48 protein-coding genes and 4 pseudogenes (2 of these 52 running past the window's edge) are annotated in these 57671 nt (G+C 70.8%); 29 read left to right on the forward strand and 23 right to left on the reverse strand.

Annotated elements, in window-relative coordinates; all coding sequences use genetic code 11:
- The 4 genes from OG965_RS08130 to OG965_RS08145 form a co-directional block, all read right to left on the reverse strand.
- Window positions 1–435, reverse strand: the 5' portion of a protein-coding gene (locus OG965_RS08130) for a transglutaminase family protein (RefSeq protein ID WP_371650661.1). The gene continues 165 nt to the left of window position 1, outside the view; 435 of the gene's 600 nt are visible here — the first part of the coding sequence; it begins with the start codon at window positions 433–435; its stop codon lies off the left edge, out of view.
- Between the two features lie 86 nt (window positions 436–521).
- Window positions 522–1583 (reverse strand): low specificity L-threonine aldolase, encoded by a 1062-nt coding sequence (locus OG965_RS08135; RefSeq protein WP_371656884.1) that lies wholly within the window; start codon window positions 1581–1583, stop codon window positions 522–524.
- Window positions 1580–2341, reverse strand: coding sequence for an SDR family NAD(P)-dependent oxidoreductase (locus OG965_RS08140; protein WP_371650663.1), 762 nt, complete (start codon window positions 2339–2341; stop codon window positions 1580–1582). Before OG965_RS08140 ends, OG965_RS08135 begins: the two co-directional genes overlap by 4 nt.
- A 23-nt stretch (window positions 2342–2364) precedes the next feature.
- The gene (locus OG965_RS08145) at window positions 2365–3762 is read right to left on the reverse strand and encodes a DUF6421 family protein (RefSeq protein WP_371650665.1); all 1398 of its coding nucleotides are present in this window, start codon (window positions 3760–3762) and stop codon (window positions 2365–2367) included.
- 372 nt (window positions 3763–4134) lie between these two features.
- Here OG965_RS08145 and OG965_RS08150 point away from each other — a divergent pair, with 372 nt between their 5' ends.
- Complete coding sequence (locus OG965_RS08150; RefSeq protein WP_371650667.1) at window positions 4135–4818, forward strand: glycerophosphodiester phosphodiesterase; 684 nt, start codon at window positions 4135–4137, stop codon at window positions 4816–4818.
- 16 nt (window positions 4819–4834) lie between these two features.
- Here the strand turns inward: OG965_RS08150 and OG965_RS08155 are convergent, their stop codons facing one another.
- Entirely contained in the window at window positions 4835–5377 is a 543-nt protein-coding gene (locus OG965_RS08155; RefSeq protein WP_371650669.1) for a GNAT family N-acetyltransferase, read from the reverse strand.
- Between the two features lie 75 nt (window positions 5378–5452).
- Between OG965_RS08155 and OG965_RS08160 the strand changes: the two genes are divergently transcribed.
- The 7 genes and pseudogenes from OG965_RS08160 to OG965_RS08190 all read left to right on the forward strand — a co-directional run bounded on the left by OG965_RS08160 (window position 5453) and on the right by OG965_RS08190 (window position 11326).
- Complete coding sequence (locus OG965_RS08160) at window positions 5453–5839, forward strand: VOC family protein (RefSeq protein ID WP_371650671.1); 387 nt, start codon at window positions 5453–5455, stop codon at window positions 5837–5839.
- Between the two features lie 143 nt (window positions 5840–5982).
- Entirely contained in the window at window positions 5983–6555 is a 573-nt protein-coding gene (locus tag OG965_RS08165) for a DUF5134 domain-containing protein (protein WP_371650674.1), read from the forward strand.
- A 149-nt stretch (window positions 6556–6704) separates the two neighbouring features.
- Window positions 6705–7640: a M56 family metallopeptidase gene (locus OG965_RS08170; RefSeq protein WP_371650676.1), complete on the forward strand. Its 936-nt coding sequence runs from the start codon at window positions 6705–6707 to the stop codon at window positions 7638–7640.
- A 51-nt stretch (window positions 7641–7691) separates the two neighbouring features.
- Complete coding sequence (locus OG965_RS08175; RefSeq protein WP_371650678.1) at window positions 7692–8384, forward strand: phosphatase PAP2 family protein; 693 nt, start codon at window positions 7692–7694, stop codon at window positions 8382–8384.
- 33 nt (window positions 8385–8417) lie between these two features.
- Window positions 8418–9107 (forward strand): annotated as a pseudogene (locus OG965_RS08180) (HAD family hydrolase); the annotation flags it as partial.
- 164 nt (window positions 9108–9271) lie between these two features.
- Window positions 9272–9889: a TetR/AcrR family transcriptional regulator gene (locus OG965_RS08185; RefSeq protein WP_190091281.1), complete on the forward strand. Its 618-nt coding sequence runs from the start codon at window positions 9272–9274 to the stop codon at window positions 9887–9889.
- Between the two features lie 69 nt (window positions 9890–9958).
- A complete protein-coding gene (locus tag OG965_RS08190; protein ID WP_371650680.1) occupies window positions 9959–11326 on the forward strand; it encodes an FAD-dependent oxidoreductase in 1368 nt (455 codons plus the stop codon).
- 60 nt (window positions 11327–11386) lie between these two features.
- Here OG965_RS08190 and OG965_RS08195 read toward each other — a convergent pair whose 3' ends face one another.
- A complete protein-coding gene (locus tag OG965_RS08195; protein WP_371650682.1) occupies window positions 11387–11734 on the reverse strand; it encodes an ArsR/SmtB family transcription factor in 348 nt (115 codons plus the stop codon).
- A gap of 104 nt (window positions 11735–11838) precedes the next feature.
- Between OG965_RS08195 and OG965_RS08200 the strand changes: the two genes are divergently transcribed.
- The 5 genes from OG965_RS08200 (at window position 11839) to OG965_RS08220 (ending at window position 17025) form a co-directional block, all read left to right on the forward strand.
- Window positions 11839–12942, forward strand: a complete 1104-nt coding sequence (locus OG965_RS08200) for an NADH:flavin oxidoreductase/NADH oxidase (protein WP_371650684.1) — start codon at window positions 11839–11841, stop codon at window positions 12940–12942.
- Window positions 12943–13150: 208 nt separating this feature from the next.
- Complete coding sequence (locus OG965_RS08205) at window positions 13151–14239, forward strand: WD40/YVTN/BNR-like repeat-containing protein (protein WP_371650686.1); 1089 nt, start codon at window positions 13151–13153, stop codon at window positions 14237–14239.
- Between the two features lie 10 nt (window positions 14240–14249).
- Entirely contained in the window at window positions 14250–14927 is a 678-nt protein-coding gene (locus OG965_RS08210) for a uracil-DNA glycosylase (RefSeq protein WP_371650688.1), read from the forward strand.
- Window positions 14912–16003: an N-acetylglucosamine kinase gene (locus OG965_RS08215; RefSeq protein WP_371656885.1), complete on the forward strand. Its 1092-nt coding sequence runs from the start codon at window positions 14912–14914 to the stop codon at window positions 16001–16003. The genes OG965_RS08210 and OG965_RS08215 overlap by 16 nt, the downstream gene beginning before the upstream one ends.
- A gap of 95 nt (window positions 16004–16098) precedes the next feature.
- Complete coding sequence (locus tag OG965_RS08220; RefSeq protein WP_371650690.1) at window positions 16099–17025, forward strand: sirohydrochlorin chelatase; 927 nt, start codon at window positions 16099–16101, stop codon at window positions 17023–17025.
- 91 nt (window positions 17026–17116) lie between these two features.
- Here the strand turns inward: OG965_RS08220 and OG965_RS08225 are convergent, their stop codons facing one another.
- The 3 genes and pseudogenes from OG965_RS08225 to OG965_RS08235 form a co-directional block, all read right to left on the reverse strand.
- Window positions 17117–18160 carry a lactonase family protein gene (locus tag OG965_RS08225; RefSeq protein ID WP_371650692.1) on the reverse strand — a complete coding sequence of 348 codons (1044 nt, stop codon included), beginning with the start codon at window positions 18158–18160 and terminating at the stop codon, window positions 17117–17119.
- Between the two features lie 239 nt (window positions 18161–18399).
- Window positions 18400–19074 (reverse strand): annotated as a pseudogene (locus OG965_RS08230) (FUSC family protein); the annotation flags it as partial.
- Between the two features lie 577 nt (window positions 19075–19651).
- Window positions 19652–20006, reverse strand: a pseudogene (locus OG965_RS08235) (transporter); the annotation flags it as partial.
- Between the two features lie 418 nt (window positions 20007–20424).
- On the opposite strand from OG965_RS08235, the gene OG965_RS08240 reads away from it, so the two are divergent.
- Window positions 20425–20952, forward strand: coding sequence for a universal stress protein (locus OG965_RS08240; RefSeq protein WP_371650693.1), 528 nt, complete (start codon window positions 20425–20427; stop codon window positions 20950–20952).
- Window positions 20953–20968: 16 nt separating this feature from the next.
- On the opposite strand, the gene OG965_RS08245 is transcribed toward OG965_RS08240, so the two are convergent.
- The 6 genes from OG965_RS08245 to kdpF (OG965_RS08270) form a co-directional block, all read right to left on the reverse strand.
- The gene (locus OG965_RS08245) at window positions 20969–23512 is read right to left on the reverse strand and encodes an ATP-binding protein (protein ID WP_371650695.1); all 2544 of its coding nucleotides are present in this window, start codon (window positions 23510–23512) and stop codon (window positions 20969–20971) included.
- A gap of 73 nt (window positions 23513–23585) precedes the next feature.
- Window positions 23586–24269, reverse strand: coding sequence for a response regulator (locus tag OG965_RS08250; RefSeq protein WP_371650697.1), 684 nt, complete (start codon window positions 24267–24269; stop codon window positions 23586–23588).
- A gap of 106 nt (window positions 24270–24375) precedes the next feature.
- The gene (locus OG965_RS08255) at window positions 24376–25059 is read right to left on the reverse strand and encodes a potassium-transporting ATPase subunit C (protein ID WP_371650699.1); all 684 of its coding nucleotides are present in this window, start codon (window positions 25057–25059) and stop codon (window positions 24376–24378) included.
- A 6-nt stretch (window positions 25060–25065) separates the two neighbouring features.
- On the reverse strand, window positions 25066–27162 hold the full coding sequence (gene kdpB, locus OG965_RS08260) for a potassium-transporting ATPase subunit KdpB (RefSeq protein ID WP_371650701.1): 2097 nt from the start codon (window positions 27160–27162) through the stop codon (window positions 25066–25068).
- A 32-nt stretch (window positions 27163–27194) separates the two neighbouring features.
- Entirely contained in the window at window positions 27195–28859 is a 1665-nt protein-coding gene (gene kdpA, locus OG965_RS08265; RefSeq protein ID WP_371650703.1) for a potassium-transporting ATPase subunit KdpA, read from the reverse strand.
- A gap of 8 nt (window positions 28860–28867) precedes the next feature.
- Window positions 28868–28957, reverse strand: coding sequence for a K(+)-transporting ATPase subunit F (gene kdpF, locus OG965_RS08270; protein ID WP_175264873.1), 90 nt, complete (start codon window positions 28955–28957; stop codon window positions 28868–28870).
- Window positions 28958–29617: 660 nt separating this feature from the next.
- On the opposite strand from kdpF (OG965_RS08270), the gene kdpB (OG965_RS08275) reads away from it, so the two are divergent.
- From kdpB (OG965_RS08275) to OG965_RS08290, 4 genes are all read left to right on the forward strand, one after another.
- Window positions 29618–31795, forward strand: a complete 2178-nt coding sequence (kdpB, locus tag OG965_RS08275; protein ID WP_371650705.1) for a potassium-transporting ATPase subunit KdpB — start codon at window positions 29618–29620, stop codon at window positions 31793–31795.
- 285 nt (window positions 31796–32080) lie between these two features.
- The gene (locus OG965_RS08280) at window positions 32081–32890 is read left to right on the forward strand and encodes an SDR family NAD(P)-dependent oxidoreductase (protein ID WP_371650707.1); all 810 of its coding nucleotides are present in this window, start codon (window positions 32081–32083) and stop codon (window positions 32888–32890) included.
- Window positions 32891–32916: 26 nt separating this feature from the next.
- Window positions 32917–32991: a 50S ribosomal protein bL37 gene (locus OG965_RS08285; protein ID WP_371656886.1), complete on the forward strand. Its 75-nt coding sequence runs from the start codon at window positions 32917–32919 to the stop codon at window positions 32989–32991.
- An 81-nt stretch (window positions 32992–33072) separates the two neighbouring features.
- Window positions 33073–33867 carry a GNAT family N-acetyltransferase gene (locus OG965_RS08290; protein WP_371650709.1) on the forward strand — a complete coding sequence of 265 codons (795 nt, stop codon included), beginning with the start codon at window positions 33073–33075 and terminating at the stop codon, window positions 33865–33867.
- A gap of 243 nt (window positions 33868–34110) precedes the next feature.
- On the opposite strand, the gene OG965_RS08295 is transcribed toward OG965_RS08290, so the two are convergent.
- The 3 genes from OG965_RS08295 to kdpF (OG965_RS08305) all read right to left on the reverse strand — a co-directional run bounded on the left by OG965_RS08295 (window position 34111) and on the right by kdpF (OG965_RS08305) (window position 38682).
- On the reverse strand, window positions 34111–35448 hold the full coding sequence (locus OG965_RS08295; RefSeq protein WP_371650711.1) for a hypothetical protein: 1338 nt from the start codon (window positions 35446–35448) through the stop codon (window positions 34111–34113).
- 443 nt (window positions 35449–35891) lie between these two features.
- Window positions 35892–38414, reverse strand: a complete 2523-nt coding sequence (locus OG965_RS08300) for an ATP-binding protein (protein ID WP_371650713.1) — start codon at window positions 38412–38414, stop codon at window positions 35892–35894.
- A 178-nt stretch (window positions 38415–38592) separates the two neighbouring features.
- On the reverse strand, window positions 38593–38682 hold the full coding sequence (gene kdpF, locus OG965_RS08305; RefSeq protein ID WP_371650715.1) for a K(+)-transporting ATPase subunit F: 90 nt from the start codon (window positions 38680–38682) through the stop codon (window positions 38593–38595).
- 246 nt (window positions 38683–38928) lie between these two features.
- Here kdpF (OG965_RS08305) and OG965_RS08310 point away from each other — a divergent pair, with 246 nt between their 5' ends.
- The 3 genes from OG965_RS08310 (at window position 38929) to OG965_RS08320 (ending at window position 43255) form a co-directional block, all read left to right on the forward strand.
- The gene (locus tag OG965_RS08310) at window positions 38929–40491 is read left to right on the forward strand and encodes a Na+/H+ antiporter (RefSeq protein WP_371650717.1); all 1563 of its coding nucleotides are present in this window, start codon (window positions 38929–38931) and stop codon (window positions 40489–40491) included.
- Between the two features lie 88 nt (window positions 40492–40579).
- A complete protein-coding gene (locus OG965_RS08315) occupies window positions 40580–41131 on the forward strand; it encodes a hypothetical protein (RefSeq protein ID WP_371650720.1) in 552 nt (183 codons plus the stop codon).
- Between the two features lie 135 nt (window positions 41132–41266).
- On the forward strand, window positions 41267–43255 hold the full coding sequence (locus OG965_RS08320; protein WP_371656887.1) for an APC family permease: 1989 nt from the start codon (window positions 41267–41269) through the stop codon (window positions 43253–43255).
- A gap of 469 nt (window positions 43256–43724) precedes the next feature.
- Here OG965_RS08320 and OG965_RS08325 read toward each other — a convergent pair whose 3' ends face one another.
- The 4 genes and pseudogenes from OG965_RS08325 to OG965_RS08340 all read right to left on the reverse strand — a co-directional run.
- On the reverse strand, window positions 43725–44711 hold the full coding sequence (locus OG965_RS08325; protein ID WP_371650722.1) for a hypothetical protein: 987 nt from the start codon (window positions 44709–44711) through the stop codon (window positions 43725–43727).
- Window positions 44712–44720: 9 nt separating this feature from the next.
- On the reverse strand, window positions 44721–45191 hold the full coding sequence (locus tag OG965_RS08330) for a hypothetical protein (RefSeq protein WP_371650724.1): 471 nt from the start codon (window positions 45189–45191) through the stop codon (window positions 44721–44723).
- A 1581-nt stretch (window positions 45192–46772) separates the two neighbouring features.
- Complete coding sequence (locus OG965_RS08335; RefSeq protein WP_371650726.1) at window positions 46773–48272, reverse strand: FUSC family protein; 1500 nt, start codon at window positions 48270–48272, stop codon at window positions 46773–46775.
- 163 nt (window positions 48273–48435) lie between these two features.
- A pseudogene (locus OG965_RS08340) lies at window positions 48436–49323 on the reverse strand (FUSC family protein); the annotation flags it as partial.
- A 279-nt stretch (window positions 49324–49602) separates the two neighbouring features.
- Between OG965_RS08340 and OG965_RS08345 the strand changes: the two are divergent.
- The 3 genes from OG965_RS08345 to OG965_RS08355 all read left to right on the forward strand — a co-directional run bounded on the left by OG965_RS08345 (window position 49603) and on the right by OG965_RS08355 (window position 51464).
- A complete protein-coding gene (locus tag OG965_RS08345; RefSeq protein ID WP_371650728.1) occupies window positions 49603–50118 on the forward strand; it encodes an Lrp/AsnC family transcriptional regulator in 516 nt (171 codons plus the stop codon).
- Window positions 50119–50294: 176 nt separating this feature from the next.
- A complete protein-coding gene (locus OG965_RS08350; protein ID WP_371650730.1) occupies window positions 50295–50993 on the forward strand; it encodes a type 1 glutamine amidotransferase domain-containing protein in 699 nt (232 codons plus the stop codon).
- 147 nt (window positions 50994–51140) lie between these two features.
- On the forward strand, window positions 51141–51464 hold the full coding sequence (locus OG965_RS08355; protein ID WP_371650732.1) for a cupin: 324 nt from the start codon (window positions 51141–51143) through the stop codon (window positions 51462–51464).
- Here the strand turns inward: OG965_RS08355 and OG965_RS08360 are convergent.
- On the reverse strand, window positions 51448–52449 hold the full coding sequence (locus OG965_RS08360) for a tellurite resistance/C4-dicarboxylate transporter family protein (protein WP_371650734.1): 1002 nt from the start codon (window positions 52447–52449) through the stop codon (window positions 51448–51450). The genes OG965_RS08355 and OG965_RS08360 overlap by 17 nt on opposite strands.
- Window positions 52450–52644: 195 nt before the next feature.
- On the opposite strand from OG965_RS08360, the gene OG965_RS08365 reads away from it, so the two are divergent.
- The 5 genes from OG965_RS08365 to OG965_RS08385 form a co-directional block, all read left to right on the forward strand.
- Complete coding sequence (locus OG965_RS08365; RefSeq protein ID WP_371650736.1) at window positions 52645–53697, forward strand: chitinase; 1053 nt, start codon at window positions 52645–52647, stop codon at window positions 53695–53697.
- Between the two features lie 381 nt (window positions 53698–54078).
- Window positions 54079–54306, forward strand: coding sequence for a type A2 lantipeptide (locus OG965_RS08370; protein ID WP_101387136.1), 228 nt, complete (start codon window positions 54079–54081; stop codon window positions 54304–54306).
- Window positions 54307–54380: 74 nt separating this feature from the next.
- Window positions 54381–55187, forward strand: coding sequence for a hypothetical protein (locus OG965_RS08375; RefSeq protein WP_371650738.1), 807 nt, complete (start codon window positions 54381–54383; stop codon window positions 55185–55187).
- Window positions 55184–57457, forward strand: coding sequence for an NHLP family bacteriocin export ABC transporter peptidase/permease/ATPase subunit (locus tag OG965_RS08380; RefSeq protein ID WP_371650740.1), 2274 nt, complete (start codon window positions 55184–55186; stop codon window positions 57455–57457). Before OG965_RS08375 ends, OG965_RS08380 begins: the two co-directional genes overlap by 4 nt.
- A gap of 1 nt (window position 57458) precedes the next feature.
- A protein-coding gene (locus OG965_RS08385; RefSeq protein WP_371650742.1) for an NHLP bacteriocin export ABC transporter permease/ATPase subunit crosses the window boundary here: on the forward strand, window positions 57459–57671 show its 5' end (the start). Its footprint extends 2646 nt past the window's final position; only the first 213 of its 2859 coding nucleotides appear in the window; it begins with the start codon at window positions 57459–57461; the stop codon falls past the right edge of the window.

Below are 57671 nucleotides of genomic sequence, written 5' to 3' on the forward strand. Positions count from 1 at the left end.
GGCGTCGACCCCGGGCTTGTTCCCGCGCACGTCCTGCCGCGCCCACTCGCGCTCACCGGGCAGCTTCAGGGCGACCAGGCCGTGCATGACGGGGTTCGAGCCGTCGTCGTCGGCGAGCCGCTGGTAGCAGAGGGCGGCCGGTATCCCCTCGGCCCGCAGCAGCGCGGCGTAGGCGTGGGACTTGGCGTAGCAGATGCCGGTGCGCCGCTCCAGGACGTCGGAGGCCCGCCAGGTGACCCGGAGATCGCCCGCGTCCTGGGAGTGCGGGATGGTGTCGCGGACGAATTCATAGGCGACCCTGGCGTATGAGTATGCGTCGGGCACGACGGTCGCGAGCTTCTCCGCGAGGTCGCGTACGAGCGGGTGCTCGTGGTCGATGACCTCGTCCGATACGAGATACGCCGAGAGTTCAGGGTTCTGCTGGATGAGTCGCATGGCACGCGAGCGTACGAAAGCGGCCGACCGCAAGTCAATGACTTTACGGTCGACCGCATACATATTCTGCTCAGCCCACGGGACGTCTAACGGGACATCTCTTCCTTGAGCGCCGTGAGGAAGCCGTCCACGTCGTCCTCGCTGGTGTCGTACGAGCACATCCAGCGGACGTCGCCGGCCGCCTCGTCCCAGAAGTAGAACCGGTAGCGCTTCTGCAGCCGCTCGCTCACGTCGTGCGGCAGCCGCGCGAAGACCGCGTTCGCCTGGACCGGGTAGAGGATCTCTACCCCGTCGACCGAGCGGACGCCCTCGGCGAGACGCTGCGCCATCGCGTTGGCGTGGCGCGCGTTGCGCAGCCACAGGTCCTTGGCGAGCAGCGCCTCCAGCTGCACCGAGACGAAACGCATCTTGGAGGCGAGCTGCATCGACATCTTGCGGATGTGCTTCATCCGGCGCACCGCGTCCGGGTTGAGCACGACGACGGCCTCGCCGAAGAGCATGCCGTTCTTGGTGCCGCCGTACGAGATCACGTCGACGCCCGCGGCGTTGGTGAACGCGCGCATCGGCACGTCCAGGGAAGCGGCCGCGTTGGATATCCGGGCGCCGTCGAGGTGCACCTTCATGCCGTGCTGGTGGGCGTGGTCGCAGATCGCGCGGATCTCGTCCGGCGTGTAGACCGTGCCGAGCTCGGTGTTCTGGGCGAGCGAGACGACCTGCGGCATCGCGCGGTGCTCGTCCTCCCAGCCCCAGGCCTGCCGGTCGATGAGCTCGGGGGTGAGCTTGCCGTCCGGCGTCGGCACGGTGAGCAGCTTCAGGCCCGCCATGCGCTCCGGCGCGCCGCCCTCGTCCACGTTGATGTGCGCGGACTCGGCGCAGATCACCGAGCCCCAGCGGTCGGTCAGCGCCTGGAGGGCGACGACGTTGGCGCCCGTCCCGTTGAAGACCGGGAACGCCTCGGCGCTGCCACCGAAGTGGCTGTGGATGACGCGCTGGAGGTGGTCGGTGTAGTCGTCCTCCCCGTACGCGATCTGGTGCCCGCCGTTGGCGAGCGCGATGGCGGCCAGGACCTCGGGGTGCACGCCCGCGTAGTTGTCGCTGGCGAAGCCGCGCACCTCGGGGTCGTGGTGCCGTCGCGCGTCCGTCTTCACGGCTTGGGGGTCAGCCACAGGCGCTGTCCATTCACTTCCACGGCGGGCCGCTCCCAGACTCCGGCGATGGCCTCGGCCAGCTCCTTGACGTCGGTGAAGCCCGCGAACTTCGCATTCGGGCGCTCGGCGCGCATCGCGTCGTGCACCAGTGCCTTGATCACCAGGATGGCAGCAGCGGCGGCCGGCCCGTCGTCGCCCCCCGCCTTGCGGAAGGCGTCGGCGAGCGAGAGGGTCCACGCCTCGGCCGCGGCCTTGCCCGCGTTGTACGCGGCGTTGTTCGCGGTGGGCTTGTGCGCACCGGACTGGCTCACCAGCACGTATCGGCCGCGGTCGCTGCGCAGCAGCCCGTCGTGGAACGCCAGCGAGGTGTGCTGCACGGTCTTGATGAGCAGCTTCTCCAGCAGCTCCCAGTCGGCGAGGTCGGTCTCCGGGAAGGAGGCGCTGCCGCGCCAGCCGCCCACGAGGTGGACCAGACCGTCGATCCGGCCGAACTCCTTCTCGGTCCGGGCCGCCCACTCGCGAGTGGCGCCCAGATCGAGCAGGTCGACGGTGTCGCCCACGACGGTCGCCCCGCCGTGTGCGTAGCGCGCCGCGTCGACGGCCTCGGCCAGCCGTGCCGCGTCCGCGTCGGACGCCACCACGATGGCACCCGCCTCGGCGAGCCTGAGCAGGGCGGCGCGGCCCGCCGGGCCCGCGGCTCCGGCCACCGCGATCACGGCGCCGCTAAGCGGCCCGTTGCCATTCCCGTTGCCATTCATGATCGTCTCCTCCGCACGAGTGCTCACGCGGCAGCTCGCTCGGCGTTCGCCGCGGTGATCCCCTTGGTGGAGGCAATCACGTCCTTCAGCTTCTTGGCGAGCGCCTCATAGAACATGCTCAGGGGAAACTCGTCCGCGAGCACGTCGTCGACGAGTTTGCGCGGCGGCAGCGAGAGGTCCAGAGCGTCCGGACCCTTGGCCCAGCGGGATCCCGGGTGCGGCGCGAGGTAGGTGGAGACCAGGTCGTACGCGGCGAACCAGTGCACCAGCTTCGGGCGGTCGATGCCGTCCCGGTAGAGCTTCTCGATCTCGGCGCAGAGCTCGTTGGTGACCCGGGGGGCCTGCTCCCAGTCGATGTGCAGCTTGTTGTCGGTCCAGCGCACCACGTCGTGCTTGTGCAGGTACGCGAAGAGCAGCTGGCCGCCGAGGCCGTCGTAGTTGCGGTTGCGGTCGCCGGAGACCGGGAAGCGGAACATCCGGTCGAAGAGCACCGCGTACTGCACGTCGCGGCCGTGCTCGTTGCCCTCGGCCTCCAGCTTCACGGCCTCCTTGAAGGCGGTGAGGTCGCAGCGCAGCTCCTCCAGGCCGTACATCCAGAACGGCTGGCGCTGCTTGATCATGAACGGGTCGAACGGCAGGTCGCCGTGGCTGTGGGTGCGGTCGTGGACCATGTCCCAGAGCACGAAGGCCTTCTCGCAGCGCTCCTGGTCGCCCACCATCGCCTTGATGTCCTCGGGCAACTCGACGCCGAGGAGCTCGACGGCCGCCTCGGTGACGCGGCGGAAGCGGGCGGCCTCGCGGTCGCAGAAGATGCCGCCCCAGGTGAACCGCTCGGGCGCCTCGCGCACGGCGATGGTCTCCGGGAAGAGGACGGCCGAGTGGGTGTCGTACCCGGCGGTGAAGTCCTCGAAGGCGATGCCGCAGAAGAGCGGGTTGTCGTAGCGGGTGGCCTCCAGCTCGGCCAGCCAGTCGGGCCACACCATGCGCAGCACGACCGCTTCGAAGTTGCGGTCCGGGTTGCCGTTCTGCGTGTACATGGGGAAGAGGACCAGGCGCTGCAGCCCGTCGGCGCGGTCTGCGGCCGGGTGGAAGGCGAGCAGCGAGTCCAGGAAGTCCGGCACGTCGAAGGCTCTGTCGGCCCACTTGCGCAGGTCCGCGACGAGCGCGCGGTGGTACGCCGCGTCGTGCGGCACCAGCGGCGAGAGGTCCTCGACCGCGGCCGCGATCCGCTCGACCACGGCCTCCACGGCAGCACGGGCCGGTGCGCCCTCGGCGTCGAAGTCGATGGATCCGTCCTTGGACTGCCAGGGACGGATCTCCTCGACGGAACTCTTGAGCACGGTCCAGGCAGGGTGCTCGACCACGGGCCGGTCGGCGATCGCGCCATCCGCGGCCACGTCCTGCACAAGAATTTCCGTCATGTCACTTCCTCCACAGGAGAACCTCGCGTTAAGACACCGTATCCGTGTTCGGTTCTCCCGCTCAAGGGGGATCTCAGGAAATTATCCTGCGCTCCGTCACACCGGCCGCCGTTCTTCCTGCGGAGCTCCGCCGGGGCGCTCGGTTCTGCCACGGCGCAGACGTAGCGCTCCCCCGCGTCAACAGCCCGGGGACTCGCCCACCTCCGGGTGACCCGTCAGGCCCCCGCACGCCCCGTGGCAACCGGGCGGACGCCTCCACTGCCCCGCGCGAGCCGGGGTCCAACGCGCGTCCCGGCCGTTAGGCTGCGGCACTGCCGCGTGCGCACGGGACTGCCCGCGCGGAAACCGCCGTCGACGGAAGCGAGGCCTGTCTTGACGTTCCTCACCATCGGTCATCGCGGGGTCATGGGTGTCGAGCCGGAGAACACCCTGCGTTCCTTCGTCCGCGCCGAACGCTCGGGCATGGACGTCATCGAACTGGATCTGCACCTCAGCAAGGACGGCGCGCTCGTCGTGCTGCACGACGCCGAGGTGGACCGCACCACGGACGGAAAGGGCCCGGTGGCCGACAAGACCGTCGCCGAGCTGCGGGAGCTCGACGCGGGTCAGGGCGAGCGCATCCCGCTGTTCGAGGAGGTCCTGGACGCGGTCGGCTCACCGCTCCAGGCCGAGATCAAGGACATCAGGGCCGCCGACGAGCTCGCGCGCGTCATCCACGCGCGCGATGTCGTCGGCCGGGTCACGGTCTCCTCGTTCCACGAAGAGGCGCTCGCGCGGATGTCCTCGCTGGTGCCGGGGGTACGGACGGTCCTGGTCGCGAGCCACTGGGACAGCGGCATCGCGGAGCGGGCCACGGCGGTGGGCGCACACGCCCTCTCGCTCGACATCCGCCGCCTCACACTGGACGACGTCGAACGGGCGCACGCCGTGTCCGTACAGGTCATCGGGTGGGTGGTGAACACCCAGGACCATCTGCGGCTGGTGCGCGCGCTGGGCCTGGACGGCGCGACGACCGACTACCCGGAGATCCGCCGCACCGGCCGCTTCACCGCCTGAAACGCCCGCGGAACCGTCAGACCAGCTCCTTCACCAGGAGCTCGAAGGCGAGGTCCTGGCGCTGCGGGATGCCGAAGCGCTCGTCGCCGTACGGGAAGGGCGTCATCTTTCCCGTACGGCGGTAGCCGCGCCGCTCGTACCAGGCGATCAGCTCGTCCCGCACCGAGATCACCGTCATGTGCATCTCGGTCACGCCCCAGCCCTCGCGCGCGGAGCGCTCGGCCTCGGCGATGATCTCCTTGCCGAGGCCGCCGCCCTGGAGGCCGGGGCGGACCGCGAACATCCCGAAGTAGGCGGCGTGGCCGCGCTGTTCGAGCTGGCAGCAGGCGACGACGGCGCCGTCCCGCTCCACCGTGAGCAGCCGGCTGCCGGGCGTGGTGATCACCTTGCGCACCCCCTCCGGGTCGGTGCGCTGCCCCTGGAGGATGTCCGCCTCGGTGGTCCAGCCGGTCCGGCTGGAGTCCCCGCGGTAGGCCGACTCGATGAGCGGCACCAGCTCCTCGACATCGGCCTCGGTGGCGTCCCGGTAGCTCAGCTCTCCGGCGCGGGTGGTGTCCATGCGAACGTTCTCCCAACTGCATCATGACGTGGCGGGCGCACCCCGAGCGTAACCCCGCCCCTAAGCTGCTTCGGCATGGTGCATGTGCTGAGCAGCAGAACCCTCCTGCGCCCCACCGACCCCGACCGCTCCCGAGCCTTCTACGGCGGGCAGTTGGGGCTCGCGGTCTACCGCGAGTTCGGCACGGGGCCGGAACGCGGCACGGTCTACTTCCTCGGCGGCGGCTTCCTGGAGGTGTCCGGCCGCGCCGAGGCGCCCCCCGCGCCCGGTCTGCGGCTGTGGCTCCAGGTGGCGGACGCGGCCCAGGCGTACGAGGAGCTGACCGGGCTCGGGGTGGAGATCCTGCGGCCTCCGGTGCGCGAGCCGTGGGGGCTGATCGAGATGTGGCTCCAGGACCCGGACGGGGTACGGATCGTGGTGGTCGAGGTGCCCGCGGACCATCCGCTGCGCTTCCGCCCCTGACATCGGCCACCCGCGCCGCGACAATCCCGGCGATACGCGAGCTCCCCGCGCGCCCCCTTGTGTGTCCTTGCGCCCGCGTGCGACACGGCCCGCACGGGAATCGACCTCTCGGCAGGGCGACATGTCGAGCGGGGAGGTGTGCCATGCACGGAACCGCGCTGTCCGGCTGGCTGCTCGTGGCGGTGTGCGCGGCCACCGGCGCGTACTGCGTACTGCGGCTGCGCAGCGACTGCGCACGGGCGCGCAGTTCGGCCGGGGGCGAGGCGGTGATGGGCTTCGGTATGGCCGCGATGGCCGTCCCGGCTGCGTTCGCGTCCCCGCCGTCCTGGATCTTCGCCGCGTACGCGGGGGTCTTCGGGGCCGCGGCCCTGCGGGCGGGCTGGCTCGCCCGCACACACGGGAACGGCAACAGTCACCATCTGCACCACGTGATCGGTTCGCTCGCCATGGTCTACATGGCGCTGGCGATGAGCACCCCGGGCGGCCACGCCGCACACGGGGGCCACACGGGTCCCGCGAGCGGGATCCCGCTCGTCACCGGCGCGCTGCTCGTCTACTACGTGGGCTATGTGCTCACGACGGGCGCACGGCTGCTGCCCGTCGCGGGACCGGCCCGCGACGGCGGTGCGCCCGGCTGGGGCGCGCGGCCCGAACTGACGCTGGCGTGCCGGTTGTCGATGGGGATCGCCATGCTGGCGATGCTGCTCGCCCTGTGACGTGCGCCGGGGTTCGCCCGGGGCCCGTCCGCGGTTCTCCTGACGTCCACCCCGCGGCGCCCGCCGGTGATCGTGATCAAAACGTGGCGTGCGTCACTTGGTGTGCAAGGTCGTACCTATGGGGACGGCCCCGCTCATAGGCTGAGGCCATGATGGTCTCCCTCGCGTTGCTGGCGCTCGGCGTCGTGTCCGCCGTGGTGGCCCCGCGGCTGTTCGCGCGCGCCCACTGGGCCGAGCGCGAGCCGGTGGTGGCGCTGTGGGTCTGGCAGTGCGTGGTGGCCGCGGTCCTGCTGTGCTTCGCGCTCGCGATGGTCTTCAGCGCGGCGGCGGCCTGGCAGACGGTACGGGGGCAGGTGTTCGCGACCGCCCCGCGCGCGGTGGTCGACGCGTACGCGCTGGGCCCGTACGGCCCGTGGTCGGCGGCGCTCGCGGTCCTGCTCTTCTGCGGCGGCGCCTGGACGGCCGCGATGCTCACCCGGGAGATCCGCAATGCGCGGGCGGGGCGCCGGGCACGGCGTTCGGAACTGCTGGTGCGCGCGCCGCTGCTGCCCGGCGAGGAGCCCGGCGGGGCGCCGCTGGTGGTCCTGGAGGCCCAGCGCCCGGACGCCTGGTGGCTGCCGGGCCCCAGCCCCCAACTGGTCATCACCACCGCGGCACTTCGGCGCCTGAAGGGCCGTCAGCTCGACGCCGTGCTCGCCCATGAGCAGGGCCACGCGCGCGCCCGCCACCACTGGCTGCTGAACTGCTCGGCCGCGCTGGCCAACGGCTTCCCGAAGATCCCGGTGTTCGCGGCCTTCCGGGACGAGATGCACCGGCTGGTCGAGCTGGCCGCGGACGACGTCGCCTCGCGGCGGTACGGGCGGCTGACGATCGCGCTCGCCCTGGTCGAACTCAACGAGGACCGGGGCCTGTTCGGCCCCTGCCCGGCCCCGCACGGCGAGGTCCCGCAGCGGGTGAAGCGCCTCCTCGCCGCCTCGCCCCGGCTCACCGCGGGCCACCGGCTCCGGCTGACGGCGGCGGCCGCCCTGGTCCCGGTCGTACCCCTCCTGGTGGCTTTCGTGCCGGGTCTGCGCGCCCTGGGCTAGCCCAGGCGCTCACGAGATCGACCCGTCGGCACCTCAGCGAGGATCGAGCCCATGCCCATCGCAGCCCCGCCGACGCGCACCCCCGCCCTCGCCATCGGTCCGGCCCGCGCGGGTGCGACCCTGGCGGCCCTCTCCGGCCTCCTGCTGGCCCTTGTGGCGGCCGGGTGGGGGCCACTGATGACCCAGGACCGCGCGGTCGCCGACGGGCTCCACAAGAGGGCCGTGGCCGAGCCGGGGCTCACCCACGTCAACCGGGTGCTCACCGACTGGGTCTGGGACACCTGGACGATGCGCGCCCTGCTGGCCGTGGTGGTCGTCGCCCTCTTCGTACGCGGCGGACGGCCCCTCGCGCTGTGGGCGGCCGCGACGAGCGCGCTGGGCACGTTCGTCCAGCAGAGCCTGAAGGCGGCGCTCGGGCGGGAGCGGCCCAGTTGGCCGGATCCGGTCGATTCCGCGTCGTACGCGGCCTTCCCGTCGGGCCACGCGCTCACCGTGACGGTGACATTCGGCCTCCTGCTGTGGCTGACGGCTGCCCGGGGCGCCCGCCCCGCGGTGCGCCGGGCGGTGGCCGCGGCCGGCGCCGTCTCGGTGCTCGGGGTGGGCTTCACCCGCGTCTATCTCGGCGTCCACTGGCTCTCGGACGTGGTCGGCGGCTGGCTGATCGGCGCGGCTCTGGTGGCCCTGTCGGTGGCGGCGTACGGGAGATGGGGCGCGAACCGGCCGCATCCGGCCGACGGAGCTTGAACCGACCGGGGCGCGCGGGGAAGGATCGCGGCCATGGCGATCAAGGGTGTGCTGTTCGACTTCTCCGGGACGCTGTTCCGCGTCGAGTCCACGCGGGACTGGCTCCGCACCGTCCTCGACGAGAGGGGCATCACGCTCCCGGAGGAACAACTCGCCCGGTACGTCGAGGAGTTGACCGAGGCGGGGGCGCTGCCCGGCGGCGCCGACCCCTCGCACGTGCCGCCGCAGCTGGCGGAGCTGTGGGCGACCCGCGACCGCAGCGCCGAGCTCCACCGGGCCGCGTACACCGGGCTCGCGAAACGGGTGACACTGCCAGATCCGCAGTTGTACACCGCGCTCTACGAACGGCACATGACACCCGCCGCCTGGCGCCCCTATCCCGACGCGCGGGCGGTCCTGACCGGGCTGCGCGAGCGGGACGCGCGCGTGGCCGTGGTGAGCAACATCGGCTGGGACCTGCGGCCGGTCTTCCGCGCCCACGGCCTGGACGGCCTGGTGGACGCGTACGTCCTGTCGTACGAGCACGGGGTGCAGAAGCCGGACGCGCGGCTGTTCCGGGCGGCCTGCGAGGCGATCGGGCGGGAGCCGGGCGAGGTGCTGATGGTGGGCGACGACCGCCGGGCGGACGGCGGGGCCGCGGCACTGGGCTGCGCCGTCCACTTCGTGGACCATCTGCCGGTCGAGGAGAGGCCGGCCGGGCTGAGCCCCGTCCTGGACGTCGTCGACCGGGGCGAAGAGCAGGCCACCTATGGGCCGCCCCTCCTGGGTGATCCCCCGCGTCACCCAGAAAGGGCAGCAAATCCGCAGGCCAGAACCCCCGGGAGGGGTTCCCGCATACGGTGACCTGAGTATATTGGCTCAGAGCCAGTCAACGCAGGAGTTACAGCATGTCCCCGCGCAGCGCATCGGTCAATGAAGAGTTGCGCCGACGTTCCCGTGAACGGCTGCTCCAGGCGACAGTCGAACTGGTGGCGGAGCGCGGCTACGAGGCGACCACCCTCGGCGACATCGCCGACCGGGCCGGTTCGGCGCGCGGTCTGGTCTCGTACTACTTCCCCGGCAAGCGCCAGCTGCTCCAGTCCGCCGTCCACCGGGTCATGCACCTGACCCTGGAGGCGGGCCTGGAGCAGGAGCCGCGGACCGACGACGGCCGGGAGCGGCTCGCCCGCGCCATCGACGCCATACTGGGCCTCACCAAGGTCCACCCCGTACTGATGCGCGCCCACATGGCCGGGATCCTCCAGGCCGAGGGGTTCGTGCAGTGCCCCGAGCAGCAGCGCCTGTCCTGGCTGCTGCGGGACACCATGGAGCGGTACGGCTCGACGGACGTGGACGCCGACTACCCGATGCTGCGCGCGCTCCTGATGGGCGCGGTCTTCGCGGCGCTGCTGCCCGGCGCGCCCATGGAGGTGCCCAGACTGCGCGCCGAGCTGTTCCAGCGGTTCGGGCTCGACTGGGAGCTGGGCAATCCGCCGCCGCAGGGGAAACCCCTCGCCGTCCCCTGACGCCGCGCGCGCCCCGGTGCGATGCTGGAGTCCCTGGTGGGATCCTCCTGCGGGAAGGGAGCACCCTTCGTGCTGCGCATCGCCGTCGTCGGTTCCGGGCCGAGCGGGGTCTACACCGCCCAGTCCCTGGTCACCCAGAGTGCGGTACCGGGGCTGCGGGTCGACGTCCTGGACCGGCTGCCCTGCCCGTACGGACTGGTGCGCTACGGGGTGGCGCCCGACCACGAGAAGATCAAGTCGCTCCAGAACAACCTGCGGACCGTCCTGGAGGACGAGCGGATCAACTTCCTCGGGCACGTCGAGATCGGGCCCGGGGGCGTGTCGCCGGAACGCCTGCTGCGGCTCTACCACGCGGTGGTGTACTGCGTGGGCGCGTCCGCCGACCGCCGGCTCGGCATTCCCGGCGAGGACCTGCCGGGCAGCTGCTCGGCCACCGACTTCGTCTCCTGGTACAGCGCCCACCCCGACGCCGGAGCGAACGGCTTCTCGCTCGAATGGCTCACCGCCCGCTCGGCCGTGGTCATCGGCGCGGGCAACGTGGCGGTCGACGTGGCCCGCATCCTGTCGCGCGGGGCCGACGAGCTGCGCCCCACCGACGTGCCGCACGCGGCGCTGGGCGCGCTGGCCGCGAGCCGGGTGCGCGAGGTGCACATGGTCGCCCGGCGCGGCCCCTCGCAGGCGAAGTTCACCACGAAGGAGCTGCGCGAGCTGGGCTCGCTGCCGGGCGCCGAGGCGGGGGTGGACGCCGCCGAACTGGCCCTGGATCCGGCCTGCTCGGACCCGTCCGCGCTGCCCTCCGCCGTCCGCCGCAACGTCGAGGTGCTGCGCGGCTGGGCGGCGGCGGACCGCGAGCCGCGCGGGGTGGAGCGCACCCTGCGGCTGCGGTTCTTCCTGCGTCCGGTGGAGATCCTGGAGCGGGACGGGCGGGTGGGCGGGGTCCGGTTCGAGCACACGGCCCCGGACGGGGCCGGGGCCGTGCGCGGCACCGGCACGTACGAGGAGATCGAGGCCCAGCTCGTGCTGCGGGCGGTCGGCTATCTGGGCGTGCCGCTGGCGGGCCTGCCGTTCGACCCGGCGACGGGGACGGTCCCGCACGCGGCCGGACGCGTCCTGCGCGACGGCGTGCCGTCGCCCGGCGAGTACGTGGCGGGGTGGATCAAGCGCGGCCCGACGGGTGTCATCGGCACCAACCGCCCGTGCGCCAAGGAGACGGTGACCTCGCTCCTGGAGGACACCGAAGCCCTCTCGCGGCGGCCCGTCGAGGGCGAACCCGTGGACGCCATGCGGGAGTCGGGGCTGCGGCCGGTCCAGTGGCGGGGCTGGCTGGACATCGAGCGGGCGGAGGCGGAGCTCGGGCGCTCGCTGGGCCGGGGCCCGGTGAAGATCGCCGACTGGGACGGGCTGCTGACGGCGGCGCTGGGCACGCGCGAGGGCTGAGAGCCTGTCTTTGAACCCCCGCCTGCGCAGCGGCGGTCGGTGACAGGCTCTGAGCGCGGCTCAGCCGCCGAGCCGCGCCCCCTGGAGCGCCGCCGCCTCCAGGATCCGGTCGAACAGCCCCGGGAAGAGCTCCTCCAGGTCGGCCCGGCGCAGCCCGTTCATCTTGGCGGTGCCCCGGTAGGTCTGCTGGATGACGCCGCTCTCGCGCAGCACCCGGAAGTGGTGCGTGGTCGTGGACTTGGTGACGGGCAGGTCGAAGTACGAGCAGGAGAGCTCGCCGTCGGCGGCCGCGAGATCGCGGACCACCCGCAGCCGGATCGGGTCGGAGAGCGCGTGCAGCACCCCCTCCAGACGGATCTCGTCGCGCGCCGGATGGTCGAGTTCGCGCTTGCTCGTTGCTGTGGACACGCACTCATTGTACGAGACCCATCGTAGTTTGACATCTCCCGTACTACGATGCGTATCGTACGAAGCGAGCCCGGCGCCGCCCGGTGGTGCCGCGGCCGTCCTGAATGGAGTCTGCCGTGTCTGTTGCGAGTGCCCTGTTCGAGCCCTACACCCTGCGGTCGCTGACCATCCCGAACCGGGTCTGGATGGCGCCCATGTGCCAGTACAGCGCCGAGGTGTTCGGCCCGAACGCGGGCGTGGCGAACGACTGGCACTTCGCCCACTACGCGGCCCGCGCGGCTGGCGGCACGGGCCTGATCCTCGTCGAGGCCACCGCGGTGGCCCCCGAGGGCCGGATCTCCCCGGCCGACCTCGGCATCTGGAACGACACCCAGGTCGAGGCGTTCCGCCGGATCACCCGCTTCCTGGAGGCGCGGGGCACGGTGCCCGGAATCCAGATAGCCCATGCCGGGCGCAAGGCCTCGACCGACCGCCCCTGGCAGGGCGGCGCGCCGCTCGCCCCGGGGACCGAGGAGGGCTGGCAGCCGGTGGGGCCGAGCCCGGTGCCGTTCAGCGAGCGGCACACCGTACCGACCGAGCTGACGGTCGATCAGATCAAGGAGATCGTCGGGCAATTCGCCGACGCGGCCCGGCGCGCGCGGGACGCCGGGTTCAAGGTCGTCGAGATCCACGGCGCCCACGGCTATCTGATCGGCGAGTTCCTGTCCCCGCACTCCAACAAGCGCACCGACGCGTACGGCGGCTCGTTCGAGAACCGCACCCGGTTCGCGCTCGAAGTCACCGACGCCGTACGGGCGGTGTGGCCCGAGGAGCTGCCGCTGTTCTTCCGGATCTCGGCCACCGACTGGCTGGACGAGGGCGGCTGGACCGCCGACGACACCGTCCGCCTCGCCGGACTGCTCAAGGAGCACGGCGTGGACCTCCTCGACGTGTCGAGCGGCGGCAACGTCTCGGGCATCCGCATTCCGACGGGGCCCGGCTACCAGGCTCCCTTCGCGGCCCGGGTCAAGAAGGAGACCCCGCTGCCCGTCGCCGCCGTCGGTCTGATCACCGAGCCCGCCCAGGCCGAGAAGATCCTGGCCAACGGCGAGGCGGACGCGATCCTGCTCGGCCGGGAGCTGCTGCGCGACCCGTCCTGGGCCCGTCGGGCGGCCGGCGAGCTGGGCGGCGAGGTGCGGGTGCCGGACCAGTACGGCTGGGCGATCTGAGCCCGGCTCCGGCCGCCTGGTCGCTCCACCCGTACGGATCTCGTACGGGTGAAATGCGGCCCGGCGGCCGGACCCCGGTGTCCCGGAGGGCCCCGCGAGGCCCGCCCACGCCCTCCGACCTGCGTGGACGCCGTCTGCGGGGGCCGCTGTCAGTGGTCGGGTGCAGACTGGCCACTATCCGGGACAACGGCGTTTTGGAGGGGTCGGGATGACCGACGTACTGCTCACTGTGGGGACGCGCAAGGGACTGTTCATCGGCCGCAGGCACGGCGGCGACTGGCTGTTCGGCGGGCCGCACTTCAATGCCCAGGCGGTCTACTCGATCGCGATCGACACCCGGCGCGCGGTTCCCCGGCTGCTCGTCGGCGGGGACAGCGCGCACTGGGGCCCCTCCGTCTTCCGCTCGGACGACCTGGGCGAGACCTGGGTGGAGCCACCCCAACCAGCCGTGAAGTTCCCCGAGTTCACCGGCAGGTCGCTGGAGCGGGTGTGGCAGCTGCATCCGGCGGGCCCGGAGGCGCCCGATGTGGTCTACGCGGGGACGGAACCGGCCGCGCTCTTCCGCTCCGAGGACGGCGGCGAGAGCTTCGCCCTGGTCCGCCCGCTGTGGGAGCACCCGACGCGCTCGCAGTGGGTTCCGGGAGGCGGCGGTGAGGGTCTGCACACCATCGTCACCGACCCCCGGGACGCCCGGGCGGTGACCGTCGCCGTGTCCACGGCCGGGGTCTTCCGCACCCGGGACGGCGGCGAGAGCTGGGCGCCCGCCAACAAGGGCGTGTCGGCGGTCTTCCTGCCCGACCAGCACCCCGAGTTCGGCCAGTGCGTGCACAAGATCGCACAGGACGCGGCCGACCCGGACCGGCTGTTCCTGCAGAACCACTGGGGCGTCTACCGCAGCGACGACGGCGGCGAGCGGTGGCAGGACATCGGCGAGGGCCTGCCGTCCACGTTCGGATTCGCCGCCGCGACCCACCCCCGCCGCCCGGACACCGCCTACGTCTTCCCGATCACGGCCGACTCGGACCGGGTCCCGGCCGAGAACAGGTGCCGGGTCTTCCGGACCGAGGACGGCGGCCGCACCTGGGAGCCGCTGTCGGCCGGACTGCCTTCGGAGGCGCACTACGGCACGGTGCTGCGCGACGCCCTGTGCACCGACGACGCCGACCCGGCCGGGGTGTACTTCGGAAACCGCAACGGCGAGGTGTACGCGAGCGCGGACGACGGGGACACCTGGCGCCTGCTCGCCTCGCACCTGCCCGACGTCCTCTGCGTACGGGCGGCGGTGATCCGCCAGTAGAGTGACGGCCGTGGCAGCACGACCGTTGAAAGAGATCGTCGAGCCCGGGTGGGCGGACGCTCTGGAGCCAGTGGCCGGACGGATCGCCTCGATGGGCGACTTCCTCCGTCAGGAGATCGCGCAGGGGCGCACCTACCTCCCGGCCGGACAGCATGTGCTGCGGGCCTTCCAGCAGCCGTTCCAGGACGTACGGGTCCTGATCGTGGGCCAGGACCCGTATCCGACGCCGGGGCACGCCGTGGGGCTCTCCTTCTCGGTCGCCCCCGAGGTGCGTCCGCTGCCGGGCAGCCTGGAGAACATCTTCCGCGAGATGCACACCGACCTGGCACTGCCCAGGCCCGCCAACGGGGACCTGACGCCCTGGACGCAGCAGGGCGTCCTGCTCCTGAACAGGGCGCTGACCACCGCGCCCCGCAAGCCCGCCGCGCACCGCGGCAAGGGCTGGGAGGAGGTGACCGAGCAGGCCATCCGCGCGCTGACCGCGCGCGGGACCCCGCTGGTCTCGGTGCTGTGGGGGCGCGACGCCCGCAATCTGCGCCCGCTGCTCGGCGAGCTCCCGGCGATCGAGTCCGCGCACCCCTCGCCGATGTCGGCGGACCGGGGCTTCTTCGGGTCGCGGCCGTTCAGCCGCGCCAACGACCTCCTGGTCCGGCAGGGCGCGCAGCCGGTCGACTGGCGCCTGCCGTGACGGCCGGCGGCGGCGCCTGGGTGCTCGGGGTCGACTCGGGCGGGTCCGGGGTGCGGTTCGCGCTCGGCCGGGCCGAAGCGGGCGCCCCGGCCGAGGTGTTGGCGTCCGACGAGCCTGTACGGACCGGCCCCGCCGGGATCGACGCCGGACACCTGCTCGGCCAACTGGTGCCCGCCGCACTGGAGTTGCTGGACCGGACCGGCGCGGACCGGGTGGCGGCGGTGGCCGTGGGCGCCGCCGGGATGGCCTCGCTCGGCGACGACCTGCGGGCCAAGCTGCCCGCGGCGCTCGCCGGCGCGTTCGGGGTGCGCCGCCTCGCGCTGGCCGCCGACGCCGTGACGGCGTACGCAGGAGCCCTCGGCCAGCGCCCCGGGGCGGTGGTCGCCGCCGGCACCGGAATGATCGCGCTCGGCACGGATCTGACGCGGTGGCGGCGGGCCGACGGCTGGGGCCATCTGCTCGGCGATTGCGGCGGCGGCGCCTGGATCGGCCGCGCGGGGCTGGAAGCGGCGATGCGCGCCCACGACGGCCGACGCGGCGGCTCGGCCGCGCTGCGCGAGCGGGCCGAGGCGCTGTTCGGCCCGGCGCCGGAGCTGCCCGGGCTGCTGTACCCGCGCGCCGACCGGCCCGCGGTGCTGGCGTCGTTCGCGCCCGAGGTGGCGCGCTGCGCCGCGTCCGACCCGGTCGCCGCGTCGATCCTGCGGGAGGCGGCCCGCAACATCGCCGAGTCGGCGGCCGCGGTGTGCCCCGACGGGCGCGGGGACGGCCTCGCGGGGAGCCTCGACGTCGGCCCGGCCGACACCGACAGTGCGAACAGGACGGCCACCGAACGCGCGAGCGAAAGTGTGAGCGAATGCGAAGTGGCGCTCACCGGCGGCCTGTTCCGCATGGGCGATTCACTGCTCGTCCCCGTACGGGAGGAGCTCGCCGCCCTGCTGCCGTCCGCGCGCACGGTCCCCGCGGCGGGAGATCCGCTCGCCGGAGCCCTGCTGATCGCCTCCGCGCTGGCCCGCGAGGAGCTGCGACTGCCGCACGATCCGCGCATGTTGCGGGTCACGACAGAGCAGGACACTTGAGGGCAATGTCACTCGTGGGATAAATGCGGACAGATACCGCTCACCTGCCCCCTCCCCGAACACCCGCGCACGCAAAGCCAGTAGCATGCGGCGCCATGAGCTCCCCCACTGGGCCCGCATCCGGCCTGCCTGTACGAATGCCGCGACCCCGCCAGCCAGGGCGGCACCGCCGCCCGGAGCCGGTGGTCGCTCCCGAGGGTGCGCCCGCGCTCGTCCTCGCCGTTCCCGGTACTCCTTCCGCCGCCGTGCGCGCCCTGGCGGAGGAAGTCATCAGCATCGCGCGCTCCGAGCTGCCCGGCCTCGACGCCCGGATCGGCTACCTGGACGCCGACGCCGCGTCCGTGGAGTTCCCCCCGCTGGACGCCGTGCTCGCGCACACCGCCGCCGAGCGCACCGCCCGCTACGAGCAGGCCCGTGCCGCCGGCCAGGACGTGGCCGCCCCCGACGGCCCCGTCGCCGTCGTCGTGCCGCTGCTCGCGGGCCCCGACAGCGCCCTGATCCGCCGGGTCCGCCAGGCCGTCATGGACAGCCGCGCCGCCGCCGAGCTGACCGACGTCCTCGGCCCGCACCCGCTGCTCGCCGAGGCCCTGCACGTGCGCCTCTCCGAGGCCGGTCTGGCCCGCGCCGACCGCGCCCGGCTGTTCACGGTCGCCACCGCCGCCGACGGCATCATCCTGGCGACGGTCGGCGGCGAGGAGGCCGTGCAGGCCGCCGGGATCACCGGCATGCTGCTGGCCGCCCGCCTCGCCGTGCCCGTGATGGCCGCCGCGCTCGACCAGGAGGGCTCGATCGCCGCCATGGCCGAGCAGCTGCGCGGCTCCGGCTCGGTGCAGCTCGCGGTCGCCCCGTACCTGATCGGCCCCGAGGTCGCGGACGGGCTGCTCGACGCCGCCACCAAGGAGGCCGGCTGCCTGGCCGCCGAGCCGCTGGGCGCCTACCCGGCGATCGGCAAGCTCGTGCTGTCGCAGTACGCGGCCGCGCTGGGCATCACGCCGCAGCCGCAGGGCTCCCCCGTGCACTGACGTACTCGCCACCCGTACGCGTACATGTGACGCGAAAGGGCCCGCACCCGGTGAGGGTGCGGGCCCTTCGCGCTTATGGGGAAGAGGGCTCTCAGCCGAAGACGACGCACGAGGCCGCGGGGGCGGGTACGGAGCCGGCCCGGCGCGGGATGCCGCTCTCCTCGTAGAGGTCGAACCAGGTGACGTCGCCGGAGCGCTCGTTGGCCGCGTAGAGGCGGCGGCCCGAGGGGCCGAGGGTCAGATGGCGCGGCCAGCGCCCACCGCAGTCCACGGTGGCCACCAGGACGGCGTGCTCGCCGTCGGGGTCGAGCGCGAGGGTCGCGATCGAGTCGTGGCCCCGGTTGGCGACCCAGAGGAACCGTCCGTCGCGCGCGACGACGACCTCGGAGGGGAACGTCTCGGTCGTCACGCCGTCGTGGATCACCCGGGTCTCCCCCAGCGGCTCCAGGGTGCCCGCGGCGGCGTCCCAGCGGCAGACGACGAGCGTGGGCTCCAGCTCGTTCAGGACGTACGCGTGGCGGCCGTCGGGGTGGAAGGCCAGATGGCGGGGGCCGGTGCCGGGGCGCAGCGCGGTCTCACTGTGCGGGCGCAGGACGCCGGTCGCCGGGTCGAGCACGCAGACGCGTACGGAGTCGGTGCCGAGGTCGACACTGAGCAGCCAGCGCCCGCTCGGATCGGGCAGCACCTGGTGGGCGTGCGGGCCGCTCTGGCGCTTGGGGTGCGGGCCGGAGCCATGGTGCTTGAGGACGTACGCGGCGGGGCCCGGGCGCCCGTCGGGGAGCAGCGGGAGCGTGGTGACGCTGCCCGACGTGTAGTTGGCGGTCACCAGGTGGCCGGCGGCGAGCGCGAGGTGGGTCGGGGCGGCGCCGTCCACCGGCACCGGCTCGCCGAGGAGGACCGGGGTGTCGCCGGTGACGTCGAAGGCGGCGGCCGTGCCGTGCTCGCTCTCGCCGACCGCGTACAGCACGGTGGCGTCGGCCGACAGGGCCAGGAACGAGGGATCGGGGAGGGTGTCGGTGGCGCCGAGCGGGGTGAGCGCGCCGGTCAGCGCGTCCACGGCGGCGACGGTCACGCCCCTCCCGCCCGCCGTGGTGAACGACCCGATGAATGCCCGCCCGGCGCTGCTCTCGGCCACCGTGCTACCCCTCTCCGCGCGACTGTGCGCACCGGGGCTGGGCCCAGGCGCCGACTGCGGCGACCGTAGCAGGCGGTCTAGACCAACTGGGGGGGTACGGGTGGCTCTTCGTGTCGCGGGCGTCGGGCGCGGGATGCGGCAGCCGAAACCCAGGGCCTGTCAGGCCGTAGGGGACGGGCTCGCGGTGAGGAGCGCCAGGCCTCGGGCCCGAGGCGATGCCCGCGAAGCCCCGAGGCCGGTCAGGCCGTGAGCGCCGGTGCCCGGGGCGAGGTGCGCAGAGGTGTGGCCAGGGCCGTGAGGGCGTGCTCCAGGGCGTGCAGATGGCGCAGGGCGGCCTCGGCGGCGGGGTGGTGGGGCTCGGCGGCCGTGGACGAGGCCGGGGCCGCCGTCGCCGCGGACGCGCGCGCCGCCGGAGTCACCAGGGCCTCCACCGCCGCCTCGACCCGGTCGCACGCCGCCGTGAGCCGGGCGTCGTGCGAGGCGGTCGGGTCGGCGGCCACGGTGGCCAGGCCGCGTACCTCGCGGGCGCAGTCGTCGAGCAGGGCGATGATCTGCCGGGCGCGCGACCTGCGGCCCTTCAGCGGGCTGAGCGGGTGGACCAGCGGCGCCAGCGCGAGGCGCACGCGGCCGAGCAGCAGCTCCAGCTCGGCGGCGTGCGGCGCGGGGTCCGCGCCGTCGTCCCCGGCGAGCCGACGGGTCGCCGCGCTGGTGCAGCCGCGTACACAGTGCAGCGCGCGCTGGATCCAGGCGTCGGTCGCCGCGTGCGTGGTGACCGGCAGGACGAGCGCGACGGCCGCCGCCGCGCCGAGGGCGCCCACCGCGGTCTCCGCGAAGCGCAGCACGAGCAGCCCGGGGTGGAGCACGCCGAGCAGCCCGTACAGCAGTCCGGCCATGACGGTGACGAAGAACATCATCAAACCGTCAATTGGAGTTTCCGCAGGTCAGGGCTATGCAACACGTCCAAGGTCAGCAAAAAGTCAGCATTCGCACGGCATCCACGCCCCGGAACTCTTCTTGTGGGTGTGCCATCAGTGACTATGGATCATATTTCGGCGGTGGCGCTTTGGGGCACGCACGCCGAAAGCCGCCTCGCCCGCGGACCGGCCACCGATAGACCCGGTCGGCCAGCACGACAACGTCCTGGCGTTCACAGATCCGGATGATCTGGTGGGTTCGTTCCGGTGACCCCTGGTCGTCTGCCGTGTCTGCCACGAGGACATTTACTACGACGGATGCCCCTCTCGGCAGAACTCGTGAGAAGAAAAGGTGCTGGAGAGCCGCAGTGCTCGGAAGTCGAGCGCCTGGTTCGGTGGGGGCATTGGAAAAGGGCCTGATCACAGGCACCTCGCTGGCCCCGCCAGATTGACACAGCGCGAGCCCCCGGGCAGCCGAGACCGAGCGCGCGAACGCCAACACATGTTCGCCGTGAACTGGCCCGACCGAACGGGGCTCGCCATCAGCACGGAGCGTCGGATGCGACCGATACCCCGGCCGCCCTGCCTGGACCGTCACCGCGTTCCGACCGCTCACAGGCGCCACGGTCTCAAGACCAAGCAGGTCGTCGCCGAAGAGTCGGTCGCGGGCCAAGTGCTGGAACTCCGCCCGGTGGTCCATCAGCCACGAGAGGTAGAACAAGCCCTGGCTGATGACCCCCGCGTCAACGCCTCGCTTGTACTCCACGATCACCGGCGCGTTTGTTCTCATCCAAGCCGAACAAGTCGGTCCGGCCCCCGTGGACCGGCCCCGTGCCGTACTCGCCCGCCAGGAAACGAACCCCCAGCCGTGTCTCCATGGGCGCCTCGACGAGGCCCTGCACATCCGCCTCGACCTGAGCAAGACGCGGCATGACCTCGGTCACGCCGCTCTTCGTCGTATGGAACAGCTTCAGGCCCGACGCCTTCCCCTCCTCGATTCAGAGATCGACAACGTCAGGCCGGTGCGCGAGGACCTTCGAAGCTGCCCGATCCTGCTCGGGCACCTCGGCTGGCGCCTGGCGTTCAAGCTCTGGTGGAGTCGGGAACCCGGGCCAGCAGAGCGCCAGCGAAATTGCCGCCTTCCCTCCCCAGTCCAGCCCAACCAAGCCATGCACCTGGAGACCGTCCTGAAGCCACAGTCCAATGTCGACCCCTCGGCCGCCACTGTCAGGAGAGCGTCAGAGCAGGTCGGTTCCGCGTATGGGGCGTGCCAACAGGGGGACAAAACAATGACGTCCTGCCTTCTCATGGGCTCATGAACGCATTGCACGTCGAGGAGTGGTGACGGCCATGGACGCGGCGCCCACGCCACGGGTCGTCGTCGGGGTCAGTGGCAGGCTGGGCAGCCTGACGGCTCTCCACCGCGCGGCCGTTGAAGCCCGGCGCATGGACGCCACGCTCTGCGCCGTACTGGCCTGGGTTCCACCCGGTGGCGAGCTCGGGCACCGCGAATCGCCCACGCTCGACCTGCTGGCCGAATGCCGGCGGATCGCGGGCGAGCAGCTGCTCAACGCCTTCGACTGCGCCTTCGGGCCGAGCGGGCCCGGGGTGCCGCTTCAGGGTCTTGTCGTACGAGGCAGGCCGGGGCCCGCGCTGGTCGAGGCCGCCGGTCGAAGCGGCGACCTGCTGGTCGTCGGCGCGGGAGCCCGCGGGCGGCTCCATCGGATGATGCGGCTCTCGGTCGCCCGGTACTGCCTGACGCACGCCACCTGTCCGGTGCTGGCCGTTCCGCCCTCACCCCTGCAGCGCGAACTCGACGCCGTGCAGCGCCGCAACTCGTGGCGACTTCACCTGGACGTAAGGGAGTTGGTGGAGTGACCTCAGCCGGTTCCCGTTAGGACGTGGCCGACGCCGGTACTTCAGGCATGACCGGCACGTGATCCGGCCCCGGGCGCAGTGTGAGAACCATGGTCATCCCGCCGCCCGGGGTGTCCTCGGCGGTGAGTGTGCCGCCCATCGCCTCGGTGAAGCCGCGTGCGACGGCGAGGCCGAGGCCAACTCCCGCGCCGCGCGGGGCATCGCCGTAGCGCTGGAACGGGGCGAAGATGCGGTCCTTGGCCTGGTCGGGGACGCCCGGGCCCTGGTCGGCGACCCGTACTTCCACCCGGTCGGCGATCGCGCTCGCCGAGACCAGGACGCGCTCGCCGTCGGGGCTGTATTTCACGGCGTTCTCGACGACGTTGGCCACCGCCCGCTCCAGCAGGCCGGGGTCGACGGCGACCATCGGCAGGTCCTCGGGAATGTCGAGGACGACGCTGTCCTCCGGGACGCCGCCGAGCGCCATGGGGATGACCTCGTCCAGGTCTATCTCGCGGATGAGCGGCGTGACGGTGCCGGTCTGGAGGCGGGACATGTCGAGGAGGTTGCCGATCAGGTGGGCCAGACGGTCGGCCCCCACCTCGATGCCGGCCAACAGCTCGGCCTCGTCGTCCTCCGACCACTCGACGTCGTCGGACCGCAGGGAGGTGACGGACGCCTTGATGGAGGCGAGCGGTGTGCGCAGGTCGTGGCTGACGGCGGCGAGCAGTGCCGTACGGATGCGGTCGCCCTCGGCGTACACGCGCGCCCGGTCCGCCTGTTCCTGGAGGCGTTGACGGTCGAGGACGACGGCGGCCTGGGCCGCGAAAGCGCCCAGGACCCGCCTGTCCTCGGCAGGCAGGATCCGGCCCGACAAGGCCAGCGCCATGCGGTCGCCGACGGGCATGTCCACGTCCGCGTCCTCCGGCCGGGACACCGGGGCCGGGCCCACACTGCCGGTGCAGGTCCACGGTTCGACCTCGCTCGCCCGCTCCAGCATGGCCACGGACTCCATGGCGAAGGTCTCCCGGACGCGTTCGAGCAGTGAGTCAAGGCTGGTCTCGCCGCGCAGCACACTGCCCGCCAGGAACGAGAGGATCTCGGATTCGGCGCGCAGGCGGGCCGCCTGATGGGTGCGGCGGGCGGCGAGGTCCACCACCGAGGCCACCGAGAGCGCCACGAGCACGAAGACCACCATGGCGACGATGTTCTTGGGGTCCGCAATCGTCAGCTCGTGGACCGGTGGTGTGAAGTACCAGTTTATGAGTACAGATCCGACCAGCGCCGAAGCCACCGCCGGCAGGAAGCCGCCGAGCAGGGCCGCGGTCACGGTCAACGACAGGTACAGCAGCATGTCGTTGGCGAGGCCGAGGTCGGTGGTGATCGTGGTCAGCAGCAGGGTCAGCAGGGCGGGGCCCACGACACCGGCCAGCCAGCCCCAGACGGTCCGGGTGCGGCCGAGCCCGGCCCGCCGCCCCGCCGGCAGGCCGCGCCCCTTGGCGGCCTCCTCGTGCGTGACGATGTGGACGTCCAGGTCGGTCCCGGAGTCGACGGCGACGGTCGCTCCGACCCCGGGGCCGAAGAGGTACTGCCAGGCTTTGCGGCGGCTCGTTCCGAGCACGATCTGGGTGGCGTTCACTCCGCGTGCGAAGTCGAGCAGGGACTGGGGCACGTCGTCGCCGACGACGTGGTGGAAGCTGCCGCCGACGTCCTCGACCAGGGTGCGCTGGACGGCCAGTTGCTTGGGCGAGGCGGAGGTGAGGCCGTCGCTGCGCGACACATACACCGCGAGGACCTCGCCGCCCGCGCCCTTCTCAGCCAGCCGGGCCGCGCGGCGGATGAGCGTGCTGCCCTCCCGGCCGCCGGTCAGCCCGACGACGATGCGCTCGCGCGAGCCCCAGATCTTCGAGACCTGGTGCTCACTGCGGTACTCCTGCAGGTACTCGTCGACCCGGTCGGCGACCCACAGCAGCGCCAACTCCCGCAGCGCGGTGAGGTTTCCGGGCCGGAAGTAGTTGGACAGGGCCGCATCGAGCTTGTCGGGCTTGTAGATGTTGCCGTGCGCCATACGGCGGCGCAGCGCCTGCGGTGACATGTCGACGAGCTCGACCTGGTCGGCCCGCCGGACCACTTCGTCGGGCACCGTCTCCTGTTGGCGAATGCCCGTTATGGACTCCACCACATCGCCCAGCGACTCCAGGTGCTGGATGTTGACGGCCGAGACCACGTCGATGCCCGCGGCCAGGAGCTCCTCGACGTCCTGCCAGCGCTTGGTGTTGCGCGAGCCGGGCACATTGGTGTGGGCCAGCTCGTCGACGAGCGCCACCTTGGGACGCCGCCGCAGCACCGCGTCCACGTCCATCTCGGTGAACACCGAGCCCCGGTATTCGATCTCCCTGCGCGGAATCTCCTCAAGGCCGTGCAGCATCACCTCGGTGCGTGGCCTGCTGTGGTGCTCGACGAACCCGACCACGCAGTCGGTGCCGCGCTCGATTCGCCGGTGTGCCTCGGACAGCATCGAGTACGTCTTGCCGACGCCGGGCGCCGCGCCGATGTAGATGCGGAGCTTGCCGCGTGCCATGGCTTCTATTCTCTGTCGTCGATGGGCAGGAGGGCAGGAGTGTAGACCGGCGGCCGGTACCGGAACGGGCGGATCACGTCTCGAACCGATAACCCATGCCCGGGGCGGTGATCAGGTATTCGGGGTGGGACGGGTCCACTTCCAGCTTCCGTCGCAACTGGGCCATGTAGACCCGCAGATAGTTGCTGTGCGTACGGAAGTTGAGCCCCCAGACCTCCTGCAGGAGATGCCGCTGGCTGACCAGCTTGCCGCGGTTGCGGACCAGGACCTCAAGGATGTGCCACTCGGTCGGGGTGAGCCGGACGTCCTCCTCGCCCCGCCGGGCCTTCTTCGCCAGGAGGTCGAGGGTGAAGTCCTTGGTCGTGACGCGGCCCGAGTCCCCCGACTGCGAGCTGGGTTCGGTACGCCGGGTCGCCGCCCGCAGCCGGGCGAGGAGTTCGTCCATGCTGAAGGGCTTCGTGATGTAGTCGTCGGCGCCCGAGTCGAGCGCCTCCACCTTCTCGTCCGAGGTGTTACGGGCGGACACCACCAGTATCGGCGCCTTGCACCAGCTCCGCAGCCGCCTGATCACTTCGATGCCGTCCATGTCGGGCAGCCCGAGATCGAGCAGAACCGCGTCCGGCGGCCACGCAGAGGCGAGCTGAAGAGCGGTGCTCCCGTCGGTCGCGGAGTCGACTTCGTACTTCCGCGCCCTCAGGTTGATCTCCAGCGCCCGTACGAGCTGTGGTTCGTCCTCGACCACCAGCACCCGGGTCATCGGTGTGCCGCCTTTCTGACGTGCTGTGCGAATACGTACGTGGGCGCTGCTGTGCGAAGGGCGGGAGCCAGCGTCAGCGCCGCTCCCGCCCTTCGCCGTAACCCGGTCACTTCTGAACTAGTTCCTTCAGCGCGATGTTGAGCTTCAGGACGTTCACCCGGGGCTCGCCGATGAAGCCGAGGATCCGGCCGGTGGTGTGGTCGTCGACGAGCTTGTCCACCTGCTTCACGGTGAGGTGGTTGACCTCGGCGACGCGGTGGATCTGGAGCTTCGCGTACGCCGGGGAGATGTCCGGGTCCAGGCCCGAGCCCGAGGAGGTGACCGCCTCGGCGGGGACGTCGGACGGCTTGACCTTGTACGTGGGCGTCGAGTTGTCCTCGACCACGGCCGCCTTGGCGTCCTTGATCTGCTGGATCAGCTTGTCGTTGTCGCCGGAGAGGTTGGTGGCACCGGAGATGATCAGGTCGTACTGGGTGTTGACGCCGTTGGCCTTGTTGGAGCCGAGGCCGTTGGAGGGGCGCGGCTGGAACCAGTGCAGGTCCGGGCGGGCCGCCTCTTCGGGGTCGGACGGGTTCTTCTTCGGCAGGTTGTAGGTCTGCCCGATGAGCTCGGAGCCGACCACCTTGCCGTTGGACTTGACCTCGGAGCCGTTCGCCTTGTCACCGAACGCGGCCTGGGCGATGCCGGTCACGACGAGCGGGTAGATGATCCCGCAGACGACGGTGAGGACCAGGAGCGCCCGCAGACCGGCGCCGATCAACCGGGCGGTGTTTCCAACTGAGTTGTTCATCGTAGGTCAGCCGATTCCGGGGATGAGGGAGATGATCAGGTCGATGAGCTTGATGCCGATGAAGGGGGCGATGAGGCCGCCGAGGCCGTAGATCCCGAGGTTGCGGCGGAGCATCTTGTCGGCGCTGGTGGGCTTGTACTGGACGCCCTTCAGGGCCAGCGGGACGAGGGCGATGATGATCAGCGCGTTGAAGATGACGGCCGAGAGGATCGCCGACTCGGGGCTGTGCAGGCTCATGATGTTGAGCTTGTCCAGGCCCGGGTAGACCACCGCGAACATCGCCGGGATGATCGCGAAGTACTTCGCCACGTCGTTGGCGATGGAGAACGTGGTCAGCGCGCCCCGGGTGATCAGCAACTGCTTGCCGATCTCCACGATCTCGATCAGCTTGGTCGGGTTGGAGTCGAGGTCGACCATGTTGCCGGCCTCCTTGGCGGCCGACGTGCCCGTGTTCATGGCCACGCCCACGTCCGCCTGGGCCAGCGCGGGGGCGTCGTTGGTGCCGTCGCCCGTCATCGCGACCAGCTTCCCGCCGGCCTGCTCACGCTTGATCAGGGCCATCTTGTCCTCGGGGGTGGCCTCGGCGAGGAAGTCGTCCACGCCCGCCTCCTCCGCTATGGCCTTGGCGGTCAGCGGGTTGTCACCCGTGATCATGACCGTCTTGATGCCCATCCGGCGCAGCTCCTCGAACCGCTCCCGCATGCCCTCCTTGACCACATCCTTCAGGTGGATCACACCCAGGATGCGAGGGCCCTTGTCGTCCTCCACGGCGACCAGGAGCGGCGTACCGCCGGCCTCGGAGATCTTGTTCGAGAGCGTGTCGGCGTCTTCGGCGACCCGGCCGCCCTGCTCCTTGACCCAGGTGATGACCGAACCGGCCGCACCCTTACGGATCTTGCGTCCGTCGACGTCGACACCGGACATCCGGGTCTGGGCGGTGAAGGCGATCCATTCCGCGCCCACGAGTTCGCCCTGGTGGCGCTCGCGCAGCCCGTACTTCTCCTTCGCCAGGACCACGATCGAGCGGCCCTCGGGGGTCTCGTCCGAGAGGGAGGAGAGCTGGGCGGCGTCGGCGACCTCGGCTTCGGTGGTGCCCTTGACCGGGACGAACTCGGATGCCTGGCGGTTGCCGAGGGTGATGGTGCCGGTCTTGTCGAGCAGGAGCGTGGAGACGTCGCCCGCAGCTTCCACCGCGCGCCCCGACATGGCCAGGACGTTGCGCTGTACGAGGCGGTCCATGCCCGCGATGCCGATCGCGGAGAGCAGCGCGCCGATCGTCGTCGGGATCAGGCACACCAACAGGGCCGCAAGGACGATCATCGACTGCTCGGCGCCCGCGTACTTCGCGAACGGCTGGAGCGTGACCACCGCCAGCAGGAACACGATCGTCAGCGAGGCGAGCAGGATGTTGAGCGCGACCTCGTTCGGCGTCTTCTGGCGCGCCGCGCCCTCGACCAGGTTGATCATCCGGTCGATGAACGTCTCGCCCGGCTTCGTCGTGATCTTGATGACCACCCGGTCAGACAGCACCTTCGTACCACCGGTCACCGCGCTCCGGTCGCCGCCCGACTCGCGGATGACGGGGGCCGATTCACCGGTGATCGCCGACTCGTCGACCGAGGCGACACCCTCGATGACGTCACCGTCGCCCGGAATGATGTCCCCCGCCTCGCACACCACCAGGTCGCCGATCCGGAGCTCGGTCCCCGGGACCTGCTCTTCCACAGAACCGTTGAGGCGGCGGGCGATGGTGTCGGTCTTGGCCTTGCGCAGGGTGTCGGCCTGCGCCTTGCCCCGGCCCTCCGCGACCGCCTCCGCCAGGTTCGCGAAGATCGTGGTCAGCCACAGCCAGCCCGCGATCGCCCAGCCAAACCAGTCGCCCGGATCCTTGATCGCAAGCACGGTCGTCAGGACCGAGCCGATCTCCACCACGAACATGACCGGCGACTTGACCATGGTCTTCGGGCTGAGCTTCTTGACCGCGTCCGGGAAGGACTTCAGGAGCTGCTTCGCGTCGAACAGGCCGCCGCCGACCTTGCCCTGGTCCTTGTGACCCGTCGGGACGTCGCTGTGCGGCGCCCGTGTCGGTGTGGCAGTGGACATGGAGCGGGGCTCCTCAGACTTCAGGTTCGTGGTCATGACGCCAGCCCCTCGGCCAGCGGTCCCAGCGCGAGCGCGGGGAAGTAGGTCAGACCGGTGACGATCAGGATCGTGCCGGTCAACAGACCGGTGAACAGCGGCTTGTTGGTGCGCAGCGTGCCCGCCGTCTCCGGGATCGGCTTCTGCTCCGCCAGCGAGCCCGCCAGCGCCAGCACGAACACCATCGGCAGGAACCGGCCGAGCAGCATCGCCAGCCCGATCGAAGTGTTGAACCACTCCGTGTTCGCGTTCAGACCCGCGAAGGCGGAGCCGTTGTTGTTGGCGCCCGAGGTGTACGCGTACAGCACCTCGGAGAAGCCGTGCGCACCCGAGTTGGTCATCGAGTCGCGCGTGGAGGGCATCGCCATCGCGACCGCCGTGAACCCCAGGACCAGGGCCGGGGTGATCAGGATGTAGCAGGCCGCGAACTTGATCTCGCGCGTGCCGATCTTCTTGCCCAGGTACTCCGGGGTGCGCCCCACCATCAGGCCCGCCAGGAACACCGCGATGATCGCCATGATCAGCATGCCGTACAGACCCGAGCCGGTACCGCCGGGCGCGATCTCGCCGAGCTGCATGCCCAGCATGGTGATACCGCCGCCGAAACCGGTCAGCGAGGAGTGGAAGCCGTCCACCGCGCCCGTGGAGGTCAGCGTGCTGGCGACCGCGAAGATCGAGGTGCCGCCGATGCCGAAGCGGGTCTCCTTGCCCTCCATCGCACCGCCGGCGATGTCGAACGCCGGTCCGTGGTGGGCGAATTCGGTCCACATCATGAGCGCGGTGAACCCGACCCAGATGGTGACCATCGTCGCCAGGATCGCGTACCCCTGCTTCACCGATCCGACCATCTTCCCGAACGTCCGGGTCAGAGCGAACGGGATCACCAGAATCAGGAAGATCTCGAAGAGGTTGGAGAAGCCATTGGGGTTCTCGAAGGGGTGGGCGGAGTTGGCGTTGAAGTAACCGCCGCCATTCGTGCCCAGCTCCTTGATCGCCTCCTGCGAAGCGACAGCGCCGCCGTTCCACTGCTGCGAGCCGCCCATGAACTGACCGACCTCATGAATACCGGCGAAGTTCTGGATCGCACCGCACGCCACGAGTACGACCGCGCCGATCACCGCGATCGGCAGCAGAATACGGACCGTGCCGCGCACCAGGTCGGACCAGAAGTTGCCGAGCTCACCGGTACGGGACCGGGCGAAGCCGCGCACCAGGGCGACCGCGACCGCGATGCCCACCGAGGCGGAGACGAAGTTCTGCACCGCCAGACCGCCGGTCTGCACGACGTGGCCCATGGCCTGCTCGCCCGAGTACGACTGCCAGTTGGTGTTCGACACGAACGACGCCGCCGTGTTGAACGCCTGGTCCGCCGGGATCGACACGAAGCCGAGCGAGCCCGGCAGGTGCCCCTGGAGGCGCTGGAGCAGATAGAGGAAGAGAACGCTCACGGCCGAGAAGGCCAGGACGCCCCGCAGATACGCGGGCCAGCGCATCTCCGTGGACGGGTTCGCGCCGATCGACTTGTAGATCCACTTCTCCACCCGGAGATGCTTCTCCGAGGAGTAGACGCGGGCCATGTAGTCGCCCAGCGGCCGGTACGCGAGCGCGAGCGCCACGAACAGGGCGAGGAGCTGGAGTACACCAGCGAGGACGGAAGACATATCGGGGCTCAGAACCTCTCCGGGTACACAAGGGCGAGGACGAGGTAACCCAGCAGGGCGACGGCCACGACGAGGCCGACGATGTTCTCGGCAGTCACAGCTTTGCCACCCCCTTGGCGATGAGCGCCACCAGCGCGAATACCGCGATCGTGGTGACGACGAAGGCCACGTCGGCCATCGTGAACTCCTGGAAGAGGTCTGAAAACGAGCGGACGCCTCAGGAAACCTGCTTATCCGGCCCTTACTCGCGTCATTGACGGGCCTCTTACGGTCACCGGCGCGTCCTTGACGACTCTCTTACGCGGCGGCGCTCTACACCCGGGGATCCATGGTCAGAGCCGCTCGCACCACTCCCAAGGCGGGCCTTCCCCGGGGCCGCTAGCGATGCATTCCAGCCACCCTCTGACCTGCTGTTTCTGGCTGGGCGGCGCCCGTCGGCCCTGCCGGTGTTCCGAGATCGCCAAGGACTTGTCAGGGGGCCGTCAATACGGCCGGGAACGCCCGGAGAGCGCCCTTCCCGTCGCCTAGATTCGCGCTCGGCCGCTCAAGACGCGGGCGTCAGCGGCGCGACCGAGCCCTGTCTTCCCCGTGGTCGCGCTCACGGCAGCGAGCACGCCGAGGTGTGTTTCGCCGAGTCCGTGGCCGTCCTGCTTGGTACCAGGGCCCGGTACCAAGCAGGGCCCTCAGCGGTTCCGCTCCCCTGCCGACTCGCCCGGCCCTCACTGACCAGAAGGCCGGGCCCTTCCGAAGGCTTCCCGATGTTTCCCGCCGCTCCCCAGCAGGCCCCGACCGTCCCTGCCCCGACGGCCCCCAGCGGGCCCCCGCCCCGGCACCCCCGGGGCCCGCGCCCACACCGGGGCGGCGGCCGCCCCGCCGGGCTGTTCGAACCCGTACAGCTTCTGAAGGCGTTCCCCGACGCCCTGCGCAAACTCCATCCGCGCGCGCTGGTCCGTACTCCGGTCCTCTTCGTCGTCGCCATCGGAGCGGCGCTGACAACGCTCTCCGCGCTCTTCCACCCCTCCGTCTTCACCTGGGTGATCAGCGTCTGGCTCTGGCTGACGGTGATCTTCGCCAACCTTGCCGAGGCGGTGGCCGAGGGGCGGGGCAAAGCGCAGGCCGAGTCCCTCAGAAAGGCCCGCACCGACACCGTGGCGCTGCGGCTGCGAGACAACTGGCGGGTCGGTACAGACCTGCGGCAGGCCCGTACCGAAGCGGTGGCGGCGACCGACCTCAAGCCGTTCGACTTCGTGCTGGTCGAGGCGGGCGAGCTGATCCCGGCGGACGGGGACGTGGTCGACGGCGTCGCGGCGGTGGACGAGTCGGCCGTCACCGGCGAGTCCGCGCCCGTCATCCGCGAGTCGGGCGGCGACCGCTCGGGCGTCACCGGCGGTACGACCGTGCTCTCGGACCGGATCGTCGTCCGCGTCACCTCCCGCCCCGGGCACTCCTTCCTGGACCGGATGATCGCGCTGGTCGAGGGCGCGGCACGGCAGAAGACCCCCAACGAGGTCGCGCTGAACATCCTGCTCGCCGCGCTCACCATCGTCTTCGTCCTGATCGTGGTCTCGCTCCAGCCGATGGCCGAGTACGCGAACGCCGCCCAGTCCACCACCGTCCTCGTCGCGCTCCTGGTGACCCTCATACCGACCACGATCGGCGCACTGCTGTCCGCGATCGGCATCGCCGGTATGGACCGGCTCGTCCAGCGCAACGTCCTCGCCATGTCGGGACGCGCGGTTGAGGCCGCCGGCGACGTCAACACCCTCCTCCTCGACAAGACCGGCACCATCACCCTCGGCAACCGGGAAGCCGCCGCGTTCATCCCGCTGCCCGGCGTCCAGGAGGCGCACCTCGCGGACGCCGCCCAGCTTGCCTCCCTCGCCGACGAGACGCCCGAGGGCCGCTCCGTCGTCGTCCTCGCCAAGAACAAATACGGCTTGCGGGAACCCAACGAGGGCGACCTCCAAGGCTCCCGGTTCGTGGAGTTCAGCGCGCAGACCCGCATGAGCGGCGTCGACCTGCGCTGGGAGAACGGCGCCGTCTCCCACATCCGCAAGGGAGCCACCGCTCAAGTCATCGAATGGGTGGAGATGTATGGGGGCCGAGTCCCCGCAGAGGCGCGTCGGTTCACCGAAGCCATCTCGGCGTCCGGCGGCACACCCCTCCTCGTGGGCGTGCACGACTGGAACGGGCCCCGGGTCCTCGGTGTCATCCACCTCAAGGACGTCGTCAAGGACGGCATCGCCGAGCGGTTCGCCGAGCTGCGCCGCATGGGCATCCGTACCGTGATGATCACCGGTGACAACCCCCTGACCGCCAAGGCCATCGCCGAGGAGGCCGGGGTCGACGACTTCCTCGCCGAAGCCACGCCCGAGGACAAGCTCGCCCTCATCAAGAAGGAGCAGGAGGGCGGCAAGCTGGTCGCGATGACGGGCGACGGCACCAACGACGCCCCGGCGCTCGCGCAGGCGGACGTGGGTGTCGCCATGAACACCGGGACGTCGGCCGCCAAGGAGGCCGGCAACATGGTCGACCTCGACTCCAACCCGACCAAACTCATCGAGATCGTCGAGATCGGCAAGCAACTCCTCATCACCCGAGGCGCGTTGACGACCTTCTCGATCACCAACGACGTGGCGAAGTACTTCGCGATCATCCCCGCGATGTTCGCCTCCGCCTATCCGGGGCTCGACCACCTGAACATCATGGGTCTGCACAGCCCGACCTCGGCAATCACTTCGGCGATCATCTTCAACGCCCTGATCATCGTGGCGCTGATCCCGCTCGCCCTGCGCGGCGTGCGCTACACCCCGGCCTCCGCCCACGACCTGCTGCGGCGCAACCTCGCCCTCTACGGGCTCGGCGGACTGGTTCTGCCGTTCCTCGGCATCAAGCTCATCGACCTCTTCGTCTCGATGATTCCCGGGCTCGGCTGACCCCGTATCAGAGGGCCGTCAAGGACTGGGCCGGTCTCTTGTGTCCGGGATCGTCCCGGAGTTGGATCAGTGTTGTGAACAGCAGTCCGCGCCATGACGACCGGCCACCGCATCCGGTGCCTCCGGTAGTGCGTGCTGTTCCCGGGCCGGCTCTGTAGAGCCGCGCCTCCCCCGCGCGTACGCCGCCGCCGTCCCAAACCCGGCGGCGTACGCGCGTCTCCGTTTCCCGCACGTCGACCGCCCCTCCCGGGGCGGCTTCGCCGTGCCCGTACCCAGGAATCCACCATGACTTCCGCATCCCTGTCCGGCCGTACCGCCCTGGTCACCGGAGCAACCTCCGGCATCGGCTACGAGACCGCGCGACAGCTCGCCGAGAGCGGCGCGACCGTCCTCGTCCACGGCCGTACCGTCGAAGAGGCCGAGGCCGCGACCGACCGCCTCATCGCGACCGCCGGTATCGACGCCACCCGCCTGTGCGCGTACGGCGCCGACTTCACCCACCTCGACGAGGTCGAGATCATGGCCCGGCGGGTCGTCGAAGCCCACCCCCACCTCGACGTCCTCGTCAACAACGCGGGCATGGCCGCCCCCGAGCGGCACACCCTCACGGCCGACGGCAACGAGATCGCCTTCCAGGTCAACTTCCTCGCCCACTACCTGCTCACCTGCCTGCTCGAACCGGCACTCACCAGCGACCCGGGCGGCCGTGTCGTCAACGTGTCGTCGTCGCTGCACCGCACCGGGAACATCCAGTGGAGCGACCCCCACCGGACCCGCCGCTACTCCCGGCTCGCCGCCTACGCCCAGTCCCAGCTGGCGCTGACGGTCTTCGCCGCGGACCCGCGGGTCACCGCGGTCTCCGTGCACCCGGGCATCTGCGACACCGCTCTGCTGCCGCTGTACGCACACGAGGGCACCCCGGCCGCCGACGGCGCAGCCCACGTCGTACGACTCTGCGACCCGGCGGTCGAGATCGTCAACGGCGCCTACTACGACCGCGCCGAGCGCGTCGACCCGGCGCCCGCCGCCACCGAGAACCGCTCGGTGCAGCGTCTCAACAAGCTCGCGTCCCTGCTCGTCGGCCACACCGCCTGAAGACCGCCTGAAGGAGAAACCCCCGCATGTCCAAGCGCGCCCGTAAGAAGAAGGCCCGCCGCAAGAAGAAGGCCAACCACGGCAGCAAAGCCACGACCTAGCCCAGCCGACGAGGCAAGGGGCGGGCGAGCCCAACGGGGGAACGCCCGCCCCCACCCATTTCCCGAATCAGGAGGACTCCCGTGTTGGAGCTGCCAATACACCAACTCCCGTCCTATGCGCGCTGGTTCCCCCGCGCCTCTGCGGGGGCGGCAGCCCTGGCCGAGCACGCTCTCGCAACCCAGGTCGGCCGTCTGTGGGTGGACCGGGCCGACCGACCCCACATGGTCGCCGTCGCCTGCGCGAGCCACGTCCTCCTGCGCGGTGACCCGGGTGCCGTGACTCCCGCCACGCTGGCCCCGCTGGCCGGTCGATACGTGCAGGCTCCGGCCCAGTTCGTGCCGCTGCTCGGCGCCTCCTTCGACCGTGCCGTGCCCTGGGAGCGGATGGTGTACATCCGGCGCGAGAAGCCGGAGGCGCCGCGTCCCCCGCACGGGGTGACCGTGCGGCGTATGGGCGCGGCCGACGCCCAGGCGCTGGCCTCGCTCGATGCCGATTCCTCTTGGATCCACGCCAGTTGGGGCGGCCCCGGCGGGCTCGCCGCCTCCGGGCACGCCTGGGGCGCCTTCCACAAGGACCGCCTTCTCGCGGTCGCCTGTACCTACTTCCTCGGCAGCCGGTACGAGGACATCGCCGTGGTCACCGCCCCCGGCCACCGCCGCCAACAACTCGCCCTCAGCTGCGTCGTCGCCCTCTGCACCGACGTTTCCGCCCGCGGCCGTACCGCCAGCTGGACCTGCTCCCGGCACAACCGGGCCAGCCGCCTGCTCGCGTGGACGGCCGGTTTCCGTCTGGAGCGGGAGTACGTCCACCATGCGACCGGGTCGGCAGCAGCCCGAGGAATCACGAGTACCCGCATTTCCGCGCGGACTGGGTGATTCCGGGGCGAGCGTGGAGACCAACATGGACGGGGCGGCGTACGCCGACGCGCTGTCGGAGTACGCCGCCCCTTGGGAGAGACAAGCTGCGGAAGGGGGCCCGCGCGGCCGTTCCGGCTACTTCGGATCGCGGTTGAAGACCGCCTTCGACCATTGCGGCACCAGGCGCACTAACGCCCGTCTTGAGGCATCACATGGCACGAGTGGTGCCGAGCGGTGCCATGTGATGCCACGCGATGGCCTTCACCGGAACTCGGCGAGCCGAGGCCGGAGCCCGAGTACGAGCAGGGCGCCCGCGAGCAGCAGCGCGCCTCCCGCGGCGGGCGCCTGGGTGCCGATGGCGTCCCGGCCGGTGGCGATGGCCTTCTCGTGGTGCGAGGAGTTGATCGCGGTCACCTGGTCCAGGGCCTTCATCCACAGCCCGAAGTGGGCGTTGGAGGTGTCGGACGCCCAGCCGATACAGAAGACGGTGGCCTCCTTCAGCCTGCCCTCGGCCACCAGCTGCCGTAAGGCGCGGTCGTCCTTCTGGTAGAAGGCGTACGCCTCGACGGTCTTCTCGGCCGCCTCGCGCTCCCCGGCGAAGGTGATGTTGTCCAGCTCGCGCCGGTACTCACCGGTGAACCGCTTGTCCCCGTGGTCGCGCTGGTACGCGTTCCAGGTCTCGTCCAGCTTCGCGTCGTACGAGCCCGGGCTCGCGCCCTCGATCCCGTACAGCTTCTGCGACTTGTCGAAGAACGTGCTCTCGTACGCCGTCCGGCGCGAGGGGTCGAGCAGGAAGCGGCTCTCGTCCGCGTTGGCGTCGTACCCGAGCGCCTTGGACTGCGACAGCGCGACCACCGAGTCGAACGAGTCGTGCCGGGCGATCTTCAACTGGTCGGCGGAGACGGTCAGAAGCCGGCCCCCGCACACCAGCGCGACGAGGGCGCAGAGCGTCGAGGCGAGCAGCGCGGGGTTGAAGACGCGCTGGAAGCGGCGGGCCAGCCGGACCTGGAGCATGACGAGCGCGGCGACCAGCAGCAGCCCGAGGACGACTTCGGCGGCCAGCTGCACGGACAGGTCCGAGCGCGAGGTGTCGTACTCGTGCTCGTACACCGCGTTGTTGGCATCGACGAGCGTGCGGGCCTGGGGAAGCAGACGTGCGGAGAGCAGGTCCGTCGCCCGACTGTAGTCGGCTCGGGCCAGATCCTTGCCGCCGGGGTGCTCGTCGTTCTCCAGGGCGCGCCCGACCAGCTCCTGGTAGTGCGCGAAGTCGTCGGTCAGCGCGACCACCGTGTCCTCGGTGGCCTTGTCGCCGTCCGAGGCGGCGCCCAACGTGCGCAGCGAGCGGCTGATGGTCTGCTGGGCGTCGGTGTAGAAGCCCTGGGCCTTGACGTACGACTCGTCGAGGCGGCCCTTGCCCGTGCCCGAATCGCCGCTGGAGAGAAGGATGTTGGCGGCTTGTGCGTCCATGTCGTTGAGCGCCAGGCTGAGCTCGCTGGCGGCGACCGTGCGGGGCGCGTCGCGGTGTGCGATCGCATTCCATGTGCCGGAGGCGACGGTGGCGGCGACGACCAGCAGGATCAGCAACCCGGTTCCGAGCAACAGACACACCGCGCGGGCCAGCCGAAGCCTGCCGGGCGTGGTGGTCCAGTAGCGCTCGACGGCGTACTTCAGCAGTCGGACGAGCCGGGCGACGGCAATGGGAGGCCGTCGCCACGGCTGTCCTTCACGCGGACCCCCTCCGGACCGCGAACCCGGGTTCCCCCCGTGACGAACGGCCGACGCGGGGTCTGGTTCAGCAACCGCCGGGGCCCCCGCTCCCTGACGCTGCTCGGCACCGGCGGTGATCGCCACTCGCCCTCCAACCTCGCGCCACGGGCCGTTCGTACGAACCCGTGTCACACCAGCATGGGGGCAGGAGTTCGATTGATCGCGTACGTTGACGGGCCCCTGACGCCCAAGGGGCGCTGCTTAACGCGTACTTGATGGCCTTGCCTTCCGGCCAGGTCAGGAGCGGGCGTCCGACCTCCGGCCTGACGTCCTTCTCACGCGTCCGGGACGCTCCCGGTGTTGGACCCGGTGGGCTCCCGTAGATCGGCGACGGGCAGGGACAGGACCATGGTCAGACCGCCGCCCGGAGTGTCCTCGGGTGTGAGCGTGCCGGCCATCGCCTCGGTGAGGCCGCGGGAGAGTGCGAGGCCGAGTCCCACCCCCGTCGTGTTGTCGGTGTCGCCCAGGCGCTGGAACGGTACGAAGGCCCGCTCCCTGTCCTCGGCGGGCATCCCGGGGCCCCGGTCGATGACACGGACTTCGACCCGGTCGGCGAGGGTGCTGGCCGTGAGCAGCACCGTCTCGCCGGGCGGGGTGTGGCGGGCGGCGTTGCTGAGGAGGTTGGCGACCACCCGCTCAAGGAGCGGAGGGTCGGCCAGGACGGCCGGGACGGCGTCGAGGTGCTGGATGTCGATGAGGGGGCCGTCGGGCGGCAATGATTCCAGGGCGGTCGGGAGCACCTCTTCCAGGGCTGTGGCGCGCAGGCTCAGGTTCAGTGCCCCGGCCTGGAGGCGGCTCATGTCCAGGAGGTTGTCGATGAGTCGGCTGAGGCGGGCCATCGACTCGTCAGCGGTGGCGAGGAGCTCGTCGCGGTCCTCGTCGCTGAAGTCGACGTCGCGGCTGCGCAGGGAGGCGATGGCGGCCCAGCCCGCGGCGAGCGGGGTGCGCAGGTCGTGGCTGACGGCGGCGAGCAGTGCGGTGCGCATCCGGTCGGCGGCCTTGACCGGTTCCACCTCGGCGGCCGCCTCGGCCAGCCGGGCCCGTTCGACGGCGACGGTGACGTGCGCGGCGAACGCGGTGAGGACCTTGCGTTCGGAGGACGGCAGGGTGCGACCGCGCAGCACGAGGTGCGCCTGCTCGCCGACCGGCACCTGGACGACGCTGCCGTCGTCCACCACGGGCTGCTCGGTGAGTTCCGCGGAGTCCATGCCGAAGGTTTCGCGCGTACGTTCCAGGAGGGCGGGGATGGCCCGGTCGCCCCGAACGATCGACCCGGCCAGGGAGGACAGTGTCTCGGCCTCGGCGGTGGCCCGGGCCGAGCGGCGCGAGAGTCTCAGCGAGCGGTCCACCACGGCCGCCACGATCCCCGCGACCACGGCGAAGACCACGGTGGCGAGCACGCTGTTGAGCGTGGTGGTGAACGCGCCGATCGGCGGGATGAACCAGTAGTTGAGCAGCAGCGAGGCGCTCACGGAGGCGACCACCGCGGACACCACTCCCCCGACGCAGGCGACGCCGACGACCGCGAGCAGGAAGAGCAGAGCTTCACTGGTGAGGTTGAGGCTGCCCCGGGTGTGATCGAGCAGGAGAGTGAGGAGGACCGGCAGGACAAGGCCGGAGACCGGGCCCGCGATGAGCCGGGCCGTGGACAGGGTGCGCCGCCGGGACGGCAACAGCCGCCCCCTGCCCGCCCGTTCGTGGGTGACCATGTGGACGTCGATGTCCCCGGAGAGCCCGACGACGGTCTCTCCCCTGCCACGCCCGGTCACGAAGCGCTCCAGGCGGCCGCGGCTGCTGGTGCCGAGCACGAGCTGGGTGGCGTTCTCCGCGCGCGCGAACTCGATCAGCGCGGTGGGTATGTCGTCGCCGACCACCGAGTGGTAGCTGCCGCCCAGGCTCTCCACCAGGGTCCGTTGACGGGCGAGGGCGGCAGATGAGGACCCGGCGGCGAGCCCGTCGCTGCGCGCTATGTGCACCGCCAGCAGATCACCGCCGACCGACCGGTCCGCGATCCTGGCCGCCCGGCGGATGATCGTCTCGCCTTCGGGTCCCCCGGTCAGCGCGACCACGACCCGCTCCCGGGTCTCCCACACACCACCGATGCCGTGCTCGGAGCGGTACTTCTGCAGCGCCTCGTCCACCTGGTCGGCCACCCAGCGCAGAGCCAGCTCGCGCAGCGCGGTCAGGTTCCCCACCCGGAAGTAGTTGGCGAGCGCCGCGTCGACCTTTTCCGGGGCGTAGATGTTGCCGTGCGCCATCCGGCGGCGCAGCGCCTCGGCGGGCATGTCCACCAGCTCGATCTGGTGCGCGCGGCGCACCACGTCGTCGGGGACGGTCTCCTGCTGCGGCACCCTGGTGATCTTCTCGACCACGTCTTTGAGGGATTCGAGGTGCTGCACGTTCACCGCGGTGACCACGTCGATCCCGGCGGCCAGCAGCTCCTCGATGTCCTGCCAGCGCTTGGCGTTGCGTCCGCCGGGAACGTTGGAGTGCGCGAACTCGTCGACGAGCGCCACCTGCGGTCTGCGCTCAAGGACGGCGTCGAGGTCCATCTCCTCGAACTCCCCGCCCCGGTAGATCCGCCGGGTACGGGGCAGGATCTCCAGGCCGTCGAGCTTGTCGAGGGTGTGCCGTCGCTTGTGGCATTCGGCATAGGCCACGACCACATCGGTTCCGCGCTCGACCCTGCGCCGGGCCTCGTCGAGCATCCGGTAGGTCTTGCCCACCCCGGGGGCGGCCCCGAGAAAGACCTTCAGTCGACCCGGCCTTCCGGGCGGGACATCCGGCTCGACCACCACTGCACGCTCCTCCTGACGCCGAACGCGCGCCCCCGGCCGTGCAGGCAGCCCTGCGCGACCGGGGGCGCGATGTGTGATGCCGATCATCACCGGGCGATGCGGAGGAGAACAGCCGCGCCCGACAACCTTGATGGATCTCTGACCCAACGGCCGGACTAGGCAGCGGCGTTCGTCGGAATCAGAACCGGTCCGGGAAGATCAGCGCGAAGACCAGATAGCCGAGCAGGCTTGCGGCGACACACAGTCCGACGATGTTCTCGACGCTCACGGTCGTTCAACTCCCTGACACAAGCCGACGGCATTGACGAAGGGCAGCAACAGGCGCCCCACTCAGCGAACCCCTACCGGCCCCTGCCGGACATGCGCCTTGACGCCTCCCTGTCGCCGACCGGCATTTCCTTGACGTCGTCCTGATATTCCACCGGTCGATAAGGTGAAGGCGGTGTGCCGGGAAGTCTGGTCGGCGTTACGGGCCGGACGGGCCCGTTTCTGTTCTGGGGTTCCAGGGGGCGGCATGCGCGGCGTTGGTACGGTCCTGTTTCTCGTGGTGCTCGCCACGATCGTGGCCACCGGTGCCCGCCGCTGGCGCATCCCCGCGCCCTCGCTCCTCGTCGTGGCCGGTCTGACCGTCGCCCTGCTGCCCGGTACCCCGGAGATACACATCACCCCCGAGATCATCGGCCTCGTGGTGCTGCCGCCGCTGCTGTACGCCAGCGCGGAGGAGATCTCCTGGCGCGAGCTGCGCGTGGTGTGGAAGCCGGTGAGCGTCCTGGCGATCGGCCTGGTCCTGGCGTCCGCCGCGATCGTCGGCTACGTCGCCTCGGTCCTGACTCCGCTGTCCTGGCAGATGGCCCTGGTCCTCGGCGCGGTCCTGGCCAGCACCGACCCGGTGGCGGTCACCGCACTGGGCCGGCGCCTCGCCCTGCCGCCCAAGGTGCAGGTCCTCGTACAGGCCGAGAGCCTGTTCAACGACGCCACCTCGCTGGTGCTGTTCAAGGTCGCGGTGAGTGTCGCCGTAGCCTCCTCGACCGTCTCCTGGGCGGGCGCGGGCGGCGAGTTCGCGGTCCTCGCGGGCGGCGGCACCCTGATCGGAGCGGCAGCGGCGGGTGTGGTGGTGCTGATCCGGCGCCGCACCGAGGACCCGGTCCTGGAGACAGTGATCGCGCTGGTCACTCCGTACGCCGCGTACGTCCTCGCCGAGGCGGCCCACACCTCCGGCGTCACATCGGTGGTGGTGGCCGGCGTGCTTCTCGGCGGCCGCTCGGACCGGCTGACCAGCGCCCGCATCCGCCTCCAACTCCACGCGGTCTACGGCACGGTGGTGTTCCTCCTGGAGAGCGTGGTCTTCAGCCTCATAGGACTCTCGCTGCCCGGTCTGATACGCGAACTGGGCGACGGAGACCGACTGTGGCCGCTGTACGCCCTCGCCCTCGCCGCCACCCTGATCGCGGTCCGAATGCTGTGGATCTTCCCGCTGTCCGCCCTGCTCCAACGCAAGGGCCAGACACCGACCAACTGGCGGGTCCCGGTGGTCCTTTCCTGGGCCGGCACCCGGGGGGTGATGCCCCTCGCGGCCGCGCTCTCCATCCCAGTCGCCGCCGCCGACGGCACCACGCTGCCCGGACGCCCCCTGGTCCTCGTCCTCACCACCTCCGTGGTCGTGGTGACCCTGGTCGGGCAGGGCTTCTCACTCGCCGCAGTCGTCCGCCGCTCCGGCATCGCCCTCGAACCCGACCACACCGAACGCGAGGAGGCGCACGCCCGCCTGAACCTCGCGGACGCCGGAATGCGGCGCCTGGACGAGATCGCCGAACTCGAAGCCGTACCCGAAGTCGTCGCCGACCGCCTGCGCCGAGCACTCGAAGCCCGCCAGGAACACGCCCGCGAGCGCCTCGGCGACCCCGACGGCTCGGCCGAGTCCGCCGAACACGTCTACCGCCAGCTGCGCCGCGACCTCATCCTCGAAGAGGCCGCCGAACTCCAGCGCCTGTACGACGACCACCGCATCAGCGACACCACCCGCCGCCGCCTCCAGCGCTCACTCGACCTGGAAGAGGCGCGCCTGGCGGACGCCTGACGCGCGGGCGTCAGAATGCCGTATGCCCGGCGTCAAAACCGGCGGGTGACGCACGACAGCCCCACTCCCCAGTGCATACGGTCCCGTTATGGGAAGACGGACGGCCCGGGAACGGGCGGGGCAACGACGCGATCTCCCGGAGCCCCTCGCGTACGACACCACATGGGCCGGGGAGGCCCGGGCGGCGGTCGGCTGTGCGGCCCTGCTCCTCGGGCTGCTCCTGGCGATCGATACGGGCGCCGGAACCCTCACCGACCTGCGGGCGGCACTGTGGCTGGGCCTGGCCGTCCTGCTGTTCGCGGTGCTGTGGCCCGCCCGGGTGTCCGCCGGCCGGGGCAGCCTGGTCTCCCGCAAGCTGATCAGCTGCTGCGAGGTGCGCACCGACCGGCTGGTCTCGGTCCGCTGGTCCGACGGCGTCGCGCAGCGCCTCGTGCTCCGCGACGCCGAAGGCAACCGCGCCGAGATCGACCCGAGGGTGCTCGTCGCCAACCCGCCGCTGTGGCACGTCCTGGACGAGGACGCCCGTACGAGCATGGCGCGCGGCACGCTCTGCTGCGGCGAGACGGCACTGCGCCAGATGGCCGCACGCGTCGACGGCGAGACGGCCCGCCATGTGTTTAAGATCTCCGGACTGGACTAGGCGTTTCCTCCTGATTCCTGCGGATCTTCAGGAACCTTGACGGCCTCTTAACGGGCACATGCCCGCCGCCGTTCGTACGCTCGCGACGTGCTCAACGTGACCGGCGTCCTCAAGCGCCTCGTGATCGGCCGCGCCATGCGCAGCGAAGAACTGGGCGAGACCCTGCTGCCCAAGCGGCTCGCCCTGCCGATCTTCGCCTCCGACCCGCTCTCCTCCGTCGCCTACGCGACCCAGGAGATCCTCCTCGTCCTGACCCTGGGCGGCCTCGCGTACCTCCACTTCACTCCGTGGATCGCTGCCGCCGTGGTCGCCCTGATGACGGTCGTGGTGCTGTCGTATCGGCAGGTCGTGCACGCGTACCCCAGCGGCGGTGGCTCCTACGAGGTCGTCTCGACCAACCTCGGCCCGTCGGCGGGACTGGTCGTGGCCGCGTCCCTGCTGGTCGACTACGTGATGACGGTGGCCGTCTCGGTCGCCTCCGGTGTCGACAACATCATCTCGGCGCTGCCGTCGCTGGCCGACCACCGCGTGCTGCTGGCGCTCTGCTTCGTGGCGATCCTGACCGCGACGAACCTGCGCGGCGTACGCGAGTCCGGCCGCGCCTTCGCCGCACCCACCTACCTCTTCATCGGCGGCGTCCTGATCATGGTCGGCACCGGCCTGATCCGCTACCTCCTCGGCGACGCACCGGTGGCCGAATCGGCCGCGTACGGCATCACGCCGGAGTCCGGCGACCAGAACCTGACGGGTCTGGCCCTGCTGATGCTGGTGTTGCGCGCCTTCTCCAGCGGCTGTACCGCGCTGACGGGTGTGGAGGCGATCTCCAACGGCGTACCGGCGTTCCGCAAGCCCAAGTCGAAGAACGCGGCGAGCACCATGGCCTCCATGGGCATCATCGCGGTCGTGATGTTCGTCGGCGTGACGACGCTGGCGATCGTCGCGAAGGTCCACATCACCGAGGACTCCTGCCGGCTGACCGGCATCGGCGGCGACTGCGACAGCTTCACCCAAAAGACGGTCATCGCCCAGCTCGCCGAGTCGGTCTTCGGCGGCGACAACAGCATCGGCTTCTACTTCATCCAGGCGGCCACCGCCCTGGTGCTGATCCTGGCGGCGAACACCGCGTTCAACGGCTTCCCGCTGCTCTCCTCGATCCTGGCCCAGCACCGCTACCTGCCCCGCCAACTGCACAACCGCGGCGACCGGCTCGCATTCTCCAACGGCATCCTCGCCCTCGCGATCGTCGCCGGAGCGCTGCTGTGGACGTACAAGGCGGACGTCACCAGCCTCATCCACCTCTACATCCTGGGCGTGTTCACCTCCTTCACGCTCTCCCAGCTTGGCATGGTCCGGCATTGGAACCGCGCCCTGCGTACCGAGCCCGACCCGGCCGTGCGCCGCCGCCACCAGTCCGCACGCGTGGTCAACGCGCTAGGCGCGTGCGTCACCGGCCTGGTCCTGGTCATCGTCCTGATCACCAAGTTCACCCAGGGCGCCTGGCTCGCGGTGCTGGCCGCGATCGTCCTGTGGGTGATGATGCGCGGCATCCGCCGCCACTACGACCACACCGCCGCCGAGCTCGCGGTCGACGACCCGCGCGCCGAACTCGTCCCGCCCTCCCGAGTCCTGGCGGTGGTCCTCGTGTCGACCATCCACAAGCCGACCCTGCGGGCCCTGTCGTACGCGCGCGCCTTCAGACCGCACCAGCTCGAAGCCCTCACTGTCGCGGTCGACAAGGGCGAGACGGAGGACCTCCAGCGCCGCTGGCAGGACCTCGACGTCAACGTGCCCCTGAAGATCCTCGCCTCCCCCTACCGCGAGATCACCAAGCCGGTCGTCGAGTACGTGAAGTCGATGCGCCGCGAGAGCCCGCGCGACGTGGTCGCCGTGTTCATCCCCGAATACGTCGTGGGCCACTGGTGGGAGAACCTGCTGCACAACCAGTCCGCGCTCTGGCTCAAGAGCCGCCTCCTCTTCACCCCGGGCGTCATGGTCACCAGCGTCCCCTGGCAACTCACCTCCGCCGCCCACGCCGACCACCCCGCCGCCCGCGCCCCCGGCTCGGTCCGGCGCGGCGAGCCGGCGGCGGGGCGCGGAAGCGACACACCGGCCGGACGCGTCTGACACATCCGGCACCCAGCACCAGCACGATCTCAGGGGGCCCGACACCGAAGCGACCCCGGGCTGATGGTCGGGCGGCCGTACGAATCCTGAACGGCCGCCACGAGCTCACACTCCACGGTGTGACTCGCCGAGAGGACTCCTTCAGCGTGGAGCACGTCGTCGTCCCGCCCCTCCCAGATCAATAACCCGTACAACCGCACGTGTGCGGGTGGCTGCGGTTACCGCTTTTCGCTGGCGTACGTGACGATGAACGCGACTGCGAGCGTGACTCCGAGAGCGCCGACCCCCATTAGTGCGAGCACCTCAAGTACCGATGCCCCCTCGATCACTCCTCTGACTGCCCCAGTGATCCCGATGACCGCGGCACCGATTCCCAGAAGGAGCGACCGGTGGTCCCTCGGTCGCCAGAGCCACCGCCTCGGCCGCCGTTTCCGTGGCGGTTGAGGAGCGCCCTGCTCGCGTGCGTGCGTCACTTGTACCTCACTCGACCTGGTGCCCCGGGGGCGACCACCTTGGTATCACCGGGCTCCCTGTTCCCACCCGGCGGCGTGTAGTAGTAGTCGATTCCAGTGGCAATGATCGCCACTGGAGCCCCAAAGATCTTCCCACCTGCCTTGCCAAGGAGATTGACGGCCGACGGCTTCCGGTGCAGCCCTCCACCGCCGATGTTCTTCTCCAGGCCCTTGCTGACGAGTCCGCCGGACCAGGACGGTGCGCCTCCCATGAAGCCGTCCCAAGCCTTGCCCCATTGCCCGTGGAGGCCGGCATCGGCGCCGTTCATCCACGAGCGATAGCTGAAGAACTCGGCCACCGGCTTGACGGTCCCGCCGCCCCACTTATCCGTCTTGGTCTCCGCCGGTTCGTCCGAGGGGAGATGCTGCTCTCTGCGGACCTCATTCACGGACGTGTACTTGGCGTGGCCGAAGTTGTGCTCATCGCCGCCATGGCTCTTCTTCAGCGCACGGCCTGCGGCTGCGTCCGTCTCCTGCGCGCGGGCGATGAGGGAATTGATGTAGTCCTCCCGCTCCTGCTTGTCCGCGCGGTCCTTGTCCGTCGGCTGAGCGTCCCCGGCAGCGCAGACGGAGAAGATGCAACTGACCGTGCCGTCCCCCTTGTCGACAACGGTGATGCCTGCTTTGCGCGCGTACTCCGTGGCTTCCTCGATGGATTGCCGCGCCCAGGTGAGATCCGTATGGGCTTCGTCGAGAACGGTCCAGATGCTCGTGGCTTCTGTATGGGCGTCTTGGAACTCGCGGGCGGTCTTACGAACGAAGCCCTTCGTCACGTCCGCGTTCTGACCGGCCCACTGTGCGCCATCGGCGTACTTGACCAGGCCGTCGCCGGCATCCTTCGCGAGCGTGTCGAGCTCGGCCACCATGTCCTTCCAGTCATCGACCGCCTTGCCCAGCTTGCCCAGGTCCAACCGCATGATGCCGCCGTATGTGATGCCGCCCATGGCGCCCCCTCAGCCGAAGTACTTGGAGATCTCGGAGACAGAAGCAGGAGCCCCGGTTCTGTGTTTCAGACTTGCGGCGACCCACGCGTCGTCACTGGCGTGAGCCGCGACTGAATAGTCGAGATGGTTGGAGATATGGGCGCACGCTTGCAGAAGCGTCTTCAGCTGGGAGTTCCACGTCTCAACCGTGGTAGTCAACTCGGACCCCATGGTGAAGCCCTCGTGACCAAGTGCAGCGGCGGCTTCGGCTGTTGCACCGGAGCCTTGCGCCCCTCGGGTTACGTTGCCGGCCTTGAGGAGGCGGCCATGCAGAAGAAAGGCTTCATGCCCCACCTTGCCCAAGTCGTCGCTGTGTACGACCAGATCGCCGGAATCAGGACCGCCGCCTTGGGACGAGCTCGATGCGCCAGCGAGTCGCATCGCTGCCGTCTTCTCTGCCGCGGAACCCTTGAGTTCAACCCATTCGTCCTCGAACGACATGGGTCCCCACCACCCGTCACTCAGTCCAGTTACCTCTTTGATCATCAACTCTGTACTTCCAACGTACCAAGCGTCATCAGAGCCCATACAGCCGCATCTCTGTAGGGGCGTTCGTCTACGGCGCGCGCCGGGGGTCCCAACTGCGGCTGTGCGGCCGGATTCACTATGTGTCGGTGTGGCTCAAAACGGAGCCCAGTCTCGACATGGCGGTCCAGCCCTTTACGAATCGGCGCGCTTCTCGACTTGGTTGGGGACGGGGGCCTTGCGGCAATGCTGATGGCCTGCTCGGTTGCAAGTTCGACGGCGAGAATCAGGCACAGCCATTGCCTGCACTGGAGGCCAGCTCTCACTGGGCGTTGTGCATCGGCGGCAGCTAGACGTGCCGGATGGCGCGGCGCGCTTCAGGTTCAGGGTCATCGAGCAGCCATCCGGCCGACCGTTGAAGGCCCCGCGGTCGTGCGCCAGCTGGGGCCTGGAGAAGACGACGGTGCACCGCGCCCGGTGGCCCTGTGGCATGTCGGGTTCTTCGTCTGCGGGGACCCGCTTACCTGACCGACCCGGCCACGGTTGGGGCGGACTGCGATCCGCACCGCGGGATTGACCCCGCTGCCTCTGCGGCTGCGCGGGCCAGCATCCCCACATTGCCTTGGTCCACTGCGGCGTGCGATCCGTTGAAGGTCGAGTTCTACGTTGCGTAGTCAGCACCAAGTCAGCACGGGAGCGTTGATCAGGGGTGCTGACATGCGGTTTCAGGTCAGCACCAAACCAGCACGGGAGTCAGCACCTGGCCCGCAAAATACCCTGAACGGTGCAACTCAGACAGCCCCGTGCCGCCCTCCAAAAATTGGCCCTCGAACCAGCACCGATACGCCCCTCATGGTCCCCCGCGCACACCCGGCCCCAGAGCCATGGCGTCCCATCACATACGCCTCTGAGCTCGCCGATGTGACGGCGCTGTGACTGGATCTCGTCCACAGCCTGCCGCAGTACGCCCTCCGCTTCCTGCCTGCTTGTGGCCTGGCGCCCGTCGGCCCGAGCCCTGGTCTCGGTGACCAGCTGCCGGGCGACGGCGTTCTGGCAGAGGAAGGCGCCGGAGACCCCAGCGGCCACAACACCCGCGTCGTCACCGCTGCCCTCCCCACACAGTCGAAGGCGGTGAGCCGGAGCACAACGAGTCCGCGTCGAGCACTTCACCGGGGGCCGTCCCCGAACGCAGAGACCCCCGCCGGAACAAACCGACGGGAGTGCCTCCCCTCTCACGCGCTATCACACGCGTCTTACCAAAACCTTTGACGCCACTGGACCGGAAGGCCCTGACCTGCTCCTACGCCCGCTGCCTGGACCACCTGGACCGCACAAACCGCTTCCGCCTACCTGCGCCATGTAGTACCGAGGTCAGCACCGCGCTCGCAACACAACGGGACCCAAAGCGGATCGATTCCAAGCAGAGCATGCAGACCCCTGGCAGATGCCCGCACGTTCCAGGCCCCTGGCCGACTGCACCGCTCGCTGAAGCACCAGCGCGTAGTGGGAGCTGTCACCGTGCACGAGCCCGGTGATCCTCACGGGGTCCGGCCGCCGTCAGGCGGGGGCGACGGGGGCGCGCAAGGGTACGGCGAGTGCTTTCAGCGCCTGCTCCAGGCCATGCAGATGAGCCAGAGCCAGTTCGCCGCCGGAAGGATGCGGTGCGGCAACGGGTGCGTCGATCTCGCTTCGTGCTGCTTCGGGCGTGGTCAGTGCCTTCACTGCTGCCTCCACTCGCCAGCAGGCAGCGGCGAGCCGCGCGTCGTGGGAAGCATCCGGATCCGCCGCAACCGAGGCCAGGCCCCGCACCTCCTGCGCGCACTGGTCCAGCAGCTCGATCACCTGACGGGCCCGTGATTTACGGGCTCGCAGCGGGGTGAACGGGTGCACCAGCGGGGCCACCGAGAGCCTCACCCGCCCCAGCAGCAGCTCCAGTTCAGCGACATACCGGGCCGGATCCGCAGTCGGCGAGCCGGCCAGGCGGGCCGCGGCTTCAGACGTGCAGGCGTGGACGCAGTGCAGGGCGCGCTGGATCCATGCGTCGGTGGTGGCGTGCGTGGTCACCGGCAGCACCAACAGCACAGCCAGCGCCGCTCCCAGCGCGCCCACCCCCGTCTCCATCACCCGCAGAGCGAGCAGTCCCGGATTCAGCACTCCCAGCAGGCCGTACAACAGGCCGGCCATCACCGTCACCGCCAGCATCATCCACGTATACGACACCGCGGCCGTATAGAAGATGCCGAACACGCAGACCGCGACGAGCGCCGCGGTCGGAGCGCCGGCTCCGTCCAGCGGAACAGCGATCACCAGGCCGATGGCGATACCGATCACGGTCCCCAGGACCCTGCGGAAACCGCGAACCAGGGTCTCGCCGCGCGAGGTGGTGTTCACGAAAATCCACCACACCGCACCCACAGCCCAGTACCAGCGCTCGTGCGACACCAGCTGCCCCACCAGCAGAGCAAAGGCGCCGCCTGCCATTCCCTGGACCGCCTGGCGCGTGGTCACCCGGGCAAAACCCGTACCGCCCGGCGCCACCACCGCCACAGCGGCCGGTGACAGCCGCCTCTCGTAACACCACAGGCCAAAGCGCACCGTCGAGGACGCCAGCAGGGCAAGGGCCACCGCCCCATAAAGCTCCGGCAACTGACCCGGCACCGCGTGCAGGAACTGGGCCGCGAAGAACATCATGAACGCGAAGGTCCCCAGAGAGTGGCCTCGCGGGCCCCACCGGCGGGCATACATTCCCGCGCCCAGGACAGCCACGAAGGCCCCATCCCGCGCCCACGGGAATTCGTGCAGCACCGCCGCGAGAGCCAGTACCGGGAAACCCGCCACCGGCAACAGGGCCGTCGTGACCGCCTGCCCCCGCACCGACGAATCGGTCACCGTGAACAAAGCCAGAAGCGCGGCAAGCCCGCCGGCGATCGCCGCCGGCAGCGAATGCGTCGCCAGATCCGACACCGTCACCGCCAGAGCGACACCCAGGACACCCCGCGCAGCGCTGCGCAACCGCAGCCGCCCCGGATCCGGCGCGACGAACACCCGCTTCAGCACGACACCTCCCTGACACCCGAAACGATCAACCCACGAAACTGACAGACAGTCAGGAAAGTCAGCAAAGGGTCAGCATCCGTCCACCCACAGACTGCCGAAGAGGCCCACACCCGCACATCAAGCGACGCCAAGAAAACCGTGCCTGATCTGCGAAAACACGCCCCAGGCCCGCCACCCCCGCGACCCGCCCGGTTGACACTACGAAGAACATCATCCAGCTGTACGACGGCGCCGCCGTGTAGAAGATCCCGAAGACGCAGACGGCGACCAGCGCGGCCGTCGGCGCGGGCGCGCCGTGCAGCGGCAGGGCGACGAGCAGACCGGCCGCGATGCCCGCGACCGTGCCGAGCACCCGCCGGAAGCCGCGGACCAGGGTCTCGCCCCGCGACGCTGTGTTCACGAAGATCCACCAGGCCGTGCCGACGGCCCAGTACCAGCGCTCGTCCGACAGGAACTGGCCCGCCGCGACCGCGATGGCACAGGCCGCCGTCGCCTGGAAGGCCTGGCGGGTGGTGGGCCGGGCAAGGCCACGGCCGCTGAGCGGGGCCGGTGCGGCGGGCGGCGGGGTGCGCCGCTCGATGCACCACACGCCGAAGCGGACCAGCGCGGAGGCGGTGATCGCCAGCGCGATCGCCCCGTACAGCTCGGGCAGTTGCGCCGGGACGGCGTGCAGGAACTGGGTCGTGAAGAACATCATGAAGCCGAAGATGCCGAGCGCGTGGCCGCGCGGGCCCCAGCGGCGGGCGTACACCCCGGCGAAGACCACGGCGAGCCAGGCGGTGTCGCGCAGCAGCGGAGTGCCGTGCAGTGCGGTGGCCAGGGCGAGTACGGGGAAGCCCACGGCCGGGAGGAGCGCGGTGGTGAGCGCCTGGGCCCGGACGGTGGCGTCGCCGACGGTGAAGAGGGCGAGGAGCGCGGCGAGGCCCGCGGTGATGGAGGCGGGCAGGGACATGCCGCAGAGCTCGGCGGCGGTGACCGCCAGACTGATCCCCAGGACGGCGCGTACGGAGACCCTCAGTCGCAACAGCTCCGGATCCGGAGCCACAAACATCCTCTTCACGGCGGTCGCCGCGCCCCCCTTCGCTGGAGCAGACACCCTCTTCGGCTTGCCGTGCGCGGGTGCGCAGCGGCCGCACGACGGCTTCGGACATGGCAAAGGCGCCGCGGTCCGGGACCGGCGTCGTCGCCGCCCGGCGCTGCGCAGCGCCATCTACTTGCTACGTACAGAGGAAAGCATCCGCAGTGACACTGGCTCAACTGCTCTCGTTTCGACTGGACCATTGGTACAGTTGAAACGCGTACGACAGGACCAGGAAGGGACCGACGGACCATGGCGGTGGACGCGCTCGACACCCGGATCCTGCGGCTCCTCATCGAGCGGCCGCGCACCAGCGTGCGGGAGTACGCACGACTGCTCGGCGTCGCGCGCGGCACGCTGCAGGCGCGGCTCGACCGCCTGGAGCGGGACGGGGTGATCACCGGGACGGGCCCGTTCCTCTCCCCCGCGGCCCTCGGCCACCCCGTCCTCGCGTTCGTCCACGTCGAGGTCACCCAGGGCCATCTCGACGAGGTGGGCGACGCGCTCGCGGCCGTTCCGGAGATCGTCGAGGCGTTCTCGATCACCGGCGGCGGCGATCTGCTGACCCGCGTCGTGGCCCGGGACGCCGGTCATCTCGAAGACGTCATCCAGCGCCTGATCCAGCTCCCGGGCGTGGTGCGCACCCGCACCGAGGTGGCCCTGCGCGAGCGGGTGCCGCACCGGCTGCTGCCGCTGGTGGAGGCGGTGGGGCGGGCTGCCGGAGCGCAGAAGGAGCAGGAGAGCGGCACCGGCGCGCATTCCCGCTGACCCATCGGATTTCCCATACCTGCCATGCGGTTCTCCATTGGCCGCCCAACGAAGACGGGTCTACGTTCGAGGACATCGGCGCGCGGGCCCACCGGGCCCGCGGCGCCGCAGCCCGCACCTTCCCCGGGCCGCCCCGGCATCCCGGCCCGGCCCGACTCCCCTCGGAGACATGTGACATGGCAAAGATCCTTTTCGTGATGACCGGCGCCGACCAGTGGACGCTCGCCGACGGCAGCAAGCACCCGACCGGCTTCTGGGCGGAGGAGGCCGTCGCCCCGTACGAGGCGTTCACCGGCGCGGGCCACGAGATCGTGGTCGCCACGCCCGGCGGGGTCGTCCCGCCCGTCGACAAGGGCAGCCTCGCCGCCGAGGTCAACGGCGGCCAGGAGAACGCCGACCGCATCGCCAAGACGCTGGACTCGATGGACGAGCTCCGGCGCCCGGTGAAGCTGGCGGAGGTCGACCTCGACGCGTACGACGCGGTGTTCTACCCCGGCGGCCACGGCCCGATGGAGGACCTGGCGGTCAACGCCGACTCCGGCAGGCTGCTGACCGACGCGCTCGCCTCGGGCAAGCCGCTCGGCGTGGTGTGCCACGCCCCGGCCGCACTGCTCGCCGCGACCGGCCAGGACGGCTCCAACGCGTTCGCGGGCTACCGGCTGACCGGCTTCAGCAACGCCGAGGAGACCCAGGCGGGCCTCGCGGACAAGGCGAAGTGGCTGCTCCAGGACCGTCTGGTGGAGTTCGGCGCCGACTTCCAGGAGGGCGAGCCGTGGGCCCCGCACGTGGTCACCGACCGCAATCTGGTTACCGGGCAGAACCCGGCTTCCGCCGGTCCGCTGGCCGCCGAGCTCCTGAAGCGGCTGGCCGCCTGACGCCTGGGGGACCTCGCTGCTTCCGGCCCCCGAGTTGCGTCCCGCCCGGGAGCCGGAAGTCTTGAGGACGACACCCGTACGGAAGACGCCCGTACGGAATCGGAGCACAGCCATCCGGCTCAGCCAGCTCAGCAAGGGGGCAGACCCATGCAGGACCTCGCAGCGCTCGCGGAGGAGCACCTGGCCAAGGCACGCCTCGCCTCACACGGCCGCAGCGCCCATCTCATCGTGCACGACGGCGCGCTGCGGCAGAGCGTGATCGCGCTGACCTCGGACTCCGAGCTCGACGAGCACAACGCGCCGCTCTCGGCCACTCTTCAGGTGCTGCGCGGCCATGTACGGCTGACGTCCAACAGCGGCAACAAGGAGCTCCGCGCGGGCGAGCTCTGCGAGATCCCCAAGGAGCGCCACGGCCTGCTGGCCCTGGAGGACTCGGCGGTGCTCCTGACGGCCGTCACCGTGGTGGCGTAGCGGCGGGTTCCGTGGCGGTCGCGGAGGCGCCGTTCCCCGGCGCCCGCCCGGCTCCCCCGCCCGCCCTGGTCACCAGGAAACCGGCCAGCGTCAGCAGCCACGCCGCCACCGCGACCCACAAAAGCACCACGCCCAGCGTGTGCAGCCCCTTGACGTGCGCGGCCGCGGCGGTGGACAGCGCGGCCACGGCCGTCATCCCCAGCGGGAAGACGGTCGCCCAGCGCCGTACGTCGTAGTGCGGCCGGGGTCTGACCACCTCCGCCGTCAGCAGGACGGCGTACCAGGCGAGACCGAGGCCGAGCAGGACCAGGGTGGCCGTGCGCAGGGCGTGGTGGGCGTCCCCGGTCCACAGCGGCGACGCGGTCAGCTTCGAGCCGGCCAGCGCCGAGATCGCCAGTGCGCCGCCCGCGATCCACTGGTCGCCCGCCCCGGTCCACACCTGCCGGAAGTCGAACCGGACCAGCGCCTCCCCGTAGAGCAGCACCCCGAGGCAGAAGACCACGAGGGCCGCCCGGGCGAGCCAGTCGCCCTCGCCCATGGCGGCGAGCGTGGCCGCCGGCACCGCGAGCCCCTGGGTGGCGACGCACACCAGGAACGCCCCGCCGGGCATCCGCCGCTTCCAGTGGCGTACGACCGAGTACAGCAGTCCGGGCCAGAGCGCGGCGGCCAGCGCGAGCAGGGCGGCGGCCGCCGGCTGCCAGCCGAGCGCCGAGAGCCGGGTGCCCAGCACGGCCGTGGCCGCGACGGCCGTCAGGGCGGGCGGGGTGTCGGCCTCCGCGTGCCAGCGCGGGCGGTCGCGCAGGAACCGGGCCGAGAAGTCGGCGGCGAGCACCACCCACACGGCGCCGGCCAGCGCGAGGGCGGCGCGCGAGAAGGTCTCGTGGCCGACGAGGTGCAGACCGATGGAGACGATGCCGGTCGCCATGACGGCGGAGCCGGCCGCCGGGGGGAGTTCGGCCCACCAGGGGCCGGGAGGACGGGTCACCGTGCCATCGGTACGCGGCGGCCGCCGGGCCCGCCACTCGGATGCGCCAAGAAGACCATCGGGGACACCCGTCCCAGCTTGGTCCAGACCTATTGACGGAAGGTCTGGACCACTTTACGGTGTGGCGCAGCCGGACCCCGTACCGCAACCGGACCCGTACGTCTCCAGGTTCCCCACAGCCCAGGAGGTACCCCCATGCTCGGTCGGATGTTACGTCTCGCGGGAGCGGGCCTGACGCTGGCACTCGCCGCGCAGTTGCCCGCCGCGGCCGCGCCCGCCGCACCCCAGGGCGACACCTGCGCGGTGAAGTCGAAGCCCGCGGGCAAGGTGCTCCAGGGCTACTGGGAGAACTGGGACGGCGCCTCCAACGGCGTCCACCCGCCGTTCGGCTGGACCCCGATCACCGACTCCCGTATCGCCGCGCACGGTTACAACGTCATCAACGCGGCGTTCCCCGTCATCCGCTCCGACGGCACCGCGCTGTGGGAGGACGGGATGGACGCGACCGTGAAGGTCGCCACCCCGGCACAGATGTGCGCGGCCAAGGAGTCCGGGCAGACGATCCTGCTGTCCATCGGCGGGGCGGCGGCCGGGATCGACCTGAGCTCCAGTGCGGTCGCGGACAGGTTCGTCGCGACGGTCGTACCCATCCTCAAGAAGTACAACTTCGACGGAATCGACATCGACATCGAGACCGGTCTGGTGGGCAGCGGAAATATCGGCCAACTCTCCACCTCCCAGGCGAACCTGGTCCGCATCATTGATGGCGTCCTCGCCCAAATGCCCTCGAACTTCGGGCTCACGATGGCGCCGGAGACCGCATACGTCACGGGCGGCAGCGTCGCATACGGGTCGATCTGGGGCGCATATCTGCCCATCGTGAAGAAATACGCGGACAACGGCCGGCTGTGGTGGCTGAACATGCAGTACTACAACGGCAGCATGTACGGCTGCTCCGGCGACTCGTACTCGGCGGGAACCGTCCAGGGCTTCACCGCCCAGACGGACTGCCTCAACAAGGGCCTGGTCGTCCAGGGCACCACCATCCGGGTCCCCTACGACAAGCAGGTCCCGGGCCTGCCCGCGCAGCCGGGCGCCGGGGGCGGCTATATGGCGCCGAGCCTGGTGTCGCAGGCGTGGAACCGCTACGGCGGCGCGCTGAAGGGCCTGATGACCTGGTCGATCAACTGGGACGGGTCCAAGGGCTGGACGTTCGGCAACAACGTGAAGGCGCTGCAAGGACGCTGATTTTGTTACTCCACTGCGGAACCCCATCTTCCGCAAACCTGCACACCGCATGCCCGAACCAGTCACGTCGGGCCCGCCCGGGCCGGCTCCGCCCCCGGCGGGCCGGCGGCTTAAGGGCCGGAGTGTCCCACTTGGGAGAAAGGGCGCCCGGCCGAACGGAATTCATGAAGTGAAACTCGTGAAGAAGCTGCCACCGATTCCTCAACGGACCTGCACGGGGCGGTAATCCAGACCGGGAGAAGGCCTGATCAGGCGCGGTGGGATTGGCTGGGCGCCAGGTCGGCGTGCTTTGATCCTGGCCCATGCGGAGCCCCCCTGACGGGCTCTCTCCGCAGGGATTCCCCCCACACCATTCCCCCCAATACGAAGGGCAGTTTCCCCATGAACATCACCCCCCAGGTCGAGACCCGCGAGATCTCCGACGCCGACCTCGACAACGTGTCCGGCGGCCTCGTCGGCACCGCGCTCGGCAACGTGACCGGCACCGCCGACTCGCTCCTCCCGGTCTCGGGCATCGTGGGCTCGGTCACGGGTCTGGTCGAGTCGACCACCGGCGTGAACACCGGCGCCGTCACCGGTCTGGCCTCCGGCCTCGTCGCCGGTCTCTGAGACTGCGCGCGAGCCCCGGAACCCGCTCGGTTCCGGGGCTCCCCGCATTCGTTCCCAGGTAAGGGCAGAGTCCCGTGCAATTTCGTCAACAGGCCCTTTCCAAGCTCCAGTCACCGGAGGAACTCGACCTGCCGGTGCGTTTCGCGCGCCCGCAGGGGCGGCTCGTCCTCGCCGTCACCGTGGCCGTCATGGCCGCCGCCTGCTTCTGGGCGGTGACCGGATCGGTCTCCTCCACCCTGAGCGCGCCCGGCATCCTCACCCACGCCCAGGGCAGCTACGTCCTGCAGAGCCCCGTGGCCGGACAGGTCACCGGTGTGCTCGCGAAGGAGGGCGAGGCCCTCGCCGCCGGAGCGCCGCTGCTCAAGGTCCGCACCGAGCAAGGCGACCGGGTCGTCCGCGCCATCGCGGCGGGCCGGCTGACCACGCTCCGGGCCGCCATCGGCGCGGTCGTCGCCACCGGGGCCGACGTGGCGAGCGTCGAGCGGACCGGCGGCGCCGACGACCCGCTGATGGCGATGCTGTACGTACCGGGTGGCGGCGGCGCCTCCGTCCCGGTGGGCGCGCCCGTCGACCTCACCGTCCAGTCCGTGCCCAGCGGACAGTACGGGGTGCTGCGGGGCAGGGTGGCGGCCGTCGGCCGCGGCGCCCAGACCCGCGAGCGGATCGCCGCCTTCCTCGGCGACGCCCAGCTCGGCGAGCAGTTCTCGCGGCAGGGCAGGCCGGTCGCGGTCCTGGTGGAGCTGGACCGCTCGGCCGCCACGAAGTCCGGCTACCGCTGGTCCTCGGCCCAGGGCCCGCCGTACGCGGTCGACTCCATGACCCCGGCCACCGGCTCCGTCCACCTGGCCGACCAGCGTCCCCTCGATTGGCTCCTCCCGTGACCGCACCACCCGCCTCCTCCGCGCCCCCGCAGCTCCCGCCCCCCGGCCGCGGCCGCCACCGCCCCGAGAGCGCACCGGCGGGCAGGCGCCGTGCCCGGCAGGCGCCGAAGGCGAAGCGGGCGAGGACCGTGCGCAGCCCCACCGTCCTCCAGATGGAGGCCCTGGAGTGCGGCGCCGCCTCGCTGGCGATGGTGCTCGCGCACCACGGCCGCCATGTGCCGCTGGAGGAGCTGCGCATCGCGTGCGGCGTCTCGCGCGACGGCTCGCGGGCCAGCAACGTACTGAAGGCCGCCCGCAGTTACGGGCTCACGGCCAAGGGCATGCAGATGGAGCCCGCCGCGCTGGCGGAGGTGCGCGCGCCCGCCATCCTGTTCTGGGAGTTCAACCACTACGTCGTCTACGACGGCATCGGCCGCCGCTTCGGGCGGCGGGGCGTGTACATCAACGACCCCGACAAGGGCCGCAGGTTCGTGCCCGCCGAGGACTTCGACACCAGCTTCACCGGTGTCGTCCTGGTCCTCGAACCAGGTGACGGATTCCGGCGCGGCGGCCGCCGGCCCGGGGTGCTCGGCGCGCTGCCCGCGCGGCTGCGGGGCACCACCGGCACGATGCTGGTCGCGCTCCTCGCCAGCCTGCTGCTCGTGGCGGTCGGAGCGACGCTGCCCGCGCTGAGCCGCACCTACATCGACACCTTTCTGATCGGTGATCAGACCTCCCTGCTGGGCGTGCTGTTCACGGCCATGGGCACCATGGTGGCGCTCACCGCCGCGCTGACCTGGCTCCAGCAGGCCAACCTGCTGCGCGGGCGCATGATCTCGTCGACGCTCGGCGGCGCCCGCTTCTTCCGGCACCTGCTCCGGCTGCCGGTGACGTTCTTCGCCCAGCGCAGCCCCGCCGACCTCGTCCAGCGGCTCCAGTCCAACGACGCGGTGGCCGAGACCCTGGCCCGCGACCTCACCGCGGCGGGCGTCGACGGCGTCGTGGTGCTGCTCTACGCCTTCCTGCTGTGGACCTACGACCCGCAGCTCACCGTCATCGGGGTGGGTATCGCGCTGCTCAACGTGGTCGCGATGCGTGTGGTGGTGCGCCTGCGGGCCACCCGTACCCAGAAGCTGCGGGCCGACAGTGCCCGGCTGACCAACACCTCGTACACCGGCCTCCAGTTGATCGAGACGATGAAGGCGACCGGTGGCGAGGACGGCTACTTCCGCCGCTGGGCGGGGCAGCACGCCACCACCCTGGAGGAGCAGCAGCGCCTCGGGGTGCCGAGCGCGTGGCTGGGCGTCGTCGCCCCGCTGCTCGCCACGCTCAACAGCGCGCTGATCCTGTGGATCGGCGGGCTGCGGGCGGTCGAGGGGCACCTCTCGATCGGGCTGCTCGTGGCGTTCCAGGCGCTGGTGACCCGCTTCACCGCGCCGGTCACCCGGCTGAACTCGGTGGCGGGCCGGATCCAGGACTTCGCGGCGGATGTGGCCCGCCTCAAGGACGTGGAGAACTTCCCGGTGGACGCGCTGTACACACGCGACGGGCCGGAGCACAGCACCCGCAGGCTCAAGGGCCATGTGACGCTCGACGACATCACCTTCGGCTACAGCCCGCTGGACGCGCCGCTGCTCACCGGCTTCTCGCTGTCCGTGGGGCCGGGGCAGCAGGTGGCGCTCGTCGGCGGCTCCGGCAGCGGCAAGTCGACGGTGTCCCGGCTCATTTCGGGCCTCTACACGCCGTGGGAGGGCACGATCCGCATCGACGGGCAGCGCCTGGAGGACATCTCCCGCAGCGCGCTCGCCGCCTCGGTCTCCTTCGTCGACCAGGACGTCTTCCTCTTCGAGGGCACCGTGCGGGACAACGTGGCGCTGTGGGACCCGTCGGTTCCGGACGACGCGGTCGTCGCCGCTCTTCAGGACGCGGCCCTGTACGAGGTCGTCGCCCGCCGCCCGGGAGGCATCCACGGCCGGGTCGAGCAGGACGGCCGCAACTTCTCCGGCGGGCAGCGCCAGCGCCTGGAGATCGCCCGCGCCCTGGTACGCCGCCCCAGCATCCTGGTCCTCGACGAGGTCACCAGCGCCCTGGACGCGGAGACCGAGCAGGTCATCATCGACAATCTGCGCCGGCGCGGCTGCGCCTGCGTCGTGATCGCCCACCGGCTGAGCACGGTCCGCGACAGCGACGAGATCGTGGTCCTGGACCACGGCGCCGTCGTGGAGCGCGGCCGGCACGAGGAACTCCTCGCGGCGGGCGGGGCGTACGCCGAGCTGGTCAAGGAGCACTGAGGTGACGTCCGCACACGGTCTCGCCGACCCGGGCGCGCTCGGGCACGACCCGGTCCTGGCCGCTCTCGGCAGCCTCGGCCAGGAGGTCGACTGCACCGGTCTGCGCGGCTTCTCCCTGGAGGGGCCGCAGGTGCTGTGGCTCGTCGTGGGCGGCGCCCTCGACCTGTTCGCGGTGGACGCGGCGGCGCAGGGCCACTGGCACTTCCTCGGCCGC

It is taken from the genome of Streptomyces sp. NBC_00224 (assembly GCF_041435195.1).
Lineage (GTDB): Bacteria > Actinomycetota > Actinomycetes > Streptomycetales > Streptomycetaceae > Streptomyces.

Coding starts and splice junctions, on each gene's coding strand:
- OG965_RS08140 (WP_371650663.1), bottom strand. CDS start 2,341: ATGAATGGCAACGGGAATGGCAACGGGCCGCTTAGCGGCGCCGTGATC.
- OG965_RS08145 (WP_371650665.1), bottom strand. CDS start 3,762: ATGACGGAAATTCTTGTGCAGGACGTGGCCGCGGATGGCGCGATCGCC.
- OG965_RS08155 (WP_371650669.1), bottom strand. CDS start 5,377: ATGGACACCACCCGCGCCGGAGAGCTGAGCTACCGGGACGCCACCGAG.
- OG965_RS08160 (WP_371650671.1), top strand. CDS start 5,453: ATGGTGCATGTGCTGAGCAGCAGAACCCTCCTGCGCCCCACCGACCCC.
- OG965_RS08165 (WP_371650674.1), top strand. CDS start 5,983: ATGCACGGAACCGCGCTGTCCGGCTGGCTGCTCGTGGCGGTGTGCGCG.
- OG965_RS08170 (WP_371650676.1), top strand. CDS start 6,705: ATGATGGTCTCCCTCGCGTTGCTGGCGCTCGGCGTCGTGTCCGCCGTG.
- OG965_RS08175 (WP_371650678.1), top strand. CDS start 7,692: ATGCCCATCGCAGCCCCGCCGACGCGCACCCCCGCCCTCGCCATCGGT.
- OG965_RS08185 (WP_190091281.1), top strand. CDS start 9,272: ATGTCCCCGCGCAGCGCATCGGTCAATGAAGAGTTGCGCCGACGTTCC.
- OG965_RS08200 (WP_371650684.1), top strand. CDS start 11,839: ATGGAGTCTGCCGTGTCTGTTGCGAGTGCCCTGTTCGAGCCCTACACC.
- OG965_RS08205 (WP_371650686.1), top strand. CDS start 13,151: ATGACCGACGTACTGCTCACTGTGGGGACGCGCAAGGGACTGTTCATC.
- OG965_RS08220 (WP_371650690.1), top strand. CDS start 16,099: ATGAGCTCCCCCACTGGGCCCGCATCCGGCCTGCCTGTACGAATGCCG.
- OG965_RS08240 (WP_371650693.1), top strand. CDS start 20,425: ATGGACGCGGCGCCCACGCCACGGGTCGTCGTCGGGGTCAGTGGCAGG.
- OG965_RS08245 (WP_371650695.1), bottom strand. CDS start 23,512: ATGGCACGCGGCAAGCTCCGCATCTACATCGGCGCGGCGCCCGGCGTC.
- OG965_RS08250 (WP_371650697.1), bottom strand. CDS start 24,269: ATGACCCGGGTGCTGGTGGTCGAGGACGAACCACAGCTCGTACGGGCG.
- OG965_RS08255 (WP_371650699.1), bottom strand. CDS start 25,059: ATGAACAACTCAGTTGGAAACACCGCCCGGTTGATCGGCGCCGGTCTG.
- kdpB (WP_371650701.1), bottom strand. CDS start 27,162: ATGTCCACTGCCACACCGACACGGGCGCCGCACAGCGACGTCCCGACG.
- kdpA (WP_371650703.1), bottom strand. CDS start 28,859: ATGTCTTCCGTCCTCGCTGGTGTACTCCAGCTCCTCGCCCTGTTCGTG.
- kdpB (WP_371650705.1), top strand. CDS start 29,618: ATGTTTCCCGCCGCTCCCCAGCAGGCCCCGACCGTCCCTGCCCCGACG.
- OG965_RS08280 (WP_371650707.1), top strand. CDS start 32,081: ATGACTTCCGCATCCCTGTCCGGCCGTACCGCCCTGGTCACCGGAGCA.
- OG965_RS08310 (WP_371650717.1), top strand. CDS start 38,929: ATGCGCGGCGTTGGTACGGTCCTGTTTCTCGTGGTGCTCGCCACGATC.
- OG965_RS08315 (WP_371650720.1), top strand. CDS start 40,580: ATGGGAAGACGGACGGCCCGGGAACGGGCGGGGCAACGACGCGATCTC.
- OG965_RS08320 (WP_371656887.1), top strand. CDS start 41,267: ATGCGCAGCGAAGAACTGGGCGAGACCCTGCTGCCCAAGCGGCTCGCC.
- OG965_RS08325 (WP_371650722.1), bottom strand. CDS start 44,711: ATGGGCGGCATCACATACGGCGGCATCATGCGGTTGGACCTGGGCAAG.
- OG965_RS08330 (WP_371650724.1), bottom strand. CDS start 45,191: ATGTCGTTCGAGGACGAATGGGTTGAACTCAAGGGTTCCGCGGCAGAG.
- OG965_RS08345 (WP_371650728.1), top strand. CDS start 49,603: ATGGCGGTGGACGCGCTCGACACCCGGATCCTGCGGCTCCTCATCGAG.
- OG965_RS08350 (WP_371650730.1), top strand. CDS start 50,295: ATGGCAAAGATCCTTTTCGTGATGACCGGCGCCGACCAGTGGACGCTC.
- OG965_RS08355 (WP_371650732.1), top strand. CDS start 51,141: ATGCAGGACCTCGCAGCGCTCGCGGAGGAGCACCTGGCCAAGGCACGC.
- OG965_RS08365 (WP_371650736.1), top strand. CDS start 52,645: ATGCTCGGTCGGATGTTACGTCTCGCGGGAGCGGGCCTGACGCTGGCA.
- OG965_RS08370 (WP_101387136.1), top strand. CDS start 54,079: ATGAACATCACCCCCCAGGTCGAGACCCGCGAGATCTCCGACGCCGAC.